At 69.3% G+C, this 57,671-nt stretch carries 45 protein-coding genes and 2 pseudogenes (1 of these 47 running past the window's edge); 20 read left to right on the top strand and 27 right to left on the bottom strand.

Going from position 1 to position 57,671, the window contains the following annotated elements; genetic code table 11:
- From ADK36_RS15570 to ngcE, 6 genes are all read right to left on the bottom strand, one after another.
- Window positions 1-221 carry the 5' end (the start) of an ATP-binding cassette domain-containing protein gene (locus ADK36_RS15570; protein WP_048583727.1) on the bottom strand. The gene continues 571 nt to the left of window position 1, outside the view, so only the first 221 of its 792 coding nucleotides appear in the window; the start codon lies at window positions 219-221; the stop codon falls past the left edge of the window.
- A 177-nt stretch (window positions 222-398) separates the two neighbouring features.
- Window positions 399-1,502, bottom strand: a complete 1,104-nt coding sequence (locus ADK36_RS15565; protein WP_048583726.1) for a substrate-binding domain-containing protein — start codon at window positions 1,500-1,502, stop codon at window positions 399-401.
- A 133-nt stretch (window positions 1,503-1,635) separates the two neighbouring features.
- Complete coding sequence (locus ADK36_RS15560) at window positions 1,636-2,835, bottom strand: ROK family transcriptional regulator (RefSeq protein WP_048583725.1); 1,200 nt, start codon at window positions 2,833-2,835, stop codon at window positions 1,636-1,638.
- 209 nt (window positions 2,836-3,044) lie between these two features.
- Entirely contained in the window at window positions 3,045-3,977 is a 933-nt protein-coding gene (locus ADK36_RS15555; RefSeq protein WP_048583724.1) for a carbohydrate ABC transporter permease, read from the bottom strand.
- A 13-nt stretch (window positions 3,978-3,990) separates the two neighbouring features.
- On the bottom strand, window positions 3,991-4,914 hold the full coding sequence (locus tag ADK36_RS15550; protein ID WP_048583723.1) for a carbohydrate ABC transporter permease: 924 nt from the start codon (window positions 4,912-4,914) through the stop codon (window positions 3,991-3,993).
- A 49-nt stretch (window positions 4,915-4,963) separates the two neighbouring features.
- A complete protein-coding gene (gene ngcE / locus ADK36_RS15545) occupies window positions 4,964-6,430 on the bottom strand; it encodes an N-acetylglucosamine/diacetylchitobiose ABC transporter substrate-binding protein (RefSeq protein WP_048583722.1) in 1,467 nt (488 codons plus the stop codon).
- 365 nt (window positions 6,431-6,795) lie between these two features.
- On the opposite strand from ngcE, the gene ADK36_RS15540 reads away from it, so the two are divergent.
- Together ADK36_RS15540 and ADK36_RS15535 are read left to right on the top strand one after the other, a co-directional pair.
- Window positions 6,796-10,599 carry a GH92 family glycosyl hydrolase gene (locus ADK36_RS15540; RefSeq protein WP_199830187.1) on the top strand — a complete coding sequence of 1,268 codons (3,804 nt, stop codon included), beginning with the start codon at window positions 6,796-6,798 and terminating at the stop codon, window positions 10,597-10,599.
- Window positions 10,600-10,619: 20 nt separating this feature from the next.
- Window positions 10,620-12,605 (top strand): alpha-glucuronidase, encoded by a 1,986-nt coding sequence (locus ADK36_RS15535; RefSeq protein ID WP_053197942.1) that lies wholly within the window; start codon window positions 10,620-10,622, stop codon window positions 12,603-12,605.
- A gap of 8 nt (window positions 12,606-12,613) precedes the next feature.
- Here ADK36_RS15535 and ADK36_RS15530 read toward each other — a convergent pair whose 3' ends face one another.
- Complete coding sequence (locus ADK36_RS15530) at window positions 12,614-14,665, bottom strand: beta-galactosidase (protein WP_053197939.1); 2,052 nt, start codon at window positions 14,663-14,665, stop codon at window positions 12,614-12,616.
- 59 nt (window positions 14,666-14,724) lie between these two features.
- Between ADK36_RS15530 and ADK36_RS15525 the strand changes: the two are divergent.
- Window positions 14,725-15,959, top strand: a pseudogene (locus ADK36_RS15525) (RNA-guided endonuclease InsQ/TnpB family protein).
- On the opposite strand, the gene ADK36_RS15520 reads toward ADK36_RS15525, so the two are convergent.
- Genes ADK36_RS15520 through ADK36_RS15505 form a run of 4 tightly spaced genes read right to left on the bottom strand, consistent with a single transcriptional unit; the run spans window position 15,949 to window position 20,186 of the window.
- Window positions 15,949-16,638 (bottom strand): hypothetical protein, encoded by a 690-nt coding sequence (locus ADK36_RS15520; RefSeq protein WP_053197937.1) that lies wholly within the window; start codon window positions 16,636-16,638, stop codon window positions 15,949-15,951. The pseudogene ADK36_RS15525 and the gene ADK36_RS15520 sit on opposite strands and share 11 nt — an antisense overlap.
- Window positions 16,635-18,290, bottom strand: a complete 1,656-nt coding sequence (locus ADK36_RS15515) for an extracellular solute-binding protein (protein WP_048583717.1) — start codon at window positions 18,288-18,290, stop codon at window positions 16,635-16,637. Before ADK36_RS15515 ends, ADK36_RS15520 begins: the two co-directional genes overlap by 4 nt.
- 37 nt (window positions 18,291-18,327) lie before the next feature.
- A complete protein-coding gene (locus ADK36_RS15510; RefSeq protein WP_048583716.1) occupies window positions 18,328-19,200 on the bottom strand; it encodes a carbohydrate ABC transporter permease in 873 nt (290 codons plus the stop codon).
- Window positions 19,194-20,186: an ABC transporter permease gene (locus ADK36_RS15505; RefSeq protein ID WP_053197935.1), complete on the bottom strand. Its 993-nt coding sequence runs from the start codon at window positions 20,184-20,186 to the stop codon at window positions 19,194-19,196. The genes ADK36_RS15510 and ADK36_RS15505 overlap by 7 nt, the downstream gene beginning before the upstream one ends.
- A 183-nt stretch (window positions 20,187-20,369) precedes the next feature.
- Between ADK36_RS15505 and ADK36_RS15500 the strand changes: the two genes are divergently transcribed.
- Window positions 20,370-21,374: an acetylxylan esterase gene (locus tag ADK36_RS15500; RefSeq protein ID WP_053197933.1), complete on the top strand. Its 1,005-nt coding sequence runs from the start codon at window positions 20,370-20,372 to the stop codon at window positions 21,372-21,374.
- Between the two features lie 82 nt (window positions 21,375-21,456).
- Here ADK36_RS15500 and ADK36_RS15495 read toward each other — a convergent pair whose 3' ends face one another.
- Together ADK36_RS15495 and ADK36_RS15490 are read right to left on the bottom strand one after the other, a co-directional pair.
- Window positions 21,457-22,521, bottom strand: coding sequence for a lytic polysaccharide monooxygenase auxiliary activity family 9 protein (locus ADK36_RS15495; protein WP_199830186.1), 1,065 nt, complete (start codon window positions 22,519-22,521; stop codon window positions 21,457-21,459).
- A 668-nt stretch (window positions 22,522-23,189) separates the two neighbouring features.
- Window positions 23,190-23,762, bottom strand: a complete 573-nt coding sequence (locus ADK36_RS15490) for a dienelactone hydrolase family protein (RefSeq protein WP_048583712.1) — start codon at window positions 23,760-23,762, stop codon at window positions 23,190-23,192.
- 58 nt (window positions 23,763-23,820) lie between these two features.
- On the opposite strand from ADK36_RS15490, the gene ADK36_RS15485 reads away from it, so the two are divergent.
- Window positions 23,821-24,411, top strand: a complete 591-nt coding sequence (locus ADK36_RS15485) for an ArsR/SmtB family transcription factor (RefSeq protein ID WP_048583711.1) — start codon at window positions 23,821-23,823, stop codon at window positions 24,409-24,411.
- Here ADK36_RS15485 and ADK36_RS15480 read toward each other — a convergent pair.
- Both ADK36_RS15480 and acnA read right to left on the bottom strand, forming a co-directional pair.
- Window positions 24,363-25,877 carry a HAMP domain-containing sensor histidine kinase gene (locus ADK36_RS15480; protein WP_234329777.1) on the bottom strand — a complete coding sequence of 505 codons (1,515 nt, stop codon included), beginning with the start codon at window positions 25,875-25,877 and terminating at the stop codon, window positions 24,363-24,365. The genes ADK36_RS15485 and ADK36_RS15480 overlap by 49 nt on opposite strands.
- Window positions 25,878-26,224: 347 nt before the next feature.
- Window positions 26,225-28,942, bottom strand: a complete 2,718-nt coding sequence (gene acnA, locus ADK36_RS15475; protein WP_048583777.1) for an aconitate hydratase AcnA — start codon at window positions 28,940-28,942, stop codon at window positions 26,225-26,227.
- A gap of 248 nt (window positions 28,943-29,190) precedes the next feature.
- Between acnA and argG the strand changes: the two genes are divergently transcribed.
- The 4 genes from argG to ADK36_RS15460 all read left to right on the top strand — a co-directional run bounded on the left by argG (window position 29,191) and on the right by ADK36_RS15460 (window position 33,224).
- Entirely contained in the window at window positions 29,191-30,645 is a 1,455-nt protein-coding gene (gene argG, locus ADK36_RS15470; protein WP_053197931.1) for an argininosuccinate synthase, read from the top strand.
- A gap of 176 nt (window positions 30,646-30,821) precedes the next feature.
- Window positions 30,822-31,361: an AAA family ATPase gene (locus tag ADK36_RS15465; RefSeq protein ID WP_048583708.1), complete on the top strand. Its 540-nt coding sequence runs from the start codon at window positions 30,822-30,824 to the stop codon at window positions 31,359-31,361.
- Window positions 31,362-31,431: 70 nt separating this feature from the next.
- Window positions 31,432-31,629 (top strand): DUF4236 domain-containing protein, encoded by a 198-nt coding sequence (locus ADK36_RS46245; protein ID WP_078916421.1) that lies wholly within the window; start codon window positions 31,432-31,434, stop codon window positions 31,627-31,629.
- Window positions 31,630-31,694: 65 nt separating this feature from the next.
- Window positions 31,695-33,224, top strand: a complete 1,530-nt coding sequence (locus tag ADK36_RS15460; protein WP_048583707.1) for a helix-turn-helix domain-containing protein — start codon at window positions 31,695-31,697, stop codon at window positions 33,222-33,224.
- A 90-nt stretch (window positions 33,225-33,314) separates the two neighbouring features.
- On the opposite strand, the gene ADK36_RS15455 is transcribed toward ADK36_RS15460, so the two are convergent.
- Window positions 33,315-33,890 (bottom strand): CGNR zinc finger domain-containing protein, encoded by a 576-nt coding sequence (locus ADK36_RS15455; protein WP_048583706.1) that lies wholly within the window; start codon window positions 33,888-33,890, stop codon window positions 33,315-33,317.
- 103 nt (window positions 33,891-33,993) lie between these two features.
- Here ADK36_RS15455 and ADK36_RS15450 point away from each other — a divergent pair, with 103 nt between their 5' ends.
- Entirely contained in the window at window positions 33,994-35,166 is a 1,173-nt protein-coding gene (locus ADK36_RS15450; protein ID WP_053197929.1) for an epoxide hydrolase family protein, read from the top strand.
- A 40-nt stretch (window positions 35,167-35,206) separates the two neighbouring features.
- Window positions 35,207-35,368 (top strand): annotated as a pseudogene (locus tag ADK36_RS50980) (SDR family oxidoreductase); the annotation flags it as partial.
- A 185-nt stretch (window positions 35,369-35,553) separates the two neighbouring features.
- On the opposite strand, the gene ADK36_RS15445 reads toward ADK36_RS50980, so the two are convergent.
- The gene (locus ADK36_RS15445) at window positions 35,554-36,006 is read right to left on the bottom strand and encodes a DUF6299 family protein (protein ID WP_048583704.1); all 453 of its coding nucleotides are present in this window, start codon (window positions 36,004-36,006) and stop codon (window positions 35,554-35,556) included.
- Window positions 36,007-36,243: 237 nt separating this feature from the next.
- On the opposite strand from ADK36_RS15445, the gene ADK36_RS15440 reads away from it, so the two are divergent.
- Window positions 36,244-36,438: a DUF5999 family protein gene (locus tag ADK36_RS15440; protein ID WP_048583776.1), complete on the top strand. Its 195-nt coding sequence runs from the start codon at window positions 36,244-36,246 to the stop codon at window positions 36,436-36,438.
- 261 nt (window positions 36,439-36,699) lie between these two features.
- Here ADK36_RS15440 and ADK36_RS50175 read toward each other — a convergent pair whose 3' ends face one another.
- Window positions 36,700-37,320, bottom strand: a complete 621-nt coding sequence (locus tag ADK36_RS50175; protein ID WP_234329775.1) for a hypothetical protein — start codon at window positions 37,318-37,320, stop codon at window positions 36,700-36,702.
- Window positions 37,321-37,628: 308 nt separating this feature from the next.
- Here ADK36_RS50175 and ADK36_RS15430 point away from each other — a divergent pair, with 308 nt between their 5' ends.
- Window positions 37,629-38,195 carry a DUF3291 domain-containing protein gene (locus ADK36_RS15430; RefSeq protein WP_053197925.1) on the top strand — a complete coding sequence of 189 codons (567 nt, stop codon included), beginning with the start codon at window positions 37,629-37,631 and terminating at the stop codon, window positions 38,193-38,195.
- 24 nt (window positions 38,196-38,219) lie between these two features.
- Here the strand turns inward: ADK36_RS15430 and ADK36_RS15425 are convergent, their stop codons facing one another.
- The gene (locus ADK36_RS15425) at window positions 38,220-38,618 is read right to left on the bottom strand and encodes a RidA family protein (protein WP_048583702.1); all 399 of its coding nucleotides are present in this window, start codon (window positions 38,616-38,618) and stop codon (window positions 38,220-38,222) included.
- Window positions 38,615-39,835: an acyl-CoA dehydrogenase family protein gene (locus tag ADK36_RS15420; protein ID WP_053197923.1), complete on the bottom strand. Its 1,221-nt coding sequence runs from the start codon at window positions 39,833-39,835 to the stop codon at window positions 38,615-38,617. Before ADK36_RS15420 ends, ADK36_RS15425 begins: the two co-directional genes overlap by 4 nt.
- A 173-nt stretch (window positions 39,836-40,008) precedes the next feature.
- On the opposite strand from ADK36_RS15420, the gene ADK36_RS15415 reads away from it, so the two are divergent.
- Both ADK36_RS15415 and ADK36_RS15410 read left to right on the top strand, forming a co-directional pair.
- The gene (locus ADK36_RS15415) at window positions 40,009-41,622 is read left to right on the top strand and encodes an AMP-binding protein (RefSeq protein WP_234329774.1); all 1,614 of its coding nucleotides are present in this window, start codon (window positions 40,009-40,011) and stop codon (window positions 41,620-41,622) included.
- A gap of 15 nt (window positions 41,623-41,637) precedes the next feature.
- The gene (locus tag ADK36_RS15410; protein ID WP_048583700.1) at window positions 41,638-42,450 is read left to right on the top strand and encodes a PaaX family transcriptional regulator; all 813 of its coding nucleotides are present in this window, start codon (window positions 41,638-41,640) and stop codon (window positions 42,448-42,450) included.
- A gap of 84 nt (window positions 42,451-42,534) precedes the next feature.
- Here ADK36_RS15410 and ADK36_RS15405 read toward each other — a convergent pair whose 3' ends face one another.
- Both ADK36_RS15405 and ADK36_RS15400 read right to left on the bottom strand, forming a co-directional pair.
- Entirely contained in the window at window positions 42,535-44,928 is a 2,394-nt protein-coding gene (locus ADK36_RS15405; RefSeq protein ID WP_078942640.1) for a bifunctional salicylyl-CoA 5-hydroxylase/oxidoreductase, read from the bottom strand.
- 2 nt (window positions 44,929-44,930) lie between these two features.
- On the bottom strand, window positions 44,931-45,758 hold the full coding sequence (locus ADK36_RS15400; protein ID WP_048583699.1) for an enoyl-CoA hydratase family protein: 828 nt from the start codon (window positions 45,756-45,758) through the stop codon (window positions 44,931-44,933).
- 318 nt (window positions 45,759-46,076) lie between these two features.
- Between ADK36_RS15400 and ADK36_RS15395 the strand changes: the two genes are divergently transcribed.
- Window positions 46,077-46,529 (top strand): ATP-binding protein, encoded by a 453-nt coding sequence (locus ADK36_RS15395; RefSeq protein ID WP_048583698.1) that lies wholly within the window; start codon window positions 46,077-46,079, stop codon window positions 46,527-46,529.
- A 113-nt stretch (window positions 46,530-46,642) separates the two neighbouring features.
- Here ADK36_RS15395 and argF read toward each other — a convergent pair whose 3' ends face one another.
- Window positions 46,643-47,650, bottom strand: a complete 1,008-nt coding sequence (gene argF / locus ADK36_RS15390; RefSeq protein WP_053197921.1) for an ornithine carbamoyltransferase — start codon at window positions 47,648-47,650, stop codon at window positions 46,643-46,645.
- A 91-nt stretch (window positions 47,651-47,741) separates the two neighbouring features.
- Complete coding sequence (locus ADK36_RS15385) at window positions 47,742-48,980, bottom strand: arginine deiminase (RefSeq protein ID WP_053197919.1); 1,239 nt, start codon at window positions 48,978-48,980, stop codon at window positions 47,742-47,744.
- 162 nt (window positions 48,981-49,142) lie between these two features.
- Here ADK36_RS15385 and ADK36_RS15380 point away from each other — a divergent pair, with 162 nt between their 5' ends.
- On the top strand, window positions 49,143-50,186 hold the full coding sequence (locus ADK36_RS15380) for an SPFH domain-containing protein (protein WP_048583695.1): 1,044 nt from the start codon (window positions 49,143-49,145) through the stop codon (window positions 50,184-50,186).
- The gene (locus ADK36_RS15375; RefSeq protein ID WP_048583694.1) at window positions 50,183-51,082 is read left to right on the top strand and encodes an NAD(+)/NADH kinase; all 900 of its coding nucleotides are present in this window, start codon (window positions 50,183-50,185) and stop codon (window positions 51,080-51,082) included. Before ADK36_RS15380 ends, ADK36_RS15375 begins: the two co-directional genes overlap by 4 nt.
- Before the next feature lie 53 nt (window positions 51,083-51,135).
- On the opposite strand, the gene ADK36_RS15370 is transcribed toward ADK36_RS15375, so the two are convergent.
- Complete coding sequence (locus ADK36_RS15370; RefSeq protein WP_048583693.1) at window positions 51,136-53,688, bottom strand: polynucleotide kinase-phosphatase; 2,553 nt, start codon at window positions 53,686-53,688, stop codon at window positions 51,136-51,138.
- Complete coding sequence (locus ADK36_RS15365; protein WP_048583692.1) at window positions 53,685-55,160, bottom strand: 3' terminal RNA ribose 2'-O-methyltransferase Hen1; 1,476 nt, start codon at window positions 55,158-55,160, stop codon at window positions 53,685-53,687. Before ADK36_RS15365 ends, ADK36_RS15370 begins: the two co-directional genes overlap by 4 nt.
- A 186-nt stretch (window positions 55,161-55,346) precedes the next feature.
- On the opposite strand from ADK36_RS15365, the gene ADK36_RS15360 reads away from it, so the two are divergent.
- Complete coding sequence (locus tag ADK36_RS15360) at window positions 55,347-56,147, top strand: SAM-dependent methyltransferase (protein ID WP_107086868.1); 801 nt, start codon at window positions 55,347-55,349, stop codon at window positions 56,145-56,147.
- Between the two features lie 73 nt (window positions 56,148-56,220).
- On the opposite strand, the gene ADK36_RS15355 is transcribed toward ADK36_RS15360, so the two are convergent.
- Window positions 56,221-57,144 (bottom strand): LLM class F420-dependent oxidoreductase, encoded by a 924-nt coding sequence (locus ADK36_RS15355; RefSeq protein ID WP_048583690.1) that lies wholly within the window; start codon window positions 57,142-57,144, stop codon window positions 56,221-56,223.
- A 244-nt stretch (window positions 57,145-57,388) separates the two neighbouring features.
- Between ADK36_RS15355 and ADK36_RS49510 the strand changes: the two genes are divergently transcribed.
- Entirely contained in the window at window positions 57,389-57,550 is a 162-nt protein-coding gene (locus tag ADK36_RS49510) for a hypothetical protein (RefSeq protein ID WP_199830184.1), read from the top strand.
- Window positions 57,551-57,671: the final 121 nt, after the last annotated feature.

Here is a 57,671-nt window from a genome sequence, read left to right as displayed (position 1 = left end):
GAGACGGCCTTGCCGTCCCACTCGATGACGCCCTCATCGATGGGGTGCACGCCGGCGATCGTCTTGACCAGCGTGGACTTTCCGGCGCCGTTGTCGCCCACCAGGGCGACCACTTCACCGGCGTGGACCTCAAGCTCTACGTCGGTGAGCGCCTGAACGGCACCGAACCGCTTGGAGACCCCGCGCAACGCCAGCACAGGCGTAGCGGACACGTGAACCATCTCCTTCGCCGCCTGACCCGGCGGAAGGTAGTGCAGAAAAAGTTGGGGTCCGTCCGGCGCCCCGCGCCGAGCTTGCGGGGCTGACGTATACGCGGGACGCCGGAGGAGTAAAGGGGTCAGTCATGTCCCGTGCGGGAATCCGAGGACGAATTCCCGCACCTGGAAAAGGGACCTGACTCAGCCGATCTTGAGCTGGTCGCACGCGGCCTTGTACTTGCCGGTGCAGATCTCGTTGGCCGTGTAGACGCCGTCCTTGATGACGGTCTCGTTGATGTTGTCCTTCGTCAGCGAGGTGACGGCGACGAGCACGGACGGGACGTCCTTGGCGCTGCCGCTGTCGACCTTGTCCTTGGCGATGGAGTCGAGCGACTTGCCCTGGGCGAGCGCGACGGCCATCTCGGCGGCGGCCTCGGCCTCGGGGGCGTACGGCTTGTAGACGCTCATGTACTGCTCGCCGGCGACGATGCGCTGCACGGCGGCCAGCTCGGCGTCCTGGCCGGTGACCGGGATGTCGGAGATGCCCGCGGCCTTGAGGGCCGTGATGATACCGCCGGCCATGCCGTCGTTGGCGGAGTAGACGCCGGCGATGTTGTTCTTGCCGACCGCGGAGATCGCCGCTTCCATCTCGGAGTTGGCGTTCTCCGGCTTCCACTCCTTGGTGTCGTACTCCTTGGCGATGGTGACCTTGCCGTCGAGTGCGGAGTGGGCGCCTTCCTTGAACTGCGCGGCGTTCGGGTCGGTGACCGAGCCGTTGATCATGACGATCTTGGAGTCCTTGGTGGCCTTGTCACCCAGGGCCGTCAGCAGGGCCTCGCCCTGGGTCTTGCCGACCGCCACGTTGTCGAACGAGGTGTAGGCGCTGATCGGGCCCTCGGCCAGGCGGTCGTAGGCGACGACCTTGATGCCGGCGTCGACGGCCTTCTGGACCGAGTTCTTGATCGCCTTGGCGTCGACGGCGTCCAGGATGAGGACGTCCACCTTGTTGGTGATCATGGTGTCGACCTGCTGCGCCTGCAGGTTGGCGTCCTGCTTGGCGTTGTTGTAGTCGATCGTCGCCTTGTCGTTCGTCAGCTCCTTGATCTTCTCCTCGATCAGCGGCCGGTCGAACTTCTCGTAGCGCGCGGTCTGGTTCTCCGGAAGCAGGAGACCGACCTTGATGTCGTCACCCTTGGCCGCACTGGCCGTGGAGTCGTTGCCGCCGCCCGCTTCCTCGGCGCTGCCACAGGCAGCCAGCGAGATGGCCATCGCACCAGCGGCGACGGCGACAGCGGCACGACGCATACGCGTGTTCACTTCAGAAACCTCCCTGACGAGGCCGCGTCGTTGCGGCCGAGGTGGCTGGAAGTCAACTCGGCCATACGTGCGACGTCAAGAAGTAAATCCTTAACGGGTTGGCAACGGTGCCATCCGTTCTCTAAGTGAAGGCAGGAGCGGCCGCATGCAGCGTGCTGTCCAAAAGGGTTGAATCGCCCATCTCGCTGAGTGCGAGGGCGAGGGCTCCGAGCACCTCCGCACGACCGCCAAGTGCCCCGGGAAGAACGGACAGTTGGCGCGCCGCGCTGGGAATGGCGTAGCGGCCGACAGACTCCCGGATCGGCCCGAGGACCAGCTCACCGGCCTCGGCGAGATCACCGCCCAGGACCACGCGGCTCGGGTTCAGGAGATTGCAGAGGTTCGCGACTCCACTGCCGATATGGCGGCCGACGTCGGCGATCACCCGACGACAGCCCGGGTCTCCGTCCCTGGCCAGCCGCACGACACCCTCCATGGTCAGATCCGTGCCGTGGCTGGACTGGAGGAGCGGGAGCACATAGCGGGCGGCCGCGAAGGTCTCCAGGCAGCCACGGTTTCCACAGCGGCAGACCGGGCCGGACTCATCAAGAGTAATATGCCCGATTTCTCCCGCCGTGCCACCCGGGCCCCGGTAGATCTTGCCGCTGATCACCAGGCCGGCGCCGACACCGCTGGCGACCTTGATGTACGCCAGGTCCCGCACGCCCCGCCCGCTGCCCCAGACCAGCTCGCCCAGGGCTCCCAGGTTGGCGTCGTTGTCCACGTGCACGGGCACCCCGAGCCGGCCGCGCAGCTCCTCGGCGGGCTTGGTACCGGTCCAGCCGGGCAGGATGGCGGTCGAGCCGAGGGTGCCGGACTCGACGTCGATCGGGCCGGGCACGCCGAGGCCGACCCCGGCGATCTTGGACCGGTCGACGCCGGTCGCCTCGATCAGCCGGTTGACCAGCTCCTCGGCCCGGTCGAAGCCCTGCGTCGAGGAGGCGTCCACGTCCAGCGGTTCGGACTCCTCGGCCAGCACCTGGTGGGCGAGGTTCCCGACCGCGACGCGCAAGTGCGTGTGGCCGAAGTCGACCCCTATGACGATCCCGGCGTCGCCGCTCAGGGAGACGCTGCGGGCCCGGCGGCCACCCGCCGAAGTGGGCGTGACCTCGACCGTTCCGCCGTCCTTGAGCTCCCGGACGATGTTGGAGACCGTCGCCGCGGACAGTCCCGTCGTCCTGGCGATCTCCGCCTGGGTGAGGGATCCGGCCAGCCGGACGGCCCGGACCACCCGCTCCAGGTTGGCTCGGTGCAGCGACGACTGCGACCCCGGAGTCTCCACGACGACCTCCTGCGCGCGGGACCGCTTCTATGAGGCCCCGTCCGTGTCCAACTAGTGAACTCTAAGCTGAGCCGTTCGGGTTGCCTCCCGTCAAGAGGTTGAACTGGATCCGGACATGTGTACGCGCACACGTGAGCCGCCCCGGTGCGGGGCGGCTCACGTGTGACGTGGGGTGATGTGGCGCTTACGGTGGAGCGAACAGAGAGCGTTTACTTCAGCGCACCGGCCGTCAGTCCCGCCTGCACCTGCCGTTGGAAGATGAAGTAGACGATCAGCACCGGCAGCATCGCGATCATCATGCCGGCCATCAGGGCGCCCCAGTCGTTCTCGTAGCCCTGCTGGAGGGCGATCATCGCCAGCCCCTGGGTGAGCACGTACTTGTCCTCGTTCTGGTTGAGGACCATCGGCAGCAGGTACTGGTTCCACTGCCCCAGGAAGTTGAAGATGCCGATGCTGATCAGGCCCGGCTTCGCCATCGGCAGCATCACCTGGAAGAACGTTCGCGTGTGCGATGCCCCGTCGATGAGCGCTGCCTCCGCGACCGACGTGGGCAGCGTGCGGAAGAAGGCGGTCATGAAGAAGACCGTGAACGGCAGCGAATAGGCGATGTAGACCAGGATCAACCCCTGGTACGTCGCGAGGAGCGAGCTGCCCGGGAAGTCCCGCAGCACGAAGAACAGCGGAATGACCAGCATGAACACCGGGAAGGACATGCCGGCCACGAACATGAAGTAGATGAACCGGTTGCCGGGGAAGGTGAACCGGGCCAGCACATAGGCGGCCATCGAGCCCAGCACCATCGTGCCGATCACCGAACCGCCCACCACGATCGCGGTGTTGAGGAAGTACTGGCCCATGTTCGCCTTGTTCCAGGCGTTGGCCCAGTTCTCGAAGTGCAGCGAGGTCGGCAGCCCCCACGGGTCGGAGAGGATGCCGTTGCTCGTCTTGAAGGAGCTCCACAGCACCCACAGCAGGGGCACGCCGACCATCAGCGCCCACAGGACCAGCATGCCGTGCGAGAAGACGTGCAGGACGCCGCCCTCGGAGCTGCGGCCGTCGGTCGCGCCGAGCTTCTTGCTGAGGCTCGGACGGTCCGCCTCGTCCGTCTTGGTGACCGTGCCTGTGTTCGTGTCCGTCGTCATGTCGCCCGTACCCCTAGAACTCGATCCGCTCACGCCGCGCGAAGCGCAGGGTGAGCACTGCGAACGTCATGGTGACGATGAGCATCGCGACGCCCATCGCGGACGCGTAGCCGAACTGGCTGTCGCGGAACGCCGTCAGATACAGGCGCAGCGGCATGACGTCCGTGGCGCCGTCGGGGCCGCCCATGTTGACCGACATGATCTGCACGAGGGCGAAGCCGTCCAGGGCGATGATGCCCATGTACACCCAGCCGGTCTGCACGGTGTCCCACAGCAGCGGCAGGGTGATCCGGAAGAAGGTGGGGAAGCGGCCGGCACCGTCGAGCAGCGCCGCCTCGTAGATGTCCCGCGGGATGGAGGCCATCGCCGCCGAGAACAGCACGACGTAGAAGCCGACGTGGGACCAGATCATCACCGCCATGATGCACAGCAGGGCGAGGCTCTTCTCCCCCAGCCAGGCGTTCTGCCAGCCGTCCAGACCGACCGCGCCCAGCAACGAGTTGAGCATGCCGTCCTGCGGGTCCGGGTTGTAGATGTTGAACCAGATGACGGCGATGATGGTGATGGAGATGACCTGCGGGAAGAAGAAGACGAAACGGTAGAACTTCGAACCCGTGACACCGGTGATGACTTCGTTCTTACGTCGCTTTCCGCCGACGTTGAGCATGAAGGCGAAGAACAGGCCGAGTCCCAGCGTCACGATCGGCACCGCGATCAGCATGTAGACGTTGTGCCACAACGCGTTCCAGAAGTCCTCGTTGTGCCACAGCTTTTCGAAGTTCTCGAATCCGACGAACTTCGCCGTACCGACAAGACCCGACCAGTCGGTCATCGAGATCTGGAACGCCTGGACGAACGGCGAGATCACGAAGATCGCGTAGACGATGACGGGCAGGGCCAGGAAGCCCACGATGAATCGGTATTTGCCGTGTTGCATGGTGCTTCCCGGCCCTTCCCCTTGAGTGCCGCTGTGCCGGACCGGACTCTTAGCTCTCGCGCTTGAACTTCTTCACCGAGTCGTCCTTCGCCACGGCGTCGGCGTATTCCTGCGTCTTCTTGATCCAGTCGGCCGCCTTCATCTCACCGGTGAGCAGTTGACCGGTGAGACCGCCGATCTTCTCGTCGGTGAGCGAGGGGTACCACTCCTGGAGCTGGAGGCTGATGATGTTGTCCCCGGCGTCCTTGAACGCCTTGCTCGCCGACGCGAGACCCGGCGAGAGAGTCATGCCCTCGGTGGCGTCGACCACACAGGTGAGCGACTTGACCTTGGTGGCGAAGTTCTGCGCGTGCTTCTTGGAGAGCATGATGCGCAGCAGCTCCATGCCGCCGGCCGGGTTCTTGCCCTTGGCGGACACGATGTACGGCTCACTGGGCTCGGCGCGCAGGGTGCCGTGCGGCAGCTTGTCGCCGCTGGAGCCGTCGAAGAGGGCGCCGACGGACATGGCGAAGTCCTTGGGCGTGGTCGGGGCGGCCTCGTTCTCCACCCAGGAGCCGTTGGGGATGAAGACTGCCTTGCCCTTGTTCCAGGCGGTCTGCGACTGAATGTGCGTCAGACCCTGGCTGCCCTGGAGGAAGTACTTCTTGGCGGCCAGCTCCTCGTAGTGCTCGACGACCTGCTTGACCGCGTCGTTGCTGGTCCAGGCGTTCGGCTCCAGGTTGTCGATGGCGATCCAGCCGTCCATGCCGCCGATCTTGGCGATCTGGGCGAACAGGTTGAAGTGGACGTAGTACGGATACTTTCCGGCGTACGTCCAGGGCGCGATGCCCTTCTTCTTGATCTCGCCGCAGAGCTTGACCATGTCGTCGAGGGTCTTGGGGTATTCCCAGCCGTTGTCGTCGAGGGCCTTCTGCGAGTACCAGGTGCCGTAGATGGTGAAGGCGTAGTAGAGCACGTCGAAGGTGTCGCCGTGCTTGCCCTTCTCGATGGTGCTCGGGTGGATGACGTCCGAGATCTTCTTGCTCGCGTCGTCCAGCGAGGGCGCGTCCAGCAGCGCCTTGAGGTCCTGGAGCTGGCCCTGGGTGGACAGCTTGTTCATGTCCAGGTGGTCGGCGCCGGAGTTGTCGATGACGTCCGGCGGGTTGCCGCCGGCGAAGCGCGGGGTGAGCTTCGGGCCGACCTGCTGGGTGCCGGTGTGCTTGACCTCGGCCTTGTACTTGGCCTTGTAGTCGGCCTCGGCGTCCTTGGCGTACTGGTCGCCCAGACCGCCCTTGAAGATGAACGCCTCCAGGGCGGCGCCCTCCTTGACCCCGAGGGGGTTGGTGGCGGACTTCGCGCCCCCCGGCGCCTTGCTCTCCTCGTCGCCGCCACCGCCCCCGCCGGTGGCGCACGCGGACAGGAAGGCCATGGTCGGGACGGAGATCAGACCGAGCGCGGCGGACCGCTTGATCAGATCGCGGCGCCCCACACCTGCTGAGCCGTTGTTCTCAGGGTTCTCGGCGGAAGTGGATCCCATGCTCAAGTCCTCGCCTTCTCCAGGACTCAGGCGGTGAACCGGATCCTCCCCGGCACCGCGGTCGGGTCGAGCTGGTCGTGCAGGCTGGGTCGTGCAGGAAGTGCGAATCGTGTGAATCGCCGACAGGTATAGTCCACTTCCCGCCAACGGAGCAAGATCGAATGCAAGGTTGGCCGGTGGTCTTTTCCGAGTTGAGACCTGCCGGAAATATGAGCGGCCTGTGTGTTCCTTGGCGGAAAAATCCCTGTCATTGCCCTCGAATGGCACACCCAACACCCTTGACACGACAGAGCACTTGAGCCACAACTGTTCCTTGCGCAGCGATGTTGACAACGTTGTCCCGTGCGCAGGGAGGGTACCCGCTTATGCAGCAGAGAGCTCGGCACAGATGGGGTACGGCGGCGGTCGTGTCGGCGACCGCCTTCGCTTTGACCGTGGGCTCGCAGGGCGCGGCGGTCGCTCTGCCCGCCGCCCCAGCGGCGGCCGACCGGAGTTTCGCGTCCTCCTTCGAGGCGGACGATCCGGCACCCGACTGGCTCAACACCGTCGACACCGCACCGGACGGCGGCAAGCGCGCCTCGGGCGTCGACGGCGGCTACAGCAGCGGCATTCCGGGCAATGTGACCGACCATGTCACGGACGTACGGGCGAGCGGCGAGAACACCGGCGGCGGAGAGGTGAAGGAGAACCTCGCCGACGGGGAGCCGAGCAGCAAGTGGCTGGTCTTCGCACCCACGGGGTGGGCGGAGTTCGACCTCGACAAACCGGTGCGGATCGCGAAATACGCGCTCACCTCGGCCAACGACTACGCCGAACGTGACCCACGGGACTGGACCCTTCAGGGCTCCGCGGACGGCAAGGACTGGAAGACCCTCGACACCCGCTCGGGTGAGACGTTCGCCGAACGGTTCCAGACAAAGACGTACGACCTGGCGGAACCGGCCGAGTACCGGCACTTCCGGCTGGAGGTCACCGAGAACAACGGCGCCGACGGCATCCTGCAACTCGCCGACGTCCAGTTCTCCACGGGCGGCGGCGACGGCCCCGTCCCGCAGGACATGCTCTCCCTCGTCGACCGCGGCCCGAGCGGCTCGCCGACCGCCAAGGCGGGCGCCGGCTTCACCGGCAAGCGGGCGCTGCGGTACGCGGGCCGGCACACGGCGGACGGGCGGGCGTACTCGTACAACAAGGTCTACGACGTGAACGTGGCCGTCGGCCGCGACACCCGCCTGTCCTACCGCGTCTTCCCGTCGATGGCGGACGGCGACCGCGACTACGACGCCACGAACGTCTCGGTCGACCTGGCCTTCACCGACGGCACCCACCTCAGCGACCTCGGCGCCACCGACCAGCACGGCTTCCCGCTGTCGCCGGGCGGGCAGGGCGCGGCGAAGGTGCTGTACGTCAACCAGTGGAACCACGTCGCCTCGCGGATCGGGTCGGTCGCGGCCGGCAAGACGGTCGACCGGATCCTCGTGGCGTACGACTCCCCCGAGGGCCCGGCGAAGTTCCGGGGCTGGCTGGACGACATCACGCTGAAGTCCGTCGCGCCCGAGAAGCCGAAGGCGCACCCGTCGGACTACGCGCTCACCACCCGCGGCACCCTCTCCAGCGGCGGCTTCTCGCGCGGCAACAACTTCCCGGCGACCGCCGTGCCGCACGGCTTCAACTTCTGGACGCCGGTGACGAACGCCGGCTCGCTGAGCTGGCTGTACGACTACGCGCGTGCGAACAACGACGACAACCTGCCGACGATCCAGGCGTTCAGCGCCAGCCATGAGCCCAGCCCCTGGATGGGGGACCGGCAGACCTTCCAGGTGATGCCGTCGGCCGCCGCCGGCACCCCGGACACCGGGCGTGAGGCCCGTGAGCTGGCCTTCCGGCACGAGAACGAGACCGCGCGGCCGTACTACTACGGGGTGCGGTTCGAGAACGGGCTGAAGGCGGAGATGGCGCCGACGGACCATGCGGCGGTGCTGCGCTTCACCTACCCGGGGGACGACGCGAGCGTCCTCTTCGACAACGTGACGGACCAGGCGGAGCTCACGCTCGACAAGGAGAACGGGGTCGTCACCGGTTACTCGGACGTGAAGTCCGGACTGTCGACCGGCGCGACCCGGCTCTTCGTGTACGGCGTGTTCGACAAGCCGGTGACCGAGGGTTCCGCCAGTGGGGTGAAGGGACACCTGCGCTTCGACGCCGGTGCCGACCGTACCGTCACGCTCCGCCTCGCCACCTCCCTCATCAGTGTCGACCAGGCGAAGGACAACCTGCGCCAGGAGGTCGACGGCGCCTCCTTCGAGACGGTGAAGTCGCGCGCCCAGCGCCAGTGGGACCGCCTCCTCGGCAAGGTCGAGGTGGAAGGCGCGACGCCGGACCAGCTGACGACGCTGTACTCCAGTCTGTACCGGCTGTACCTGTACCCGAACTCCGGCTTCGAGAAGGTCGACGGGAAGTACCGGTACGCGTCGCCGTTCTCCCCGATGCCGAATCCCGACACGCCGACGCATACCGGCGCGAAGATCGTGGACGGCAAGGTGTACGTCAACAACGGCTTCTGGGACACCTACCGGACCACCTGGCCGGCGTACTCGCTGCTCACGCCGGGCCAGGCGGGCGAGATGGTCGACGGCTTCGTGCAGCAGTACAAGGACGGCGGCTGGACCTCCCGCTGGTCCTCCCCCGGCTACGCGGACCTGATGACCGGCACCTCCTCGGACGTCGCCTTCGCGGACGCGTACGTCAAGGGCGTCGACTTCGACGCGAGGTCGGCGTACGACGCGGCCGTGAAGAACGCGACGGTGGTGCCCCCGTCGTCGGGCGTGGGCCGCAAGGGCATGGCGACCTCGCCCTTCCTCGGCTACACCAGCACCGAGACGCACGAGGGCCTGTCGTGGGCGCTGGAGGGCTACCTCAACGACTACGGCATCGCGAAGATGGGCCAGGCCCTGTACAAGAAGACCGGCGACAAGCGGTACAAGGAGGAGTCGGAGTACTTCCTCAACCGCGCCCGGGACTACGTGAACCTCTTCGACGCCAAGGCCGGCTTCTTCCAGGGCCGGGACGAGAAGGGCGACTGGCGCGTCGAGTCCTCGAAGTACGACCCCCGGGTGTGGGGGTACGACTACACCGAGACGAACGGCTACGGATACGCCTTCACCGCCCCGCAGGACAGCCGGGGCCTGGCCAACCTGTACGGCGGCCGTAGCGGGCTCGCGGACAAGCTCGACGAGTACTTCGCCACCCCGGAGACGGCCTCGCCCGAATTCGTCGGCTCCTACGGCGGTGTCATCCACGAGATGACGGAGGCACGGGACGTCCGGATGGGCATGTACGGCCACTCCAACCAGGTCGCCCACCACGCCATCTACATGTACGACGCGGCCGGGCAGCCCTGGAAGGCGCAGAAGAACATCCGTGAGGTGTTGTCGCGGCTGTACGTCGGCAGCGAGATCGGACAGGGCTACCACGGCGACGAGGACAACGGCGAGCAGTCGGCCTGGTTCCTGTTCTCCGCGCTCGGCTTCTATCCGCTGGTCATGGGCAGCGGCGAGTACGCCATCGGGTCGCCCTTGTTCACCAAGGCCACGGTCCACCTGGAGAACGGCCGGGAGCTGGTCGTCAAGGCACCGAAGAACAGCGCCCGCAATGTGTACGTCCAGGGTCTGAAGGTCAACGGGGTTCCGTGGAGGTCCACTTCACTCCCCCACTCGCTGATCGCGAAGGGCGGCGTCCTGGAGTTCGACATGGGCCCGCGGCCCTCGTCCTGGGGCACCGGCAAGAACGCGGCACCCGTGTCGATCACCAAGGACGACGAGGTGCCGGAGCCGCGGGCGGATGCGCTGAAGGGTGACGGGGCGCTGTTCGACAACACCTCGGGGACCGAGGCGGGGGTCACCTCGCTGGAGCTGCCGGTGTCCGGGCGCACCAAGGCCGTGCAGTACACCCTGACCTCGCCGTCGGACCGGACGAAGGCGCCGACCGGCTGGACGCTCCAGGGGTCGCAGGACGGGACGACGTGGCGGACCCTCGACAAGAGATCCGCGCAGTCCTTCACCTGGGACCGGCAGACACGGGCGTTCACCGTGGGGTCTCCGGGTACGTACGGGAAGTACCGCCTGGTGCTCGACGGCGAGGCGGTGGTCGCCGAAGTCGAACTGCTCGCCTGAGCAGGTGCATTGGGGGTCTCATGCAGGGTGTCGATCCGGCCTGGCTGCCGGACGAGGCGTTCCGGCCGATCGGCACCCGGCGGACACTTATCCGTGGTTCGGGTCCACTGGTGGACACGGTGCACGGGGAAGTGGCGGAGGCCTGCGTACGGTTCGGGGGAAGCGTCTCACGCGACGGGTCCCCCGAACCGTACGACCTGGTGCTGGAGTTGACCGGAGCCGGGAGCGGGGGCGGCGACGGTGACGAGGCGTTCACCTTCGAGCGCGGGGACGGCCGTACGACCGTCACCGCGTCCGGGGGGCCCGGGCTGCTGTACGGCTTCTTCCACGTCGTACGGCTCGGGGACGCGGCGTTCCAGGGCTCGTGGGAACGCGCCGAGAACCGGCCCGAGTTGGCGCTGCGCATGCTCGACCACTGGGACAACGTGGCCGTGCATCCGGTCATGGGGCAGGTGGAGCGCGGATACGCCGGCGGGTCGCTGTTCTGGGCGGACGGCCGGGCGCGCGGGGAGCTGCTGGGGCGGGTGCGGGCGTACGGCAGGCTGCTGGCGGCCTGCGGGATCAACGCCGTGGCGGTGAACAACGTCAACGTGCACGCGACGGAGGCCCGTCTGCTCACCGACCGGATCGGTGAAGTCGCCGAGATCGCGGCCGCGTTGCGGCCGTACGGCATCCGCACCCATCTGTCGGTCACCTTCGCCGCGCCCCTGGTGCTCGGCGGGCTGACCACGGCGGACCCGTCGGACGAGGCGGTACGGGCGTGGTGGGCTCAGGCCACCGCGCGGGTGTACGAGGCGATACCCGACTTCGGCGGGTATGTGGTGAAGGCCGACTCGGAGGGTCAGCCGGGGCCCTTCGCGTACGGGCGCAGTCACGCGGACGGTGCGAACATGCTGGCCGCCGCGCTGACTGCGGCTGACAGCGGCTCCGCCGCGGGGTACGGCGGCACGGTGCACTGGCGGGCGTTCGTCTACGACCACCGCCAGGACTGGCGGGACCGGACGACGGACCGGGCGCGTGCCGCGTACGACCATTTCGTGCCGCTGGACGGCGAGTTCGCCGAGAACGCCGTGCTCCAGGTGAAGCACGGGCCCATGGACTTCCAGGTGCGGGAGCCGGTCTCACCGCTGATCGGCGCGATGCCGGGCACGCGGCTGGCCGTGGAGCTTCAAGCGACCCAGGAGTACACCGGGCACCAGCGGCACGTGTGCTGGCTGGGGCCGATGTGGAGCGAGGTGCTGCGGTTCCGGGCCGACGGGGAGTCCGCTGTCGGGGAGTTGGCGCGCGGCGGGCTCGTCGCCGTGTCCAACGTCGGTGACGACCCGTTCTGGACCGGGCATCCGCTGGCCCAGGCGAACCTGTACACCTTCGGGCGGCTGGCCTGGCAACCGCACGCCGATCCGCGTCAGATCCTCGACGAATGGATCCACCTCACCTTCGGCACCGGTCCGTCGGCAGGGCTGCACGCGATCCTGGACGGCTCATGGCGGACGTACGAGAAGTACACCGCGCCGCTCGGGGTGGGCTGGATGGTGCAGCCCGGTCATCATTACGGGCCGAGCGTCGACGGCTATGAGTACAGCCCCTGGGGCACCTACCACTTCGCCGACCGCGACGGCATCGGCGTCGACCGGAGCGCGGCGACGGGGACCGGGTTCGCGGGGCAGTACGCCAAGCCGTGGGCGTCCGTGTACGAGTCGCCGGACACCTGCCCCGACGAGCTGCTGCTGTTCTTCCACCACATGTCGTACGGGCACATGTTGCACAACGGCAAGACAGTGATCCAGCACATCTACGACACGCACTTCGAGGGCGTGGAGGAGGTGGAGGCGGCCCGGGAGGTGTGGGCCTCGCTGGTGGATCTCGTGGACCCGGCGCGCCACGCGCGGGTGACGGAGCGGTTCGAGGAGCAGCTCCGGAGCGCCCGCGAGTGGCGCGATCAGGTCAACAGCTACTTCTTCCGCAAGTCGGGTGTGCCCGACGCACATGGGCGCCGCATCCACTGACCGCGCATCTACTGACCGCGGAGGATCACTGTGCTCAGCGGGTCGAGGGTCAGTGGCTCGCCCTCCTCGACCCGCTTGCCGGTCAGCAGGTCGGTGGCGGTGGTGTGGGCGGTCAGGCGGACCGGTTCGGGGGCGTGGTTGAGGAGGAAGAGGAGGCGGGTGCCGTCGGGGGCGACCCTGGTCGCGGTCTCCAGGGCGGGGTGGTCGGCGTAGGGGCCGAGCAGGTCGTGGCGGCCCAGGATCCGCCGGACGGTCCAGTCGACGCCGGGCTGGTCGAGAGCGGTGGCGACGTACCAGCCCTCGCCTCCGCTCTCGCCGAAGCGGTTCCGGGTCACGGCCGGGGTTCCGGCGTAGAAGTCGGTGCCGTAGGTCCCGACCGGCTCGGCGCCGCGCGGCAGCACGATCTCGAAGACCAGGCGGGCCTCGCAGGTCAGCTCCCCCAGCTGGACGGGCTGCACGAAGTCCCGCGGCCGGGAGTCCCACTCGTCGACGCGGACGCCCATGAGCGGTGCCAGGGGCCCGGGTACGTCCGTGAGGAAGGCGCGGTCGTGTTCGTCGACGCGGCCCGAGAGGAAGGTCGTCAGGACCGTGCCGCCGCGCGCCGCGACGGCCTCCAGGCGCTCCGCGAGGTCGCCCTTGACCATGTGCAGGACGGGGGCGAGGACCACGTCGTACGAGGTCAGGTCTGCGGTGACCGGGACGACGTCCACGTCCGCGCCGGCTTCGCGGGCGGCACGGTAGTAGGCGTGGACCACCTCCTGGTACCTGACCAGCCGGGACGGACCGTCGGAGATCTCCAGGGCCCACCAGCTGTCCCAGTCGAAGAGCAGGGCGGTGCGGGCCGGCGTGCGGGCGCCGAGGGTCACGTCACCGAGCGACTCCAACTCCCGTCCCAGTTCCGCCACTTCACGGAACACGCGGGTGTCGGCACGGCCAGCGTGGCCGATGACCGCACCGTGGTACTTCTCGCAGGCACCGCGTGAGGCGCGCATCTGGAAGTAGAGGGCGGCGTCGGCGCCGTGGGCGATGGCCTGGAAGGTGGCGAGGCTCAGCTCGCCGGGCCGCCGCAGGGGGTTGACGTCACGGCAGGCCGTCGTGGACGGGGTCTGCTCCATCAGCCAGAAGGGGGCGCCGTCCTTCAGGCCGCGCATCAGGTCGTGGGCCAGGGCGGGCCAGGTCGGCGGGGCGTCGAGGGGCGGGTAGCTGTCCCAGGAGGCGAAGTCGAGGTGGGGTGCCCAGCGGTGGTAGTCGAGGGGGCGAAACATGCCCATGAAGTTGGTGGTGACGGGGGTGTCGGGGTCCTGGGCGCGGATCACCTCCTTCTCGGCGAGGAAGCAGCCGAGCAGGGCGTCGGTGGTGAAGCGGAAGTAGTCGAGGGTGATGCCCTGGAAGGCGGTGTGGTCGGGTCCGCGCCAGTGCTCGGTGAGGGCGTTCGGGGGCTCGACCTGGTCCCAGCCGGTGTACCGGTGCGACCAGAAGGTCGCCCACCAGGCGTCGTTGAGGGCGTCGAGGGTGCCGTACCTGTTGGCGAGCCATTCCCGGAACGCCTCGGCGCACAGCTCGCAGTAACAGGCGCCCCCGTACTCGTTGTTGATGTGCCAGGCCAGTAACGCCGGGTGGTCGGCGTAACGTTCGGCGAGGCGCGCCGCCATGGCCGTGGCGTGGCCGCGGTACGCCGGTGAGCTGGGACAGAAGCTGTGGCGTTGGCCGTAGCGGTGGCGGCGGCCCTCGAAGTCGGTGCGGTTGACCTCGGGGTGCCGCTTCGCGAGCCAGGGCGGGAGGGCGGCGGTGCCGGTGGCCAGGCAGACGTGGCGGTTCTCCGCGGCGGCCCGGTCCAGGACGCGGTCGAGGATCGTGAAGTCGTAGGTGTCCGGGGCGGGTTGGGTGAGGGACCAGGAGAAGACGCCGACGGTCAGGGTGTCGATGCGGGCCTGCGTGAACAGGCGATGGTCGTCGTCCCAGACGGGCTGCGGCCACTGCTCGGGGTTGTAGTCGCCGCCGTACGGGACCGTGTCGGTGCGCGGAAGGTTGCCGCGGTTGCTGGCGGGGAGCGCGGTCATGGGTTCTCCTCCGAGGAAACCTGCCGGAACTCACAAGGCAAGGTGGTAATTTGTGAGCAATGGCCACTCACGTGAAGCGGTCGTTCAAGTACCGCTTCCGTCCGACCGATGCGCAGGCAGCGGAGCTGTCCCGCACTTTCGGTTGCGTGCGCAAGGTCTACAACATGGCACTCACGGCCAGAAGCGAGGCGTGGGCGCGGCAGGAGCGTGTCAACTACAACCAGACGTCGGCGATGCTGACGGAGTGGAAGAAGACCGAGGAACTCGCCTATCTCAACGACGTGTCTTCGGTCCCACTTCAGCAGGCGCTTCGGCATTTGCAGACTGCCTTCACTCATTTCTTCGCCAAACGCGCGATGTACCCACGCTTCAAGAGCCGCAAGAAGTCCCGCCGGAGCGCGGAGTACACACCACTTCCGCGTTCCGTTTCCGCGACGGCAGGCTGACTCTTGCCAAGATGAGCGAGCCGTTGCGGATCGTATGGTCGCGTCCGCTTCCAGCAGCCGCGACGCCGTCGACGGTGACCGTCTCCCAGGACAACGCCGGCCGCTGGTTCGTGTCCCTGCTGTGTGAGGACACGGGTGTCAAGCCTCTACCTCCGAACGCGGAGGCGGTCGGTATCGATGTGGGCCTTGACCACCTACTGATCCTCTCTACCGGGGAAAAGATCACCAACCCAAGGCACGAGCGGTATGACCGCACCCAGCTGGCGAAGGCTCAGCGTGAACTGTCGCGCAAGGCGAAGGGCTCAAAGAACCGCGAGAAGGCTCGGCGCCGAGTAGCCCGTGTACACGCACGGATCACAGACCGCCGCCGGGACCACCTGCACAAGATCACTACTCGGCTCGTGCGTGAGAACCAAACGCTCGTGATCGAGGACTTGACCGTCCGCAACCTGCTGAAGAACGGTCGTCTCGCCCGCGCCATCAGCGATGCCGCGTGGTCCGAGTTCCGGGGCATGTTGGAGTACAAGTCGCAGTGGTACGGCCGCGAAGTGATCGCGGTCGACCGCTTCTTCCCCTCCTCCAGACTGTGCTCTGCCTGCGGCGCCCTGAAGGACAGGATGCCGCTGAACGTCCGCACATGGACGTGTGACCGTTGCGCCACAACCCACGATCGGGACGTGAACGCGGCGAACAACCTTCTGGCCGCCGGGCTGGCGGCATCGGCCTGTGGAGCCGGTGTAAGACCTCAACGGAGAACTCCGGGCGGGCAGTCGGCGATGAAGCAGGAATTCGGCGGGGCGACCCGTAGAGTCCCCGTCCGTCGGGCGGGAGAAGAAGTCAAGCGGTGAAGTCCTCCTCGGTCTCGGCGATCACCGGGCGACTGCTGCGCAGCAGGGAGAACAGCAGCGGGGCGGCCAGCAGGGCGGGCAGGGCCTCGGTCAGCAGGGCGGTCGACGCGGCCACCAGCACGAGCAGGGAGGCGGCGCCGAGGGTGGTGCGGGCGTGCCGGAAGAGGAAGTACGCGGCGAGGCGGGCGGTGTCGCGGGTGCGGAAGGCGAACAGCGAGGTGAGGATAAGCGCGTGCGCGCCCCACAGCAGGGAGCCGGCACCGATCACGCCGAGCAGGACCGCCCACCAGCCGGGCAGTCCGGTCGCGGAGAAGTGGGTGAGGGTGAAGGCGATCACGGTCAGCCAGGCGAGCAGGGGCGCCCAGAGCTTCAGGGCGGGCAGGGCGTTGAGCCGCCAGCCGCGCGCGTACGTCCGGGCCGGGTGCAGGTCCGTGAGGTCCCGGCCGCGGTGGTGCAGGGCGTACAGGGCGGCGGACAGGGCCGGGCCGAGCGGCAGCAGGCATACGGCGGCGAGGGGCAGGTTCGCCGGGTCGGGGCCGGTCAGGAGCAGGGCGGCGAGTCCGGGCGAGGCGGCGAGCAGCAGCAGGGCCTCGACGGTGACCAGGGTGTGGATCAGGGCGGCGGCACGGGACAGGGTTCCGGCGCCGAAGCCGGCCGCGTGGTGTACGCCGCCGCTCACCCGTTCTCCTTCTTGAAGCGTTCGTACGCCTTGTTGTGCAGGTCGACGAGCTGGTCCATGTTCTTGGCCTTGAGCTCGGTGACGTAGTCGTCCCATTCGGACAGCGGGCGCTTGCCGAGGACGAACTTGAGGGTGTTCTGGGTGACGTGGTCCCTGAGCGGCGTGTCCCAGAGCGTGGCCTGTTCCTGCTCGACCGACTGGAGGGGGTGGGCCGGGTCGATGGGCAGCTCGCTGCGCTGGGTCATGGCGTCCTGGAACTTCTGCTCGTCCGGGCTGAAGTTGGAGGAGACCAGGGTCCAGCTGCCGCCGTAGGTGAAGACGCCGTTGAAGAAGCCGTAGTTCTTCTGGAGGTCCTTGGGGGCGTCGGGGTCGGAGCCCATGAGGCTGATGCCGGGCTTCAGCCGGTACTTGCCGCCGGACTCGGTGTAGGTGACGCCCTCGACGCCCCACTTGCAGAACACCTGGCCCTCGTCGGAGTACCACAGCCAGTCCACGAACTGCATCATCGCGACGAAGGTGTCGCTCTCGAGGGCCTTGCTGGAGATCATGATGCCGTTTTCCAGGCGAGTTCCGCCCAGGATCACGGGGCCGGCCGGGCCGAGCGGTACGGGCACCATCTCGATCTTCGAGCCCTTGACCTGCTTCTGGAGGTTGTAGCGGTACTCCTGGACCAGCACCTGCGGATTGGCGCTGATCACATAGGACTTCTCGGCCAGCAGCTTCTGCAGGGCCTGGTCGTCCTGCTGGGTGAAGCTCTCCGGGTCCAGCAGCTTCTCGGCGACGAGCTTTCTCAGGTACTCGATCATCTGACGGTAGCTGTCCGTCGCACCGTTGAAGACGAACTTCTTCGCCTTGCTGTCGAAGGTGACGTTGGTGTACGTCCAGCCCGACTTGACCCCGTACGCCTGGCCCAGGTAGCTGAACAACGCGCCGCACGGGAAGGGGGTGTTGCCGCTCCAGCGGTCCGTCCAGGGGTATTTGTCGGGGTACTCCTGCTTGAGCGCCTTGAGGACGTCGTAGACCTCGTCCCAGGTGGTGGGCAGGGACAGGCCGTGCTTTTCCAGGATGTCCGTGCGGAAGGACAGCGAGTAGCCGGACTTGGCCTTCTCGTGCAGGCCGGGCAGCAGGTAGTACTTGCCGTCGGACTGGCGTATCGAGTCGAGCTCCGGCTCCAGCTTCCACTTCTCGACCTTGGCCCGGAAGTTGGGCATCAGGTGCACGTACTCGCTGACCGGGAGGATCGCGCCCGACGACACGAAGGCGACCTCGGACGGGTGGTACGTCTTGGGGATCAGGAAGGGGGCGTCGCCGGCGCCGATGAGGACGCTGCGCTTCTTCTCGTAGTCCGCGAGCGGGACGTCGACGGGCTTCAGGGTGATCCCGGTGCGCTTGGTGACCTCCTTCCAGAACAGCCAGTCGCTCTTCGTCGGGTAGACCGGGTTGTTGTTGTGCAGCAGCGAGAACGAGAGCGGCTTGGCGGCCTTGAACTGCTGCCCCGCGCGGTACTCCTTCATCGCGCCGTTCTGCTTCTTCGACAGGTCCTTGGAGTCGCCTCCGTCCTCGCCGCTGCCGCAGCCGGTCAGGGTGGCGAGGCCGATGAAACCGGCGGCGGCGAGGATCTGGCGCCGCGACAGCTGCCCTTTGTTCTGCACGGAGACTCCCTTGTTCCGTAAGTGAGGTGACGATCAGTCAGCCCTTGACGGCGCCGAGCATCACGCCCGAGACGAAGTAGCGCTGGACGAACGGGTACACGCAGAGGATCGGCAGCGCGGTGAGCACGATGGTGACCGCCTGGATGTTGGCCCCGACCTGGCTGAGCTGCTCGGTGCCGGCGCCGGCGTTGGAGCCGCCGGTGGCGCCCTGGATGAGGTTGCGCAGATAGACGGTGACCGGCATCAGATCCGTGCGGTCCATGTAGAGGAAGGCGCTGAACCAGGAGTTCCAGAACGACACCGAGTAGAAGAGCACCATGGTCGCGACGACCGCCTTGGACAGCGGCAGCACGATCTTGAGCAGAATCCCGTACGTACTCAGCCCGTCGATCTGCGCGGCCTCCTCCAGTTCGCTCGGCAGGCTCTCGAAGAAGGCCTTCATCACCAGGAGGTTGAAGACGCTGATCGCGTTGGGCAACGCGATCGCCCAGACGCTGTTCTTGATGCCGAGGCTGGTGATCAGGACGTAGTTCGGAATCAGGCCGCCGGTGAAGAACATGGTGAACACCGCGATGCCGACCAGCGTGGAACGGCCCCTGAGGTGCTTCTTCGACAGGACGTAGGCGTAGCAGGTCGTCAGGACCATGGCGACGGCGGTGGCCACGACCGTGTAGAGCACGGTGTTGCCGTAGTTCCGCCAGAACATCGAGTCCTGGAACACGATCTTGTACGTGGTGAGGTTGAACCCCTGGGGCCACAGGGTGACTTCACCGGCCCGGATCTGCCGCTCCCCGCTGAAGGAGCGCGCGATGATGTTGAGGAAGGGGTACAGGGTCACGACCACGACGAGGGTGAGGATCACCCCGTTGACGCCCTGGAAGACCCGGTAGGAACGACTCGGCTTCACCACAGGCTGGTCCCCACTGTGCGGCGCGAGAGCTGGTTGGCGGACATGATCAGGACCAGGCCGATGATCGCCTCGAACAGGCCGATGGCGGCGGCGTAGCTGAAGCTGTTGGACTCCACACCGGTCCGGTAGACGTACGTGGAGATCACGTCGGAGGTCGGGTACGTCAGCGGGTTGTAGAGCAGCAGGACCTTCTCGAAGCCGACGGCCAGGAAGGTGCCGACATTGAGGATCAGCAGCGTGATCATGGTAGGGCGGATGCCGGGCAGGGTGACGTGCCAGATCTGCTGCCAGCGGTTGGCGCCGTCGATGCGGGCGGCCTCGTAGAGGTCCTCGTCGATGGTGGTGAGCGCGGCCAGGTAGAGGATCGTGCCCCAGCCGGCGGTCTGCCAGATCTCGGAACCGACGTAGACGGTGCGGAACCACTCGGGTTCCTGGATGAACCGGATCGGCTCATGGCCGAACCAGCCCAGCGCGTGGTTGATCGGGCCGTCCGTGGCGAGCATCTGCATCGTGATGCCCGCGACGATGACGATCGACAGGAAGTGCGGCAGATACGACACCGACTGCACGAACCGTTTCAGCGAACGCCGGCGCACCTCGTTGAGCAGCAGGGCGAGCACGATCGGGATCGGGAAGCAGAAGACGAGCGTGAGTCCGCCGAGCCACAGGGTGTTGCGGAACACCTGCCAGAAGGTGGGGTCGCTGAGGAACATCTCGACATAGCGCAGGCCCACCCACTGCTCGCCGAAGATCGAGCCGCCCGGTTCGAAGCGCCGGAAGGCGATCACGTTGCCGATCATCGGCAGATAGCGGAAGACGAGGAAGAACAGCAACGGCAGTACGGCGAGCGAGTACAACTGCCAGTCCCGGCGCAGGGCCCGTCGCCATCCGGTGCGCGTCCTCCGCCGCCCGCGGCGGGGTGGAGCCTTGGTCGGCGGCGGCTCCTGGGTACCGGGCGGTGGAGCCGATCTGGTGGAGGTGCTCATGCAGTGGCCTCCCGGTGCACCGAAAGTTTCGGAGTCGTACCGGCAACTTTGCGGCGAGGTTAGGGGCGGGTGTAATGGCTGTCAATGGGGCTGGCAGGGATGGTCAGTTGAGGAGGCTGGGACCGGGACGAGCCAGAGGCTACGAAACATTCTGACGTCGAGACGCAACAATCGGAGGCACCGTTGCCCGCGTTCGACCTGCCGTTGCCGGACCTGGAGCGCTACCGCCCGGACCTCGAGGAGCCGCCCGACTTCGACGAGTTCTGGCGCGACACCCTCAAGGAGGCGGCCCAGCACGAGGTGTTGGTGTCGGCGGACCCGGCGGAGACGGGCCTGCGCCTCACCGAGACCTGGGACGTGACCTTCCGGGGGTTCGGCGGCGACCCGGTGCGGGCCTGGTTCAGCAGACCGGCCGGGGTGCGCGAGCCGCTGCCCGCCGTCGTCGAGTACGTCGGCTACGGCCGGGGCCGCGGTCTTCCGCACGAGCGGCTGACCTGGGTGAACGCCGGGTACGCACATCTGCTGATGGACAACCGGGGCCAGGGCGACCAGTACGGCAACGGCGGCGCCACCCCGGACCCGCACGCCACGGCGCCGGGCGGCCCGGGCCCGGCGGCACGCGGCCTGCTGTCCCCACGGGACTACCACTACCGGCGCCTGATCACGGACGCGGTACGCGCGGTGGCGGCGGTGCGCGCCCTGCCGGGCGTGGACGGCACCCGGGTCACGGCCGTCGGCAACAGCCAGGGCGGCGGACTCGCGCTGGCCGTCGCGGGACTCGTCCCCGACCTGGCCGCGCTCCTGGTCACCGCCCCGTTCCTGTGCGGCATCCGCCGCGCACTCGACCTCACCGACGCGTCACCGTACGGCGAGATCACCGCGTACCTCTCGGTGCACCGGGACGCCGAGCGGGCCGCCTATGCCACGCTCGCCTACATGGAGGGGATCTCCTTCGCCCGCCGCGCCCATGCCCCGGCCCACTTCGGGGTCGGCCTGCGCGACACGGTGTGCCCGCCGAGCGGGGCGTACGGCGCCTTCAACCACTATGCGGAGCTGTCGGGCGCCGACCCGCGCAGGGAGATCCGCCCGTATCCGTTCAACGGCCATGAGGGCGGGGACGCGGTGCATGTGCGCCGCCAACTGGACTGGCTGGGCGGGGTGTTGGAGTCAGGACCGCGGTCGACGTGAACGCGACGGCCGCGGCGGCGACCGGGTCGCGGACCCGGTGGACGGCGGCTCGGCGCCCACCGGGTCCGCGTGGAGCAGTGGTTCAGCCCACCCGGCAGGGCAGGGTCGTCGTACTGTCGCCGCCGGAGCCGGAGACGACGTAGCCGAAGGTCGTGCTCTCCCCCGGATCGAGAGAGCCGTTCCAGTCGGCGTTGTGGACCATGACGTTCTGACCGGTGTAGGTCGCGCTGCCGCTCCAGAGGCTCTCGACCTTCTGGCCGGTGGGGAGCGTCCAGTCGACCATCCAGCCGAGCATCGGGACGTCGCCGGAGTTGGTGACGGTCACCTCGGACTGGTAACCGCCGGACCAGTTGCCGGTCGTGCGGCGGGTGGCGGAGCACTCGCCGGGCACCGGGTCGGTCGGGTTGCCGGGCTCCTTGATGCCGGTGACCTCGCCGTTGCCGCCGTCGAAGACGATGTCGGAGCAGGAGTAGAAGGTCTCCGCGCTGTCCGAGCGCTGCCAGACCATGTAGACGATGTGGCGGCCCGACTTGTTCGCCGGAAGCTGCCCGGTCCAGGAGTAGTTGGCCTCGACCGTGCCCGGGGAGCCGTTGAGGGGCGGGTGGTCGACCGAGAGGAAGGGCCGCTCCTCCATGTCGTCCCAGGTGAGGGGCTGCTTCGGGTCGAAGCCGTCCTTGGTGATGTAGACGTGGAACCAACCCGGGTGCGCGGCCCAGGCGTTGTAGGAGAAGTCGACTGTCGCGCCCGAGGTGAGGTGGGTGAGCGGCCAGTCGTCGCGCGGCGCGTTGAATCCGGTGAAGTTGGTGTTGCCGCCGCTGCACAGCTCGCCGTCGGGCACGAAGCCGCGGGTGCGGCCGGCGCCGTCGGAGCGGAGCACCGAGAACCAGTTGTAGAACGGGGTCGTGCCGCTGACCTGTTGGGCCGCCCTGCAGGCCGGGTTGACCGGCTTGATCTCACCGGTGTCGGTGAGGCCGTCCTGCCAGCACAGGAAGGTACGGCTGCCGGGCTTCATGGGGGTGCCGTGGGCCTCCGCCTGGCCGCCCGCGGTGACGACGAGGCCCACGGCGGGGATGGTGGCGAGCAGGGAGACCAGGACCAGGAGGAGGGCTCTGGGGCGTGACACCCTCGATAATCTTGTCAGGATCATGACATTCCAGTCCGTTCCTTGAGGTACGGGCCGTTCGGGTGTGGGTGAGGTTGTCGTGCGGGTGAGCGTGAGATTGCCGTGGGGCGGGGGCGGCACGCGGACGGGTTCCGGTCCGGCCGTGTGGGAGCGCTCCCACCCCACCTTCTGCGGAAGGTAGCGGCATGCGGCGCAGTTGTAAACGGCCGTGACGCGGGGCGTACGGGGTGCGCGGATGTGCCGGGGGCGGCTTGGCGGGTACGCCGGGGACGGCTTGGCGAGTGCGCCAGGGGCTGCTTGGCTGGTACGCCTGGGGGGCGGTTCGACGGGTACGCCGGGGTCGTCAGCCCACCGATGTCGTCGCCGACGCCCCCCTCCCCGCCGCGTCCCGGGCCGGGCTCACCGAGAACGCCGTGTCGCCCGCGACGGCCACGATCGCGTCCTTGACGAGGAGGGCGCTGGGGATCGTCTACTCCGTCGACGTGCCCGGGGCGTCCAGCTTGGGCGTGGTCGGTGACCGTTCCGTCGGGGCGGACGAAGTACGCGGTCCCGTCGAGCACGGTGGGCGTGCCCTGCGGGGGTGCCCGTCAGGGGGACGCGGGTGGCGGTGCCGGTCTCCGGGTCCACCCGGAGCAGGGTGGTGTACACCTCGTCCCGGCCGTCGCCGCCCGTCTGGTACCCCGTGGTGTTCTTCAGCAGCGCGAGCCCAGGAACTCGATCGCCCGCCGGGTCAGGAGCTTGGCGGCGTCCGGGTCGTACGAAGGCAGCGAGTCGTCCGCGAAGAGGTGCTGGTCTCCGGGATACAGGAACATCTCCGCGGCGGCGCAGTCGGAGACGAGCGCGTGGGCAGCATCGATGTCCTCGGCGAAGTACGGATCGGCCTCCATCGCGTGGACCTGCACCGGCACACCGTGCGGCCAAGCCGCTCCGAACTCCGACACGGGGATGCAGGCGTGGAACAGGAGCGCGCCCCGCGCGCCCGGACGTGTCTGCGCCAGCTTCTGGGCGGGCAGCACACCGAGTGAGAAGCCTACGTAAACGGCGTCCCGCGGCAGGTGTTCGGCCGCGCGGACACCGCGCTCGGTGATCTCGCCGAAGCCGGTCTGCTCGACGTAGCCCATGCCCTCCTCAAGGGAGCCGAACGTGCGCCCGTCGAAGAGATCGGGCGTGTGGACGGTGTGGCCGGCCGCGCGGAGTTCGTCGGCGAAAGCGGCGACTCCGGGAGTCAGCCCCTGCGAGTGGTGGAACAGTACGACCTCTGTCATGCCCGAACCCCTTGCCCTGTGGGTAGCGAATGATCCGGAACTCTAGAATAATCGAGAGGTGTCGAACAATACCCGCCTCCCCGACTACGACCTTGCCGACGTCACAGATGTGACAGCCCCGGCCCAGCTGCGCGCGCTGGCCAACCCACTGCGCAACGCCATCCTTGAGCTGCTCCTCGAACGCGCCGCGACCGTGAGCGAACTGGCCGCCGCGCTCGGCCGCCCGAAGAGCACGGTCGCGCACCACGTGAGCGCCCTGGCGGATGCCCGGCTGCTGAAGGTCGTGCGGACCCGCCGGGTGCGGGCCATCGACGAGCGCTACTACGGCCGCACCGCGCGCATCTTCCGCGTCGGCACGGTCGGCCCGACCGACGGGGACGCCGCGCCGTACTGCAACAACGATCTCGCCACGGCCGCGGCCGAATCGGCTGCCGCACACCAGGCGGATCAACTTTCCTCGATCGTGCGACACGTACGGATCCCACGGGAGCAGGCCCGCGAGTTCTGGGCCCGGGTCCTGGAACTCGCCAACGACTACGCGCAACTGCCGCGCGGAGGCGATGTGGTGTACGGCTTCGCGGCCGGGCTCTACCCGACCGACTATCCGGCGCTGCCCGAGGCTGAGGCCGCGGCGAAGGACCCGGACTGACCGGTGTCGCGGGTCATGGCGTCCGCAGCCGTGCGTGTCCCCAACTCCACCTCCGTCACCGGGAGTTCGATCGTGAACTCCGTGCGGCCCGGCACGCTGTCCACCCGTATGTGTCCCCCGTGCGCCTCCGTGATCGCCGCGGCGACGGCGAGCCCGAGCCCGGAGCCGCCCGACCCGGCGTCGGCGCGGGAGCGGGACGTGTCGGCTCGGGTGAAGGGTTCGAAGACCGCGGGGAGGAGGGCCGGCGGGATGCCGGGGCCGTCGTCGCGGACTTGGATGACACAGGTGGAGGGGGTCGACGTGACCGAGGCGACCACCCGTGTGCCCGCGGGTGTGTGCATCCGTGCGTTGGCCAGCAGGTTGGCCACCACCTGGTGCAGCCGGACCGCGTCACCGAGGACCGGTGGCGCGGCGTCCGGGCGGAGTTCGAGTTGCCAGTCATGCCCGTCCCCCGCGACCCGCGCGTCCCGCACCGCCCGCGCTACCAGTGCCGCGAGGTCGACCTCGGTGGAGTGCAACGGCCTGTCCTCGGCTAGCCGGGCCAGCAGGAGGAGGTCCTCGACCAGGCCGGTCATCCGGGCCGACTCGGCCCGGACACGGCGCCAGGCGAGCACGGGCTCGATCCGGGCGGCGTCGCGGTTCATGAGTTCGGCGTAGCCGGAGATCGAGGCGAGGGGGGTGCGCAGTTCGTGGCTGGCGTCGGCGAGGAAGCGGCGCATGCGTTCCTCGGTGCGCCGGCGGGCGGTGAGGGAGGACTCGACGTGGTCGATCATCCGGTTGAGCGCGGCGCCGACCTGACCCGCCTCGCTGTCGGGGTCGGCGTCCCGGGCCGGGACACGGGTGAGGCCGACGCCCTCGCCCCGGTCGAGCGGCGCGCGGGAGACCTCGGCGGCGGTGGCGGCGACCCGGCCGAGCGGGCGCAGTTGGCGTCGTATGACGACCGTGCAGACGCAGCCCGCCACGAGGAGGCCGGCCACCGCGACGGCGGCCCCGGCGACGGTCAGGCCGCCGATCACGCGCTGGACGTCGTCCATGGGCAGCCCGGTGAGGACCCGGATGCCGCCACTCTCGACCGCGGCGACCCGGTAGGTGCCGAGGCCGGGGACGGTGCGGGTGTGCCGGGTGCCGTCGGGTGCGATGTCCGCCAGCGCGGTGAGCTGCGGGGCGGTGAGGTCCTTCGGGGCCGCGCCCTCGCGCACGACCTCGGCGGCGACGATCGTGCCGTCCTCGTCGAGGCGGGCGGCGAGCAGGCCGGCGGGATGACCGTTGCCGTCGAGGAAGCCCAGGTCGTCGTCGTTCTCCGGGTGGAGCGCGGCTCCGTCCAGGCTGCGCGCGGCGGCGTTGGTGACGCGGCCGTCCAAGTCGCCGATCAGGTAGGCGCGTTGGGCGAGGGCGGTGGTGAGCGCCATCGCGGCGCAGACGAGGATGAGGGTGGCGGTGACGAAGACGAGCAGGCGGGTACGCATGGTGCGGGTGCGCGGCCTCGCCCATGGCTGCCGGGCGGTCGGCCTGCGGACGGTTGCCCTACGGGCGGTGGGGGTGCTCATCTCCCGCCCACCACCGGCCGGACGGCGTGCCCGAAGCCGCGCACCGCGCGCACCCACTCCAGTGCGGGCCTACGGACGTGTCCGGTTCGCAACCCGGCGGTGGCGGTCATGTCCCGATTCTGTCCGCGTCCGCTGAGGGAGCCCTGTGCTCCACCTGAGGGTGGGTGATGACCTGGGGTTTCCCGGGCGCGGGCACGGCGAAGGGCCGCACCCCCGTCACCGGGGATGCGGCCCTCGACTACCGTGCGGTACCGCTGGCCTGACCGCTAGCTACGGATCAGGTTGCGCAGCACGTACTGCATGATGCCGCCGTTGCGGTAGTAGTCGGCCTCACCGGGGGTGTCGATGCGGACGACCGCGTCGAACTCGACGCCCGTGTCGGTGGTGACCTTCACCGTGCTCGGGGTGGTGCCGTTGTTGAGCTCCTCGACGCCCGCGATGGAGAAGGTCTCCTCACCGGTCAGGCCGAGGGAGTCGGCCGACTGGCCGGCCGGGAACTGGAGCGGCAGGACGCCCATGCCGATGAGGTTCGAGCGGTGGATGCGCTCGTACGACTCGGTGATGACGGCCTTGACGCCGAGGAGTGCCGTGCCCTTGGCCGCCCAGTCGCGGGACGAGCCGGAGCCGTACTCCTTGCCGCCCAGGATGACCAGCGGGATGCCGGCGGCCTGGTAGTTCTGCGAGGCGTCGTAGATGAAGCTCACCGGGCCGTCGGCCTGGGTGAAGTCGCGGGTGTAGCCGCCCTCGGTGCCCGGCGCGATCTGGTTGCGCAGGCGGATGTTGGCGAACGTACCGCGGATCATGACCTCGTGGTTGCCGCGGCGCGAGCCGTAGCTGTTGAAGTCGCGGCGCTCGACGCCGTGCTCCGTGAGGTACTTGCCGGCCGGGGTGTCGGCCTTGATGGCACCGGCCGGGGAGATGTGGTCGGTGGTGACCGAGTCGCCCAGCTTGGCGAGGACACGCGCACCGGAGATGTCGGAGACCGGGGTGGTCTCCATCGTCATGCCGTCGAAGTACGGGGGCTTGCGGACGTAGGTCGACTCGGCGTCCCACTCGAAGGTGTCGCCGGTCGGGATCGACAGCGCCTGCCACTGGGCGTCACCGGCGAAGACGTCCTGGTAGGACTTGCTGAACATGTCCTCGCCGATGGCGTTGGCCACGACGTCGTTGACCTCGGCCTCGGAGGGCCAGATGTCCTTCAGGAAGACCGGGTTGCCGTCCTGGTCGGCGCCCAGGGCGTCACGCGTGATGTCCACCTTCATGGAACCCGCGAGGGCGTACGCGACGACCAGCGGCGGGGAGGCCAGGTAGTTCATCTTGACGTCGGGGTTGATACGGCCCTCGAAGTTCCGGTTGCCGGAGAGGACCGAGGTGACCGCGAGGTCGTGGTCGTTGACGGCCTTGGAGACCTCCTCCGGCAGCGGGCCGGAGTTGCCGATGCAGGTGGTGCAGCCGTAGCCGACGAGGTTGAAGCCGACCTTGTCCAGGTACGGCGTCAGACCGGCCTTGTCGAAGTAGTCGGTGACGACCTTCGAACCCGGGGCGAGGGTGGTCTTGACCCACGGCTTGCGGGTCAGGCCCTTCTCCACGGCCTTCTTCGCGACGAGCGCGGCGGCGACCATGACGTACGGGTTGGAGGTGTTGGTGCAGGAGGTGATGGCCGCGACCGTCACCGCACCGTGGTCGATCTCGTACGTCGAGCCGTCGGGGGCGGTCACGGTGACCGGGTTGGACGGGGCGCCGTTCGGGGCGACGGCCGGGGCGTCGGAGGCCGGGAAGGACTCCTGGCCCGCCTCGTCCACGCTGTCGACGTAGTTGCGGACGTCCTGCTTGAACTGCTCGGCGGCGTTGGCGAGGACGATGCGGTCCTGCGGACGCTTCGGGCCGGCGATGGAGGGAACGACCGTGGACAGGTCGAGCTCCAGCTTCTCGGAGAAGTCCGGCTCGGCCTTCGGGTCCAGCCAGAGACCCTGCTCCTTGGCGTACGCCTCGACGAGCGCGAGCTGCTGCTCGGAACGGCCGGTCAGCTTGAGGTACTTGATCGTCTCGCCGTCGATCGGGAAGATCGCGGCGGTCGAGCCGAACTCCGGCGACATGTTGCCGATGGTGGCGCGGTTCGCCAGGGAGGTGGCGGCCACGCCCTCGCCGTAGAACTCGACGAACTTGCCGACGACACCGTGCTTGCGGAGCATCTCGGTGATGGTCAGCACCAGGTCGGTGGCGGTGGTGCCGGGGGTGAGCTCACCGGTCAGCTTGAAGCCGACGACGCGCGGGATGAGCATCGAGACCGGCTGACCGAGCATCGCGGCCTCGGCCTCGATGCCGCCGACGCCCCAGCCGAGGACGCCGAGGCCGTTGACCATGGTGGTGTGCGAGTCGGTGCCGACGAGGGTGTCGGGGTACGCCTGCCCGTTGCGGACCATGACCGTGCGGGCCAGGTGCTCGATGTTCACCTGGTGGACGATGCCGGTGCCGGGGGGTACGACCTTGAAGTCGTCGAAGGCGGTCTGGCCCCAGCGCAGGAACTGGTAGCGCTCCTTGTTGCGGCCGTACTCCAGGTCGACGTTCTGCTTGAAGGCGTCGTTCGTGCCGAACTTGTCGGCGATGACGGAGTGGTCGATGACCATCTCGGCCGGGGAGAGCGGGTTGACCTTCGCCGGGTCGCCGCCGAGCGCCTTGACGGCCTCACGCATGGTGGCGAGGTCCACGACACAGGGCACGCCGGTGAAGTCCTGCATGATCACGCGGGCCGGCGTGAACTGGATCTCCTGCGACGGCTGGGCCTGGGAGTCCCAGCTGCCGAGGGCGCGGATGTGGTCGGCGGTGATGTTCGCGCCGTCCTCGGTGCGGAGGAGGTTCTCCAGCAGCACCTTCAGGCTGTAGGGGAGGCGCGCGGCGCCCTCGACCTTGTCCAGCCGGAAGATCTCGTACGACTCGTCGCCCACCTGCAGCGTGCTGCGGGCGTCGAAGCTGTTCGCCGACACGACAGTCTCCTTCATTTCTGTGCGCTTACCACCGCATCCTGCCGCTACACCGTCCTGGCCGATCCGCTAAGGTAAGGCTAAGTTAGGCATGCCTTACTGCCAGACCGGCGACGGCGTGCGGCTGCGGTACGCCTCGGCAGATATCTCGATGTCGAGATAACTCTAATACATGGGGCCCGGATGGTCATGCCCGGGGGCTTCGACATGCCCCCTTTGCATGACCATGCGCCTTCATGCATACTCTTCCTATGTCCAAGGTCCTCACCTCCCTGCCCACCGGCGAGCGCGTCGGCATCGCCTTCTCCGGCGGACTCGACACCTCCGTCGCGGTCGCCTGGATGCGCGACAAGGGCGCCGTCCCGTGCACCTACACCGCTGACATCGGCCAGTACGACGAGCCCGACATCGCCTCGGTGCCCGGCCGCGCCAAGAACTACGGCGCCGAGGTCGCGCGGCTGGTCGACTGCCGTGCGGCGCTGGTCGAGGAGGGCCTGGCCGCGCTGACGTGCGGCGCGTTCCACATCCGCTCCGGCGGGCGCGCCTACTTCAACACCACCCCGCTGGGCCGTGCCGTCACCGGCACGCTGCTGGTGCGGGCGATGCTGGAGGACGACGTCCAGATCTGGGGCGACGGCTCGACCTTCAAGGGCAACGACATCGAGCGGTTCTACCGCTACGGCCTGCTCGCCAACCCGAACCTGCGGATCTACAAGCCCTGGCTGGACGCGGACTTCGTGACCGAGCTCGGCGGCCGCAAGGAGATGTCGGAGTGGCTGGTCGCCCACGACCTGCCCTACCGGGACTCGACGGAGAAGGCGTACTCCACCGACGCCAACATCTGGGGCGCCACCCACGAGGCCAAGACCCTGGAGCACCTGGACACCGGCATCGAGACGGTCGACCCGATCATGGGCGTCCGGTTCTGGGACCCGTCGGTCGAGATCGCCACCGAGGACGTGACGATCGGCTTCGAGCAGGGCCGCCCGGTCACCATCAACGGCAAGGAGTTCGCCTCCGCCGTCGACCTGGTGATGGAGGCCAACGCCATCGGCGGCCGCCACGGCCTGGGCATGTCGGACCAGATCGAGAACCGGATCATCGAGGCCAAGAGCCGTGGCATCTACGAGGCGCCCGGCATGGCCCTGCTGCACATCGCGTACGAGCGCCTGGTCAACGCGATCCACAACGAGGACACCCTCGCCCAGTACCACAACGAGGGCCGGCGTCTCGGTCGCCTCATGTACGAGGGCCGCTGGCTGGACCCGCAGGCGCTGATGATCCGCGAGTCGCTCCAGCGCTGGGTCGGCGCCGCGATCACCGGTGAGGTCACCCTGCGTCTGCGGCGTGGTGAGGACTACTCGATCCTCGACACCACCGGCCCGGCGTTCAGCTACCACCCGGACAAGCTCTCCATGGAGCGCACCGAGGACTCCGCCTTCGGCCCGGTGGACCGGATCGGCCAGCTCACCATGCGCAACCTCGACATCGCCGACTCGCGCGCCAAGCTGGAGCAGTACGCGGGCCTCGGCCTGATCGGCACCGGCAGCCCCACCATCGGCGCCTCCCAGGCCGCCGCCACCGGGCTCATCGGCACCATGCCGGAGCTGCCGCAGGGCGGTGCCGAGGCCATCGCCTCCCGCGGCGAGGTCTCCGAGCAGGACGCGCTGCTGGACCGCGCGGCGATGGAGTCCGGCACGGACTGAGTCGCCCCCCGGAGGGGACGGACCTCAAGGGGCCGGACCTCAGGGTGATGGACCACATGGTGATGGACCACCGGGTGATGGACCACCGGAAAGGCCGGTTCGACGCTACGGGCGTCGGACCGGCCTTTTCAGGCCATCCCCTCTCCGCGTCAGGCCCGCGCGGCTAGGCTCACCTGGTGATCATCTGGCTGAACGGAACCTTCGGCGCCGGCAAGACGACCACCGCCAACGAGTTGGTCGACCTCGTCCCGGACGCGGCGATCTTTGACGCCGAACAGGTCGGCTACATGCTGCAACACGTCGAGAAGCTCCCCCAAGTGGGTGACTTCCAGGACTGGCCGCCGTGGCGCCACCTGGTGGTGGAGACCGGTGCCCAACTGCTCGGCCACCTCGGCGGGGCGCTGGTCGTGCCGCAGACGGTGCTGGTCGAGCAGTACTGGACGGAGATCCGCACCGGCCTGGAGAAGTACGGCATCGCGGTCCACCACTTCGTACTCCACTCCGACCCGGACACGCTCACCGAGCGGATCGAGACGGACAGCGAGACCAACACCAAGTTCCCGGACGCCCGCCAGTGGCGCCTCGACCATCGCACCGTCTACCGGGACGCCCTGCCCTGGCTGAGCCGCGAGGCCGAGGTCATCGACACCGCCCCGCTCTCCCCTCAGCAGGTCGCCCGGCTGGTCGCCGACACCGTCTCCGCGGACTCTCCGTGACGAACTGCCATCAGTTCGCCAAGTCGGGGTAACCGAGAGACACGAACCTCGACCTCGGAGGGAGGCGTCCATGCCCCTCACATTCCGCAAGAGTTTTCGGATCCTGCCCGGCGTGCGGCTGAACATCAACCGGCACTCCTGGTCCATCACCACGGGCGGCAGGCACGGGCCCCGGCGCACGCACAGCAGCACAGGACGTCGTACGACATCGATGGATTTGCCCGGACCTTTCGGGTGGCGTCGCACGCGTACCGCCAGGCGACGTTGACGGTCCATCACCCGAACGGCCCCCCTTGCAAGGTGCCATCTCATATCTGAGATAACCTCAGCCTCATGGCAGACGACTACCTCGTACGCATCGGCAAGCTCATCCGTGACGCCCGGCAACACCGTGGCTGGACACAGACGCAGCTCGCCGAGGCGCTCGGCACCTCTCAGAGCGCCGTCAACCGCATCGAGCGCGGCAACCAGAACATCAGCCTTGAGATGATCGCCCGCATCGGTGAGGCCCTGGACAGCGAGATCGTGTCCCTCGGCTACGCCGGTCCGATGCATCTGCGGGTTGTCGGCGGACGTCGGCTGTCCGGCTCCATCGATGTCAAGACCAGCAAGAACGCCTGCGTGGCCCTGCTGTGCGCCTCGTTGCTCAACAAGGGGCGCACAGTGCTGCGCCGGGTCGCCCGCATCGAGGAGGTCTACCGCCTTCTTGAGGTCCTCAACTCCATCGGCGTGCGCACCCGTTGGATCAACGACGGCGTCGACCTGGAGATCGTGCCGCCGGCCGAGCTGAACATGGCGGCGATCGACGCCGAGGCAGCCGTACGCACCCGGTCCATCATCATGTTCCTCGGCCCGCTGCTGCACCGCATGGACCACTTCAAGCTGCCGTACGCCGGCGGCTGCGACCTCGGCACGCGGACCATCGAGCCGCACATGATCGCCCTGCGCCGCTTCGGGCTGGACGTCGCGGCGACGGAGGGTCAGTACCACGCCGTGGTCGACCGGTCCGTCCGCCCCGACCGTCCGATCGTGCTGACCGAGCGCGGCGACACCGTGACCGAGAACGCGCTGCTGGCCGCCGCGCGGCACGACGGCGTCACGGTCATCCGCAACGCCTCCTCCAACTACATGGTCCAGGACCTCTGCTTCTTCCTGGAGACGCTCGGCGTCCGGGTCGAGGGCATCGGCACGACGACGCTCACGGTCCACGGCGTACCGAACATCGACGTGGACGTCGACTACTCCCCCTCCGAGGACCCGGTCGAGGCGATGAGCCTGCTGGCCGCCGCGGTGGTGACGGAGTCGGAGCTGACGGTGTGTCGCGTACCCATCGAGTTCCTGGAGATCGAGCTGGCGGTCCTGGAGGAGATGGGCCTCGACCACGACCGCACGCCCGAGTACTTCGCGGACAACGGCCGTACGCGACTGGTGGACCTGACCGTCCGGCCCTCCAAGCTGGAGGCGCCGATCGACAAGATCCACCCGATGCCGTTCCCCGGGCTGAACATCGACAACGTCCCCTTCTTCGCGGCCATCGCGGCCGCCGCGCAGGGTCAGACGCTGATCCACGACTGGGTCTACGACAACCGCGCGATCTATCTGACCGACCTCAACCGCCTCGGCGGCCGCCTCCAGTTGCTGGACCCGCACCGCGTCCTGGTCGAGGGCCCGACCCGCTGGCGCGCCGCCGAGATGATGTGCCCGCCGGCGCTACGGCCCGCCGTGGTCGTCCTGCTGGCGATGATGGCGGCGGAGGGCACGTCCGTACTGCGGAACGTGTATGTCATCAACCGCGGGTACGAGGACCTCGCCGAGCGGCTGAACTCCATCGGGGCGCAGATCGAGATCTTCCGGGACATCTGAGTCGCCGATGCCGCCGCACCCTTTCCGACCTGCACGACGGCCTGGCCATGCGGGGCCGGGGAGGGTGCGGCGGCATCTCCGGGCCCACAATCACTCCGCTGATCCGGGATTTTTGCGCTTGTTGGCATTGAAGCGCGCTTTCTTCTGACGATTCCCACACGTGTTCATGTCGCACCATTTACGAGTGCGGCTCTGACTGGTGTCGAAGAAGGCGGCTTGGCAGGTTGGTGATGCGCACAAGGCCAGTTTTCCGTCTCGTTCGCCCGCGATGATGCTGATCGCGTCAGCGGCGATCACGCTGAGGGCATCCTCCACGCGGGAAGCCGAGCTGAGCTGCCATCGCCGCTGGCCCTCGGGCGTCAGGATCGCCGCGGCCCGGCCCCGGGCGCTGCAGTCATTGATGACTTGGACGGCGGACGCAGGGAGAGCGTCCTGGATCGCGGCCGCTGTCGCGGCGGCGTGGATCGACTCTCTCAGTTCCCGAGCGAGGTCGAGCTGGGCTGTGGTGCAGGAGTCCACGGCGAGGCCGTTCACTGCCAGCCAGTCGACGAGTCGGTGCGGCGTGGGAATGCGCTCCACAGCGTTGCCATGACGCTCCGACAGAGTCCCCGTGAAGCTGGTCGCCAGCACCTTACCGAGGCGGAAGTCAGGGAACTCAGCACGCATGGAACCACCTTAGCGGGTTGCCGCGAGGCTCTGAGAACTGTTAGAACCGTCTTAGCCGGTTCGCGATCGGTCGTAGCCGGTTCCACGACGGCCAGGAGGTCTCATGCCCCGCCCAACCAGCGACGTGCAAGCCTTTGAAGCCCACGCGACTGACGCTGACCTCGACGATCTGCGCGCACGACTGGCCGCGGCACGGCTGCCGGAAGCTGAGACGGTCCATGGCTCCGCGCCCGGCCCTCGCCGATGGGAACAGGGCGTTCCTCTCGCCGACCTCGTAGATGTCGTGAACTACTGGCGCACCGGGTACACCTGGCGGTCGTTCGAAGAGCGCCTCAACCAGATCGGCCAGTTCCGCACGACCATCGACGATCTGGGAATCCACTTCCTGCACCGCCGATCCGCGCGCGCAGATGCCACTCCTCTGATCTTGACGCACGGCTGGCCCGGCAGCATTGCCGAGTTCATCGACATAGTGGACGAGCTGGCGGATCCGAAAGATGCGGACGCGCCGGCGTTCCACGTCGTCGTCCCGTCGCTACCGGGCTTTGGTTACAGCGACAAGCCGGCCACCACCGGGTGGGGAACCGAAAAGATCGCGGCCGCATGGGTGGAACTGATGGGAAGGCTCGGCTACCGCAAGTTCGCTGCCCACGGCGGCGATTGGGGAGGCAATATCACCACGGTTCTCGGCGGCAGGTTCCCGGCGCACGTTCTCGGCATCCACACATTGTTCGCGGAGGCGCCGCCCGGGTTGACCACGGACGGGCTGACCGCCGTCGAGCGCAAGTGGACCGAGGAAACCCGTGATTTCTGGCGCCACCGCGCGGCGTACGCGAAGCAGCAGGCGACCCGACCGCAGACCATCGGCTACTCGCTCGTCGACTCGCCGGTCGGGCTACTTGCCTGGATCCTCGACAAGTTCGCCGAGTGGTCGGACACCGAAGACAGCCCGTTCGAGACGATTTCCATAGACCGCGTTCTTGACGACGTCACCCTGTATTGGCTGACGCGGACCGGCGCGTCGGCGGCCCGCATTTACTACGAAAGCCACAACTCGCTGGACCCCGAACTTCGGGTCGACGTCCCGTCAGCAATCACTATGTATCCCCGCGACATCGAGAAGTGTCCGCGCCCCTGGGCACAGGAGCGGTACCGGCAAATCGTCCGATGGAGGTCGCCCGAGATCGGGGGACATTTCCCGTCGCTGGAGGTCCCCCAGTATTTCGTCAAGGATCTGCAAGAGGGCCTCGCGGCAGTGCTGACCACCAATCGGTGAACGTGGCTCGGCGATCCGGCGCTCGATCACCGCGTGGAGCATGTCGAGGTCTTTCGACGGCTGGTTGAACCAGGCCATGATCTCCTTCACCCGGTCGACAGCCGCCGAATGGGCCCGCAGCGGCGTCCGCGTCAACGCCCTGGTCCCCCGCTGGCACGCCACGGAACTGACCGACAACTTCCTCGGAAACCCCGAGATCTCGCGGGGAATCGCCCGCGACACGCTCAAACTCCGGGAGCGTCGATCGGCGTTGCAGAACGCGAGGACCCACCGCCCCGACGCACTGCGCCGCGTCCCTCCCGGTCGGCAGGGGCGCGGCGCGCTGTGTGTGGCGGGGCCCGAACGGCGGGAGGCCGAACGGGGAGAGCCCGTAGGGCGGACTGCCCGTCACGCCTTCGACAGCGTGACGTCCTTCTTCAGTGCCGCGTGGAAGTGGGGCAGCGGCAGACCGCCCAGGCCGTCCACGGGGCGGAGTTCCACGAGCGTGGCCTCGACGTCGGCCTTGCCGTGCTTGAGGACGGCCGGGGAGGGCTTGCTCTTGTTCTCCCAGCGGTGCTTCTTGCCGTCGCACACGGCGAGGGTGCCGCCGATGGCGAACCGGGTGGTGGAGGCCCTCTGGCCGACGGAGGCGCTCACGAAGACGGGTCCCGTGCTGTCGACGCAGCTGTAGGTGCCGCCGACGGTGACGGTGCCGTCCGCGGCCATACGGACCGTCTTGTCGACCGTCACGGTCTCCCTGGTGTCGGCGGTGACGTCGGAGTCGGCACGGGCCGAGGGCGCGGCGACCAGCAGGAGCAGGGCGGCGCCGGCGGCGGTGGCGAGGGCGGGGCGCAGGGGCATGGGATGACCTCCCGGTGGGCGGAGTGGGGCGTTCCACTGGTACCCGGCCGGTGTGCTCATGGACGTGATCGTCACTCCTTCGGTGGCGAGTCCGCCCCGACCTTCGTGGATCGGTCAGAGAGTTGTCCGCGTGTTGTCACGGTTCACGGCGGGCCGTTCCGATGAGTTCGCGACGGGAGGATCGTCGTCCCATATGGACGACCCATACGGCTCGTCAGCTCTATGTGGAGGTGCGCCATGTGTTCCCACCAGCCTTCGTGCCCTTCCTTCGACAACCACGCCGCACATGTGGTCGCCGCACACCCCGAGCAGGGCTGGAGCCTTCTCTGCGACGGGGCGATCGTCTTCGACGACAGCGGTGCGCTGCTGCCCGACGGCCGCGTCGTCGCACCGCACCGGGTACCGGCCGAGCGTCTCGCCATGGCGGCGTGAGCACGGCCCACAGCTACCCTGACCTCGGTGAGGTCGGTGAAGTCGTTGGGCGAGAGGGCCTTGCGCTGGACGGCAGAGAAGTAGATCTCGCCTCGGTCGAGCCAGGAGGCGTGCACAGGGGTGTGGGCCATGACCGTGTTCGGGAACAACACGGTGAGCCGGTCGGCCGCCTTCTGACCGCGATGAACGGGACGATGCCGGTGCGTTCTCCGGTGCGGCCGAACACCTTCGCGGCGTGGACGTCGTTGGCGGCGAGGTAGGTCAGGGCACCGCCGCGTCCGTAGATGTGATTGACGCGCATCGCCTTGGCCTTGCCGGGGTGAGGGAGGTCTTCTCGTCCGCGCTGATCACGTACTCGTCATCGCCGAGCCGTTCGCCCTGCCAGGTGCGGGCGTACAGGTCCAGCACCCAGGTGGCCTTCAGCCGGAAGCCGGGCGGGTGATGAAGATCCAGGAGCGGGTGCTGCCAGGGCTTGAGTGCGTCCTGGGCCAGCCGGCGACGCACGGTCGACGCCGACATGAACGGGGCGATGCCCCGCCGGGCGGCCTCGCGGGCCAGTCCCGGGCACGACCAGCGTGAGAGCGGTCCTTCACTCTCGGCAGGCAACCGGCAGGCCAGCGCCGCGTTGACGGTCTTCGAGCCCGGGCAGGCCCGCCTGGGCGAACCGGCCACGCCGGCGGCGCACGGTGCCCACATGGAGCCCCGTCTTCCGGGCGATGCATGCGTCACGATGCATGCGTCGGAGCGTCCACGCTCGGCGTGCAGCACCACCTGTGCACGCACCCGCAGCCGGTGCTCGTTCTTGTGGCCGTAGGCCATCTTCTTCAACCGCACGCGTTCGGCGGCACTCGGGGCTGTCGGACAGGGCGTGCGGACGGGCATGGCGGGCTGACCGGTCGACCGAAGTGGATCACTGGTTACCCCGCAGCCTGCCCCGCCCGTCACCGCCCCGGCCCCGCAATGACCGGTGCAAGAGGCCACTTGGCCAGGGAAAACGCAACTTCGACATGGCCCGCAGAGGCAGCTACCTTCACCTGGTCTTCGGCGATCGCCCACGGTCGCACGGAAGTTCCTTCAGGCCGAGCCACCCGCGACGGGATGAGTTGGTCACGCCCCACGAACCCTCGCCCCCCTTGCCCAAGCCACCGAACCGGGTCCACACCAGGCACCCCCCAATCAGGGAGAGACGCATGCCCCACCTCACGCTGTACACATTCGGCGTCCTGAAGTCACCTCTCGCCGATCCCGCACCTCTCACGCGCGAGTTCTACGACACTGGAGAGGCCGTCTACCGGAAGATCGGCCAGCACCCCGGATACCTCGCGCGTGCTGAAACGGCAGACGGTGACCGGGGCATGCTCTTCGAGGCGGACTGGGGTGCATGGGGAGAGTTCGCCGTACCGACCTGGTACGACAAGGGCCGTACTGTGGAAACCACCGCCCTGGCCGCGACCCTCTCACTCTGGACGGACTTGCGCCCCGCCTTCGACGCCGTCTACACCGGTCTGCACCGTGAGGCGCTGAACAGGCGTTACGACTGGTTCGAGAGGACAGGACACCCGAATTACGTGTGCTGGTGGGTCTCCGACGGCGTGATACCCACCTGGCAGGACGGGGTTTCCAGGCTGGAACACCTCCGCGACCACGGCTCCGCGCCGCACGCCTTCACCTTCCACCACTCGTTCGCCCCGGACGGAACTCCGACCAGGATCAAAGGCATCGGGTCGAATGACGGTGAACAGATGCGTCTGCGCTGACACCGACCCCAGCATCTGACCGCACTAAGGCAGTACGGCGAAACCGTCGAGCTCCACCATCGCCCGTTCGTCCCAGAGGCGGACGACCTCGACCACCGCCATCGCCGGATAGTCACGGCCCGCCAACCGCCCCCAGATGCGGCCGAGTCGGGCGGCCTGGTCGCGGTAGCCGGCGACATCGGTGGCGTAGACGGTGACCCGCGCGAGGTCGGCCGGTGTGCCGCCGGCCGCTGCCAGCGCGGCCAGCAGGTTCGTGAGCGCCTGCTCGAACTGCTCCGGCAGCGTCTCCCCGACCACCTTGCCGTCGGCGTCGAGTGCGGTCTGCCCGGCCAGGAACACGAACCGTGAGCCAGTGGCGACGACCGCGTGGGAGAAACCGGTGGGCGGGGACAGATCGGGCGGGTTGACGCGCTCGGTGCTCACTGGCCGGCCTCCATGTTCGCGTACAACTCCTTGGCGATGATGCCGCGTTGCACCTCGCTGGCCCCTTCGTAGACGCGCGGGGCGCGCACCTCACGGTAGAGGTGTTCGAGCAGGTGACCGCGGCGCAGGGCGCGGGCACCGTGCAACTGGACCGCGGTGTCGACGACATACTGCGCGGTCTCCGTCGCGAGCAGCTTCGCCATCGCGGCCCGCTTGGGCACGTCCGGCGCATCCTCGTCGTACGCCGTCGCCGCCGCGTACACCATGAGACGGGCCGCCTCCGTGCGCAGGGCCATCTCGGCGACCTGGTGGGCGACCGTCTGAAGGTCCTTCAACTTGCCGCCGAACGCGTCCCGTCGGGCCGTGTGGACGAGGGTCGCGTCCAGCGCCGCCTGTGCCATGCCGATGGCGAAGGCCCCGACGCTGGGCCGGAAGAGGTTGAGGGTGCCCATCGCGACCCGGAAACCCCGGTCCGGCTCGCCCAGCACGTCGTCGGCGGTGACCGGGACGGCGTCGAAGGTGAGGGCGCCAATGGGGTGCGGGGACAGCATGTCGAGGCCCGTTCCGGTGAGACCGGGGCGGTCGGCGGGCACCAGGAAGGCGGTGACCCCCCGGGCGCCGGCGCCGGGGGTGGTGCGGGCGAAGACGGTGTAGAAGTCGGCCTCGGGGGCGTTGGAGATCCAGCATTTCTCGCCGGTGAGGCGCCAGCGGGTGCGGCCGTCGGAGTGGGCGGCGAGTGAGGCATCCGGCGTCCGCGCCGACCCCGCCCCCTCCCGCGCGGCCTCCCGTCGGCCCCCCTCGCCCTGCTCTTCCGGCTCGGCCCGCAACCCCAGCGCGGCCGCGTCCGACCCGGCTCCCGGCTCGCTCAGCGCGAAGGCGGCCACCGCGCTCCCCTCGACCACCTGGGGCAGCCAGCGGTCCCGCTGGGCCTCGGTGCCGTACGCGTGGACGGGATGCGCGCCCAGGCCCTGGAGGGCGAGCGCGGTCTCCGCCTCCGTGCAGGCATACGCGAGGGACTCCCGCATCAGGCACAGGTCGACCGCTCCGGAGGTGAACAGCCGTTTCAGCAGCCCCAGTTGACCGAGTTCGGCGACGAGGGGGCGGTTGACGTGCCCGGGTTCGCCCTTCTCCGCGAGCGGCCGCAGCCGTTCGGCGGCGAGGGTGCGCAGGTCGGCACACCAGGCGGTTTGCGGTGGATCGAGCGAGAATGCGGGCATTGCCGACCTCCCTGCGGGGCCGTCCGCGACGGACCCTCTCGACGGACCTCCTCGACGATATCGCGCACCATTGACTGTCGTCACCAACACGATACGCTCCCTGTGCGAGCCCACACGATGCCCAGAAGCACGACGCCCACAAGGCAGCCCACACGGCAAGGGGGCGAACCGCTATGGCCGGTCTGCACCGCTCCGCCCACGTCGACACCTTCGCCCGCGAGCATCTGCCACCGCCCGACCAGTGGCCCGAGCTCCGCTTCGACCTGCCGGGGCTGCGCTACCCCGATCGGCTCAACGCCGCCGCCGAGTTGCTCGACGGCCCCGACGACGAGCGGCCCGTGTTCCACACACCGTCCGGCACCATATGGACGTACGGCACACTGCGCACCCGCGTCGACCGACTGGCCCATGTGCTCACCGACCACCTCGGCGTCGTCCCGGGCAACCGGGTGCTGCTGCGCGGCCCGACCACACCCTGGCTGGCCGCCTGCTGGCTGGCGGTGCTGAAGGCGGGCGCGGTCGCCGTCACCGTGCTGGCCCAGCAGCGGCCGCACGAGCTGCGGACGATCTGCGAGATCGCCCAGGTCCGGCACGCGTTGTGCGACATCCGGGCCGTCGACGACCTCGCCAAGGCCGAGATACCCGGGCTGCGGATCACGACGTACGGCGGAGACGCCCCCGACGACCTGCTGCGCCGCCCCGCGCCCGACGGGCCCTGTCCCGCCGCCGACACCGCGGCCGACGACGTCGCGCTCATCGCCTTCACGTCCGGTACCACCGGACGGCCCAAGGGCTGTATGCACTTCCACCGGGATGTACTCGCGATAGCCGACACCTTCTCAGACCATGTGCTGCGCCCACATATGGACGATGTCTTCACCGGCAGTCCCCCGCTCGGCTTCACCTTCGGCCTCGGCGGCCTCGTCATCTTCCCGATGCGGGCCGGCGCCAGCGCCCTGCTCCTCGAACAGGCCGGTCCCAAGCAGCTGCTTCCCGCGATCGGCGAGCACCGGGTGTCCGTGCTGTTCACCGCGCCGACGGCGTACCGCGCGATGCTCGACGAACTCGACTCGCACGACATCTCCTCGCTGCGCCGCTGCGTCTCGGCGGGCGAGAACCTGCCGGCCGCCACCTGGCGGGCCTGGCACGAGCGGACCGGGCTGCGCATCATCAACGGCATCGGCGCCACCGAGCTGCTGCACATCTTCATCTCCGCCGCCGACGAGCACATCAGGCCCGGCACGACGGGGATGCCGGTACCGGGCTGGCACGCGCGCGTGGTCGACCACGAGGGCCGGGAACAGCCCGACGGGGAACCCGGACTGCTCGCCGTGCGCGGACCGGTCGGCTGCCGCTATCTCGCCGACCCCCGGCAGCGCGAGTACGTGCGCGACGGCTGGAACATCACCGGCGACACCTACGTCCGGGAGAGTGACGGCTACTTCCGCTATGTCGCCCGCGCGGACGACATGATCATCTCGGCCGGCTACAACATAGCGGGCCCGGAGGTCGAGGAGGCCCTGCTGCGCCACCCGGACGTGCTGGAGGCGGCGGTGGTGGGGCGGCCCGACGAGGCGCGCGGCCAGGTCGTGGTGGCATATGCCGTGCTCAGGGAGGGTGCGCGACACGACGTGGAGGCGCTGCGGGCGTTCGTCAAGGCCGAGCTGGCGCCGTACAAGTGCCCGCGCGAGATCGTCTTCCTGGACGCGCTGCCGCGCACCGCGACCGGCAAGCTCCAGCGTTTCCGGCTGCGCGCGGGTGGTAACCCACAGGGTGACCAGCAGTGATCCGCACGACCTAAGATGATCAACGTGTCCGACCAGCATGCACCACGGTCTCTCATCGTCACGCTCTACGGCGCCTACGGCCGCTATATGCCCGGCCCGGTGCCGGTCGCCGAGCTGATCAGACTGCTGGCCGCGGTCGGCGTGGACGCTCCTTCCGTACGTTCGTCGGTGTCGCGGCTGAAGCGACGCGGGCTGCTGCGGCCGGCCCGTACGGCGCAGGGCGCGGCGGGATACGAACTGTCGCCGGACGCCCGCCAGTTGCTCGACGACGGCGACCGGCGCATCTACGCCCTCGCGCCGCCCGAGGACGAGGGCTGGGTGCTCGCGGTGTTCTCGGTGCCGGAGTCGGAGCGGCAGAAGCGGCACGTCCTGCGCTCCCGGCTGGCCGGCCTCGGCTTCGGGACGGCGGCTCCGGGCGTGTGGATCGCGCCGGCGCGGCTCTACGAGGAGGCCCGTCACACCCTTCAGCGGCTGCGCCTGGAGGAGTACGTCGACTTCTTCCGCGGCGAGCATCTCGGCTTCGCGCCGACCGTCGAGGCCGTCGCCCGCTGGTGGGACCTGGCCGCGATCGCCAAGGAGCACGAGGCGTTCCTCGACCGTCACGCGCGCGTGCTGCGCGACTGGGAGCGGCGGCAGGACACCGCACCCGAGGAGGCGTACCGCGACTACCTCCTCGCCCTGGACTCCTGGCGCCATCTCCCCTACGCCGACCCCGGCCTGCCCGCCCGGCTGCTCCCCGCGGACTGGCCGGGCGCACGCTCGGCCGCCGTCTTCCGGGGCCTGCACGAACGCCTGCGGGACGCTGGAGCCGCCTACGCCGGCCTGTGACGCCAGGCAGGCGGCAGGGCGGCTCTCCGGGCCGACCCGCGTCGACCGGCGTCGACCAACCCGCACGAAGCAGGCCGTACGCCCTCAAGTCCCGAGCGTCAGGCGGGGCTTGGGGGCGTCCGTGCGTCCGGTCTGCGGGCGGCGGCTGCCCGCCCGGTACGGGGTCGGCCAGGCGACGCCCGGGCCCTCGTAGCCCTGCTCGGCCGCGGCGTGCAGGGTCCAGTGCGGGTCGTAGAGGTGGGGGCGAGCCAGGGCGCACAGGTCCGTACGGCCCGCCAGGATCAGGGAGTTGACGTCGTCCCAGGAGGAGATGGCGCCGACCGCGATCACCGGGAGGCCGGTGGCGTGGCGGATCCGGTCCGCGTACGGCGTCTGGTACGACCGCCCGAACTCCGGCCGCTCGTCGGCCACCACCTGCCCGGTCGACACGTCGATGGCGTCGGCGCCGTGCGCGGCGAAGGCGCGGGCGATCTCGACGGCGTCCTCGGCCGTCGTACCGCCCTCGGCCCAGTCGGTGGCGGAGATTCGGACGGTCATGGGCCGTTCCTCGGGCCATACGGCTCGTACTACGTCGAAGACTTCGAGCGGGAAGCGGAGCCGCTTCTCCAGGGAGCCTCCGTAGGCGTCCGTGCGCCGGTTGGTGAGTGGGGAGAGGAAGCCGGAGAGCAGGTAGCCGTGCGCGCAGTGCAGTTCGAGGAGATCGAACCCGGCGCGGGCGGCGCGCCAGGCGGCTGCCGTGAACTGCTCGCGGATGTCGGTGAGTTGGGAGCGGGTCAGCTCGCGCGGGGTCTGGCTGTACGGCTTGTACGGGATCGGGGACGGGGCCGCGAGCGGCCAGTTGCCGTCCTCCAGCGGCTCGTCGATGCCCTCCCACATCAGCTTGGTCGAGCCTTTGCGCCCGCTGTGGCCGAGCTGCACGCCGATCGCGGTGCCGGGCGCCTGGGCGTGCACGAACCGGACGATCCGCCGCCATGCCTCCCCCTGCCTGCCGGTGTAGAGGCCGGTGCAACCGGGGGTGATCCGCCCCTCCGGGCTGACGCACACCATCTCGGTCATCACCAGGCCGGCGCCGCCGAGGGCGCGGGCGCCGAGATGGACGAGGTGGAAGTCGCCGGGGACGCCGTCCGTGGCCGAGTACATGTCCATCGGGGACACGACGACCCGGTTGCGCAGGGTCAGGCCGCGCAGCCGGAACGGGGTGAACATCGGGGGCGTGCCGGTCGGGCAGCCGAAGTCGCTCTCCACGGCCTCCGTGAAGTGGGCGTCACGCAGGCGCAGGTTGTCGTGGGTGACGCGGCGGCTGCGGGTGAGGAGGTTGAAGGCGAACTGGCGCGGCGGCTGGTCGAGGTAGAGGCGGAGGTTCTCGAACCACTCCAGGCTGGCGCGGGCGGCGCGCTGCGTGGAGGCGACGACCGGCTTGCGTTCCTGCTCGTATGCCGCCAGGGCCCGCTCCGGGGAAGGCTGTTCCTCCAGGCAGGCGGCGAGCGCCAAGGCGTCCTCGACGGCCAGCTTGGTGCCGGAGCCGATGGAGAAGTGCGCGGTGTGGGCGGCGTCGCCGAGCAGGACGACGTTGCCGTGCGACCAGCGCTCGTTGACGACGGTCCGGAAGGTGGTCCACGCCGACTTGTTGGACTGGAGCGGCCGTCCGCGGAGCGCGTCCGCGAAGATCTTGGCGCAGCGCTCGACGGACTCCTGCGCGTCGATCTCCGCGAACCCGGCCGCCTGCCAGACCTCTTCCCGCATCTCGACGATCACCGTGGAGGCGTCGGCCGCGTACGGGTAGCCGTGCAGCTGCATCACGCCGTGCTCGGTCTCGGCGATCTCGAAACGGAAGGCATCGAAGGCGAAGTCGGCGGCCAGCCAGATGTAGCGGCAGTGGTGGCTGGCCACATGTGGGCGGAACACATGGGCGTAGGCCTCGCGCGTGGTGCTGTGCACACCGTCTGCGGCGATGACCAGGTCGTGCGTCTCCGCGAGCGTCTCCGGTGAGGGCGCCTCGGAGCGGAAGCGGAGCTCTACGCCGAGTTCGCGGCAGCGGTCGTGGAGGATCTCCAGGAGGCGTTTTCTGCCGAGGGCCGCGAAGCCGTGTCCTCCGGAGGTCTGGCGGGTGTTGCGGTGGACGATGTCGATGTCGTCCCAGCGGGTGAAGTGCGATTGCATGGCCTCGTAGACCACGGGGTCGGCGTGTTCGATGCCGCCGAGGGTTTCGTCGGAGAGGACTACTCCGAAGCCGAAGGTGTCGTCGGGGGCGTTGCGTTCCCAGACGGCTACTTCGCGGGTCGGGTCGAGGCGTTTGAGGAGGGCTGCGGCGTAGAGGCCGCCGGGGCCGCCGCCGATGACTGCCACTCGTAGGGGGTGGCTGGTGATCGCGGGCGGCTGCAGGTTGTCGGTGGCTGGTCGCGCCCGCGCGGCGGTAGCCGCAGATTCAGTACAGCCCCGCGCCCCTTTGGCCGGCACAGTCCCCTCGGCCGCGAACATCCCTACCTCCCCTGCCACTTCGGCGGGCGCTTCTCCGTGAAGGCCGCGTGGAACTCGGCGTAGTCCTCGCCGTTCATCAGCAGCGCCTGCGTCGAGGCGTCCATTTCCACGGCCGCCGCCAGCGGCATGTCCAGCTCGGCCGTCAGCAGGGCCTTGGTCTGTGCGTACGCCAGTGCTGGGCCGTCGGCGAGGCGGCGGGCCAGGGTCTGGGCTGCCTCATCGACCCTGCCCTCGTCCGTGAGCTCGCTGATCAGGCCGATCCGCTCGGCCTCGGGTGCGCGTACCGGTTCGCCCAGCATGAGCAGACGGGTCGCGTGGCCCAGACCGACGACCCTGGGCAGCAGATAGGCCGCGCCCATGTCGCCGCCGGACAGGCCGACCCGGGTGAAGAGGAAGGCGAAGCGGGCGGTGGGGTCGGCGATGCGGAAGTCGGCCGCGAGCGCCAGTACCGCGCCCGCCCCGGCGGCCACCCCGTGCACCGCCGCGATCACCGGGAACGGGCACTCCCGTACGGCCCGCACGACCTGCCCGGTCATCCGGTTGAAGTCGAGGAGCTGGGCGGTGTCCATGGCGAGGGTCGCGCCGATGATCTCGTCGACGTCGCCGCCGGAGCAGAAGCCGCGGCCCTCACCGGCCAGCACCAGGGCCCGTACCGCTCTCTCCCGGGACAGCTCGGCGAGCAGATCGCGCAGGTCGGCGTAGGCGCCGAAGGTGAGCGCGTTGAGCTTCTCGGGGCGGGCGAGGGTGACGGTGGCGACCCCGTCGGCACGTTCGACCCGCAGATGTTCCCAGTCGGGGGTGCGGGCGGCGGAGCCGGTGAAGGGACTCATGACGTGCGGCCTCCTCGGGCGGACGGCGGGCACTGCATCACTGAGCTCTACCCTTCGAGCTCTACCCTTCGAAGCTATCACCCAACTTTGACTGTCGTCACGGTCACGCGATAACCCATTCGAGTGTGACCTGACCCCGTCACATCCGTCACGGCTCGTCGACACGCGCGTAACGGTGGGATCAGCCGCGCGAGGCCGCACGTTCACCCGGGTAAGCCGCCCAGCAGTCGGGGCCGAAGGTCCCGAACGGTGCCTCTCGGAGCCTCTGCCGGGTGGGCGCCGTACCATTCATAAGGTTGAAAGCAGGACAGCCTGCTCATGAACGGACCCGCCTTGCAAGATCGCCCCTCCGCCTCCGCCTCCTGGCGCATCGCGCTGCCGCACACGGCCGCAGCCGTGCCCGTGGCACGCGCACTGGTCCGTACGGCGCTGGCCGAGCTGGAGCACGCCGCCGACAGCGACACCGCGGAGCTGCTCACGGCGGAGCTGGTCGCGAACGCCGTGGAGCACACCGCGGGGAACGGCCCGATAGAGCTCGTGGTGGAGCTGCTGCCGTCCGGCTGCCAGGTCGAGGTGCACGACCCGGACCCGGCCCCGCCGGGCAACCTGACCCACCCCACACCCGGCGAGCCCGACCCCTGGCAGGAACACGGCCGCGGCCTGCTGCTGATCCGCACCCTGAGCTCGTCCTGCGGCCACCGCCCGACGGACTCGGGCAAGGCGGTCTGGTTCAGACTGCCGGTGGTACCAGCACAACGCCGCCCGCTGTAACGCCCCAGGGGCTCGGGGCTGTATCGGATGTGCGGCTACCGCCGCGGGCGCGATCAACCACCCACGACCGGCAGTCGGCAGCGAACACGCCCCCTACGGCGCGACGCCGTCCCTCAACCCAGCGTCGCCACCAGCACGGCCTTGATCGTGTGCATCCGGTTCTCCGCCTCGTCGAACACCACCGAGTGCTCCGACTCGAAGACCTCGTCGGTCACCTCGAGCGACTCCAGCCCATGGCTCTCGAAGATCTCGCGCCCGACCTTGGTCCCGAGGTCGTGGAAGGCCGGCAGACAGTGCAGGAACCTGACGTCCGGGTTCCCGGTGGCGCGCAGGACGTCCATGGTCACCGCATAAGAGCCGAGCGCGGAGATCCGCTCGGCCCAGACCTCCTTGGGCTCCCCCATGGAGACCCAGACGTCCGTGGCGACGAAGTCGGCGCCGCGGACACCCTCGGCGACATCCTCGGTGAGCGTGATGACGGCACCGCTGCCCTCCGCCAGCTTGCGGGCACGGGCCACGACCCCGTCCGCGGGCCAGTACTCCTTGGGCGCGACGATCCGCACGTCCATGCCGAGCAGCGCACCGGTGATCAGATACGAGTTGCCCATGTTGAAGCGGGCGTCGCCCAGGTAGGCGAAGGCGATCTCCTTGAGCGGCTTGGCGCTGTGCTCCGTCATCGTCAGCACGTCGGCGAGCATCTGCGTGGGGTGCCAGTCGTCGGTCAGGCCGTTGTAGACGGGCACTCCCGCGTACGCGGCCAGCTCCTCCACCTTCGCCTGGCTGTCACCGCGGTACTCGATCCCGTCGTACATCCGGCCCAGCACGCGCGCGGTGTCCTTCACGGACTCCTTGTGACCGATCTGCGAGCCGGACGGGTCGAGATACGTCGTCGAGGCACCCTGGTCGGCGGCCGCGACCTCGAACGCGCAGCGCGTGCGCGTCGAGGTCTTCGCGAAGATCAGCGCGATGTTCTTCCCCCGCAGATACTGCGTCTCGGTCCCGGCCTTCTTCGCGGCCTTCAGCTCGGCGGCCAGCTCGACGAGCCCGAGGAACTCCTGCTCGGTGAAGTCGAGCTCCTTGAGGAAGTGGCGCCCGGCGAGGGCGGTCGGGACAGTCGCCATGGGGGGCGCTCCAGAGGTACGAGTACAGGGACCCTGGAAGTCTATACGACCATCAGCATTTCTATACAGCGCCATGGCTCCGACGCGGCTCCTATACGGCTCGCCCCTGTACAGCCTCGCGCTCGACCGGACAGCTCATACAGCGCGGCCCACCCCTCCCCCGCCCCAGCTCGCTCCCCGGGATCTCGATCACCTCGATGCCCTGCTTGCGCAGATGCGTGTTGGTGGTGGAGTTCCGCTCGTAGGCGACGACGACACCCGGCTCGACGGCCAGCACGTTGCAGCCGTCGTCCCACTGCTCACGCTCGGCCGCGTGGACGTCCTGGGTCGCGGTCAGGACGCGGATCTCGCTGAGGCCGAGCGCGGCGGCGATCGCGCGGTGCATGTGCTCCGGCGGATGGTCGGTGACCTTCAGCTCCTTGTCGCCGGCGCCCGGTTCGATCGTGTACGAGCGGAGCATGCCGAGCCCGGCGTACTGGGTGAAGACGTCGCCGTCGACCATCGTCATCACGGTGTCGAGGTGCATGAGGGCGCGCCGCTTGGGCATGTCGAGGGCCACGATCGTCTGCGCGGACCCGGCGGCGAACAGCTTGTGGGCGAGCATCTCGACCGCCTGGGGCGTGGTGCGCTCGCTCATCCCGATGAGGACCGCCCCGTTGCCGATCACCAGGACGTCCCCGCCCTCGATGGTGGAGGGGTAGTCGGCCTGCCCCTCGGACCAGACATGGAACGTTTCGTCACGGAACAGCGGGTGGTGCCGGTAGATCGCCTCGAAGTGCACGGTCTCGCGCTGCCGGGCGGGCCAGCGCATGGCGTTGACGGAGACGCCGTCGTAGATCCAGGCGGAGGTGTCACGGGTGAAGAGGTGATTGGGCAGGGGCGCGAGGAGGAAGTCGTCGAGCTCCATGACATGGAAGCGCACGGAGGTCGGCTCGGGGTGCGCCTCCAGGAACTCCCGTTTGGTCATGCCACCGACCAGGGCCTCGACCAGTTCGGCCGAGGGCAGGCTCTCGAAGGCCGCACGGAGGTGGTCCGTGGCCAGCACCCCGTACTCCTTCTCGTCGAAGACCCGGTCCAGGACCAGCCTGCGGGCCGCCGGGATCTCCAGGGCCTCGGTGAGCAGGTCGCCGAAGAGGTGGACGGTGACCCCTCGGTCGCGCAGGACGTCGGCGAACCCGTCGTGCTCGGCGCGCGCCCGGCGCACCCACAACACGTCGTCGAAGAGCAGGGCGTCCTTGTTGCTGGGAGTGAGCCTTTTGAGCTCGAGATCGGGCCGGTGAAGGATGACGCGGCGCAGCCGCCCGGCCTCGGAGTCGACATGGAATCCCATGCCTCCATCCTGACCATCGGGGGCCGTCTTCACCCCCTGCTTGACCTCCTTGCCCTCCTCTCCTTGCCCTCCGCCCCTTTCCGCCCCCGCTTTTCGTCCCCTTGACGACAATCAGCCCCCACCGTTATCGTCCGTATGACGAGAAATCGCGGAGGGGATCCCATGGCCGACATCACCCGGCGCCTCGGCTGGCGCCATCTGCGCGGCGCGCCCACGGCGCACATCCGCCACCACCGAGGCGGAAAGCTGCTGCACGACGGCCCCGGACTCAGCTTCTGGTACCGGGCGCTGACCGCCGCGCTCTCCGAAGTGCCGGTCGACGACCGCGAGTTGGCGATGACCTTCCATGCCCGTACGTCCGACTTCCAGGACGTGGCCGTCCAGGCGACGGTCACCTACCGGGTCAGCGACCCGGCACTGGCCGCGACCCGCCTGGACTTCTCCGTCGACCCGGACACGGGCGCCTGGCGGGGCGCGCCGCTTGAGCAGCTGGGGACGCTCCTGACGGAAACCGCCCAGCAGCACGCGCTGGACGTCCTGTCCCGTACGTCGCTGTCGGCGGCGCTGGTCGACGGCGTGACGGCGGTGCGGGAGCGGATCGCGACGGGCCTGGCCGGCGAGCCCCGCCTACCGGCGACCGGCATCGAGGTGGTCGCCGTACGCGTCGTCGCCCTGCGTCCGGAACCGGAGGTGGAGCGGGCGCTGCGCACCCCGGCCCGCGAGCAGATCCAGCAGGAGGCGGACCGGGCGACGTACGAGCGGCGGGCGGTGGCCGTCGAGCGGGAGCGCGCGATCGCCGAGAACGAACTGGCCAGCCAGATCGAACTCGCCCGCCGCGAGGAGCAGTTGGTGGACCAGCGCGGCACGAACGCCCGGCGGGAGGCCGAGGAGCACGCGGCCGCGGACGCGGTCAGGGCGGAGGCCGAGGCGGCACGGACGGTGCGGCTCGCGGAGGCGGAGGCCACGCGGTCCGTACGGCTGGCCCGGGCGGAGGCCGAGGGCGCGCGCGAGGTCGGTGAAGCGCGGGCGCAGGCACAGGCGGCATGGCTGCGGGTGCACGCGGAGGTGGACGTGGCGACGCTGCACGCGCTCACCGGGACGCGGCTGGCGGAGAACCTGCCGCGGATCGACAGCGTGACGGTGTCGCCGGACGTGCTGACCGGGCTGCTCGCCAGGCTGGGTACGCGCGAGCAGGAGCAGGCGTGAGCCTCGCACCGCGGGTCGTCCTCGTCCATCGCACCACGGAGTACGAGGAGTTGGTGGCCCGGCACGGCACGCACGGCCAGGCCGCCTTCTTCCTCTCCTCCCGGGGCCGCGACATCGCGGAGGTCGCCGAGCGCCACCGTCGCACGCGCCAGGCGCTGACGGAGGTGACCGCGGCGATCCCGCTCACCTGGCGTCAGAGCCGGGTGGAGCGGGCCGACCTGGACCGGTTCCTGTTCGCGCCGGAGGACGTGGTGGTCGTGGTCGGCCAGGACGGGCTGGTGGCGAACGTGGCCAAGTACCTCGCCGGACAGCCGGTGCTGGGCATCGACACCGACCCCGGCCGCAACCCGGGCGTCCTGGTGCGTCACCGCCCCGGGGACGCCGGCCCGCTGCTCGCCGCCACGCAGTCGGGAGGGGTCCGCTGCGACGAGCTCATCATGGTGGAGGCCGTCGCCGACGACACCCAGCGGCTGGTGGCCCTGAACGAGATCTACCTGGGCGCCGTCGGCCACCAGACGGCCCGATACCGCCTGGGCCTGGAGGACGACGGGGGTGTCGTCGAGGCCCAGGCCTCGTCCGGGGTGCTGATCGGCACCGGGACGGGCGCGACCGGTTGGATCCGGTCGGTGTGGCAGGAGCGGGGCGGGCGGCTACGGCTGCCCGCCCCGACGGAGGAACGCCTGCTGTGGTTCGTGCGCGAGGCCTGGCCGTCCCCGGCCACCGGTACGTCCCTGGTCGCTGGGGAACTCGCCGCCGCGACCCGTCTCCACCTCACCGTCGAGTCCGAACGGCTGGTCGCCTTCGGGGACGGGATGGAGACGGACGCGGTGGAGCTGACCTGGGGCCAGACCCTCCGCGTGGGCGTGTGCCGGGAGCGGCTGCGCCTCGTCAACTGACCGTCAACAGCCGCTGACCGTAGACGCCACTGCCCGTTGACAGCCGCTGACCGTCACAGCCGCGGGTCCACCGGCTCCGACTCCAGCGCCAGCACCCCGAACACCGCCTCGTGCACCCGCCACAGCGGCTCGCCCTCGGCCAGCCGGTCCAGGGCCTCCAGACCGAGCGCGTACTCGCGGATGGCGAGGGACCGCTTGTGGTTGAGGAACCGCTTCCGCAGCCGCGCCAGGTTGTCCGGCCGTGTGTACTCCGGACCGTAGATGATCCGCAGGTACTCACGGCCCCGGCACTTGATACCGGGCTGCACCAGACGTCCCTCCCCACTCCTCACCACCGCGCCGAGCGGCTTGACGACCATGCCCTCGCCGCCCCGGCCGGTCATCTCCAGCCACCAGTCGACACCGGCCCGCACCGACTCCGGGTCACCGGTGTCGACGTAGAGACGTCGGGTGGTCTGGAGCAGCCCGGTGCCGTCGTGCTCCACCAGCCGGTCGAGGAGCGCGAGCTGCTCGTCGTGCGGGAGGGCGGCGAGGCTGCGGCCCTGGACGGCGAGGACCTGGAACGGTGCCAGGCGTACGCCGTCCAGGCCGTCCGTGGCCCAGCAGTACCGGCGGTACGCCTCCGTGAACGAGGCGGCGTCGGCGGCCCGTTCACGCTGCCGCGCCAGCAGGTCCGCCACGTCGACGCCGCGCGCCGCGGCTCCCTCCAGCGCGGCCAGCGCGCCGGGGAACACCGCCCCGGAGGCCGCGCCGACCGCCGCGTACTGCGAGCGCAGCAGGCCCTGCGCCTTCAGCGACCACGGCATCAGCTCGGCGTCGAGCAGCAGCCAGTCCGTCTCCAGTTCGTCCCAGAGACCGGCCTCGCCGACCGCCGCCCGGACCCGCTCCAGGATCGTCTCCGTCACCGACTGGTCGTCGAAGAAGGGGCGACCGGTACGGGTGTACAGCGACCCGGTGGGCCCGTCCACCCCGAACCTCTTGCGCGCGACCTCCGCGTCCCGGCACACCAGGGCCACGGCCCGCGAGCCCATGTGCTTCTCCTCGCACACGACCCGCTCGACGCCGTCCGCCGCGTACTGCGCGAAGGCCTCCGCCGGGTGCTCCAGGTAGCCCTCCATGTGACTCGTGGCCGTAGGTGCCATGGTCGGCGGAAGGTACGGCAGCAGGCGCGGGTCGACGGCGAAGCGGCTCATGACCTCCAGGGCCGCGGCCGCGTTCTCCTCACGGACCGACACCCGGCCCGCGTGCCGGGTCTCGACGATCCTTCGACCCTGCACGTCGCCCAGGTCGAGCGGCCGTCCGTCGTGCCCGCCCGGTGCCCCCGTCCGCAGCGGCTTGGCCGGCTCGTACCAGACCTGCTCGGCCGGTACGTCGACCAGTTCCCGCTCCGGCCAGCGCAGCGCGGTCAGCTTGCCGCCGAAGACGGCGCCGGTGTCCAGGCAGATGGTGTTGTTCAGCCATGTGGCGTCCGGCACCGGAGTGTGGCCGTACACCACGGCGGCCCGCCCTCGGTAGTCCTCCGCCCACGGGTAGCGCACCGGCAGACCGAACTCGTCGGTCTCCCCGGTGGTGTCGCCGTACAGCGCGTGCGAGCGGACCCGCCCGGACGTACGCCCGTGGTACTTCTCCGGCAGCCCCGCGTGGCAGACCACCAGCCGGCCGCCGTCGAGGACGTAGTGGCTGACGAGCCCGTCGATGAACTCCCGTACCTCGGCCCGGAACTCCTCGCTCTCGCCCTCCATCTGCTCGATGGTCTCGGCGAGTCCGTGCGTGTGCTGGACCTTGCGGCCCTTGAGGTGACGCCCGTACTTGTTCTCGTGGTTGCCCGGCACGCACAGCGCGTTGCCCGACTTCACCATCGCCATGACACGGCGCAGCACACCCGGGCTGTCCGGGCCGCGGTCGACGAGGTCGCCGACGAAGACGGCGGTACGGCCCTCGGCGTGCACCCCGTCGACGTACCCCAACTTGCCCAGCAGCGACTCCAGTTCGGAGGCGCAGCCATGGATGTCGCCGATGATGTCGAACGGGCCGGTGAGGTGGGTGAGGTCGTTGAAGCGCTTCTCGGTGACTACGGTGGCGTTCTCGACGTCCTCCACCCCGCGCAGGACGTGCACCTTGCGGAAGCCCTCGCGCTCCAGGTGCCTGAGCGACCGGCGCAGTTCACGGGTGTGCCGCTGGATGACCCGGCGCGGCATGTCGGCCCGGTCGGTGCGGCTGGCGTTGCGCTCGGCGCACACCTGCTCCGGCACGTCGAGCACGATGGCGATCGGCAGCACGTCGTACCGCTTGGCCAGGTCGATCAGCTGCCGTCGGGCGTCCTGCTGCACGTTGGTGGCGTCGACGACCGTGCGGCGGCCGGCGGCCAGGCGCTTGCCGGCGATGTAGTGCAGGACGTCGAAGGCGTCCCGGCTCGCGCTCTGGTCGTTCTCGTCGTCGGAGACCAGGCCGCGGCAGAAGTCGGAGGAGATGACCTCGGTGGGCTTGAAGTGCCGGCGGGCGAAGGAGGACTTGCCGGAGCCGGAGGCGCCGACGAGCACGACGAGGGAGAGGTCGGTGACGGGCAGGACCCGTCCCTCGGGTGTCCGGGTGGTGGTCTCGCTCATGCGGCCTTCGCCTCCTTCTCGTCGTTCACGTCGCTCCGCATGCTGAAGACGGCCATCTGGGTGGGCGGCCCCACCTCCGGGTCGTCGGGCCCCACGGGCACGAACTCCACGCCGTACCCGTGCCGTTCGGCCACCGCCGCCGCCCAGGTCCGGAACTCCTCGCGGGTCCACTCGAAACGGTGGTCACCGTGCCGGACGTGCCCCGCCGGGAGGGACTCCCAGCGGACGTTGTACTCGACGTTCGGGGTCGTCACCAGAACCGTCCGGGGGCGGGCGGCGCCGAACACCGCGTACTCCAGGGCGGGCAGCCGCGGCAGGTCGAGGTGCTCGACGACCTCGCTGAGCACGGCGGCGTCGTAGCCCTTGAGCCGGTTGTCGGTGTAGGCGAGGGAGCTCTGGAAGAGCTGCACGCGCGAGGCCTGCCGCTCCCCCATCCGGTCCAGCTTCAGCCGCCGCCCGGCGATGGTGAGCGCCCGCATCGACACGTCCACGCCCACGATCTCGGTGAACGCCGGGTCCTTGAGCAGTGCCTGCACCAACTGCCCCTGTCCACATCCGAGATCGAGCACGCGCGCGGCACCGGACGCCCTCAGTGCGGCGATGATCGCGTCCCGCCGCTGCACGGCGAGCGGAGTCGGCTTCTCCTCCGTCTCCCCCTCCGCCTCGACGGCGTTGTCGATGTCCTCGACCTCGCTGTCGTCGGCCTCCGCGAGCCGCACCAGCTCCAGCCGCTCCATCGCCTCCCGGGTCAGCGACCAGCGGCGCGACAGATACCGGCTGGTGATCACCTTCTGCTCCGGGTGGTCCGGCAGCCAGCCCTCCCCGGCCCGCAGCAGCTTGTCGACCTCGTCGGCGGCGACCCAGTAGTGCTTGGCGTCGTCGAGAACCGGCAGCAGGACGTACAGATGCCGCAGGGCCTCGGCGACGGTCAGCGCCTCCGACTCCAGGACGAGCCGCACGTACCGCGAATCACCCCACTCGGGGAACCGCACGTCCAGCGGCACGGGTTCGGCGGTCACCGCCCACCCGAGCGGCTCGAACAGCCGCCGTACGAGTGCGGGGCCGCCCCGGGCCGGAAGCGCGGGCACCTCGATCCGCAGGGGCCTCGTCTGCGCCGGAAGACCCGGCCGGGCGTTGCACACACCGCGCATCGCGCTGGAGAACACACTGCTGAGCGCGACCGCGAGCAGCGAGGAGGCGGCGTACGGCCGGTCGTTGACGTACTGCGCGAGCGCCGCGTCGGGCGCGCCGCCCCGGCCCTTGCCCTTGCCCCGCCGGACCAGCGCCACCGCGTCGACCTCCAGCAGCAACGCGGCCGTGCAGCGCCCGTCGCCCGCCTCCGGGTAGAGGACGTGAGCCTTGCCGTAGGAGGTGGAGAACGCCTGCGATTTCTCGGGATGCTTGTGCAGCAGGAAGCCGAGATCGGTGGCCGGACGCTCCGGAGTGCCGGTGGTGGTGATGGTCAGGAACACGGTGGGTGGCCTTGGAGTAGTGGGCTGAACTGCGGATACGCCCACCGTACAGAGCGGGCAACGGCAGCACCCGAGAATTTTCGCTAGCCTCCGACCGTCCGGGCGTTCGAACGACGTACGGCTGAGCGCCCACGTATGAGTAAGCGTTTGTGTATGCGTATGTGTATGCCCAGAAGCGGAGGCCCCGTGACAGACGCCGGATTACGCGCGCCCCACCTCGACACCAGCAAGCCCCACTCGGCCCGCATGTACGACTACTTCCTCGGCGGGAAGGACAACTACCCGGTCGACGCGGAGGCGGCCGAGCAAGTGATCTCGCTCTTCCCCGCCGTAAGGGAGATGGCCCGCACCAATCGCTGGTTCATGCACCGCGCCTCCCGGCTGCTGGCCGAGCGCGGGGTAGGCCAGTTCCTCGACATAGGAACCGGAATCCCGACCGCGCCGAACCTCCACCAGATTGTGCAGGGGATCGTCCCCGACGCCCGCGTCGTGTACGCGGACAACGATCCGATCGTCCTCCGGCACGCCGAGGCCCTGCTGCACAGCACACGCGAGGGAAAGACCGCCTACGTCCACGGCGACGTACGGGAACCGGGAAGGATCCTCGCGGCGGCGCGCCGGACCCTCGACTTCACCCAGCCGATCGCCCTGTCCCTCGTGGCGCTCCTGCACCTGGTACCGGACGAGGACCGACCGGCACAGATCGTGGGCGAGTTGATCGAGTCCCTCGCGCCCGGCAGCTATGTGACGCTGTCGCACGCGACGGGGGACTTCGACCCGGAGACCTGGGAGCGCGTCGTCGAGGTGTACCGCAGGGGCGGCACTCCGGCCCAGGTACGACCGCGCGACGCGTTCGCCGCCTTCTTCACGGGCCTCGACCTGCTGGACCCCGGCGTGGTGCTCGCCGCGGCCTGGCACCCCGAGCTCGGCGAACGACTCGGCGGCGAGGACATACCGCTGTACGTAGGGGTCGCCCGCAAGCCATGACGACGCCACGCGTCCGGCGGATCACACCGCACGGCCCGGTCCGCCGGACGCACCGCTGTCGCCCGTACCAGCCCTACGACAGCTGCGACTGAACCTGGGAGGAGATCAACTCCAGGTGGTCCAGGTCGTCGAGGTCGAGCACCTGGAGATAGATCCGCTGCGACCCGATCTCCTGGTAGCGACCGATCTTCTCGACGACCTCGTCGGGAGAGCCGGCCAACCCGTTGAGCTTCAGCTCGTCGACCTGACGCCCGATGGCGGCGGCGCGCCGGGCGACCTCTTGCTCGTCCTTGCCCACGCACACCACGAGGGCGTTGGAGTAGACGAGGTCGTCACCCTTGCGCCCGACCTCCTCGGCGGCGGCCCGCACCCGCCCGAACTGTCGCTCGCTGTCCTCGATCGAGGCGAACGGCATGTTGAACTCGTCGGCGTACTTGCCGGCCAGCCGCGGGGTACGGGTGGCGCCGTGGCCGCCGATGAGCACCGGGATCTTGTCCTGGGCGGGCTTGGGCAGGGCAGGCGACTCGCTCAGCGTGTAGTGCTCGCCCTTGAAGTCGAAGCTCTCCCCGACCTTGGTCGCCCACAGCCCCGTGACGATGGCGAGCTGCTCCTCCAGCCGCCCGAACTTCTCCTTCGGGAACGGGATGCCGTACGCCTTGTGCTCCTCCTCGAACCACCCCGCGCCCAGGCCGAGTTCGACCCGGCCGCCGGACATCTGGTCGACCTGGGCGACCTGGATGGCGAGCACACCGGGCAGCCGGAAAGTGCCGGCGGTCATCAGGGTGCCGAGGCGGATCCGCTTGGTCTCCCGTGCGAGACCGGCAAGCGTGATCCAGGCGTCGGTGGGCCCGGGAAGTCCGTCCCCCGAGCCCATCTTCACAAAGTGGTCGGACCGGAAGAAGGCGTCGAAGCCAAGATCCTCCGTGGCCTTCGCCACGGTGAGAAGGGTGTCGTAGGTGGCCCCCTGCTGGGGCTCGGTGAAGATGCGAAGATCCATGTCCCCATCCTGCACGCCGCGACGTCCGTCAACCGCACGGGTCCCCCTGCCTCCTCCGTCCCCGGTCGGGTGAATTCCGTCAACGCCCATGCCGGCCCCTGCCCGGGCCAGTGACCGCCTCCGACGGTGATCGTTGGCTCGAACGGAGCCGGACCGCCCGGCGCCCGCCCCCGTCCTTCCGGCCGCCGGGGCGTCATCGTGTCGGCCCACTGCCACTGGGGGCCGGAGGCCCGAGGAGGCCGTCATGTCCGAGGAATCCGCACCACAGCACACCACTGGCGCCGGGCAGCCCAAAGGACTGCTGCAGCAGATGGAGGAGCTGATGGCAGCCCTGAACGCGGACCTGTCGGCCCTGGACGCGGACCTCCAGTCGACCGGGGCCCAGCGGCAGGACGAGCCCGGCTGACACCCCGGGCGACCGAGCCGACTCCCTCGCCCCCGCCGCCCCTACCCGTCCCATCCCCAGGGGCTCCGCCCCTTCAACCCCACCAGGGGGCTCCGCCCCCTGGACCCCCATCGGCCCTGAA

Source organism: Streptomyces viridochromogenes (assembly GCF_001270495.1).
GTDB classification, from domain to species: Bacteria; Actinomycetota; Actinomycetes; order Streptomycetales; family Streptomycetaceae; genus Streptomyces; species Streptomyces viridochromogenes_A.
The sequence above is the reverse complement of the archived record's forward strand: the minus strand, read 5'-3'. Positions and strand labels throughout refer to the sequence as shown.

Bases quoted from the DNA above. Each gene is read 5' to 3' on its own strand.
- ADK36_RS15555 (WP_048583724.1), bottom strand. From the start codon at position 3,977: ATGACGACGGACACGAACACAGGCACGGTCACCAAGACGGACGAGGCG.
- ADK36_RS15445 (WP_048583704.1), bottom strand. From the start codon at position 36,006: ATGCCCCTGCGCCCCGCCCTCGCCACCGCCGCCGGCGCCGCCCTGCTC.
- ADK36_RS49510 (WP_199830184.1), top strand. From the start codon at position 57,389: ATGTCCGAGGAATCCGCACCACAGCACACCACTGGCGCCGGGCAGCCC.
- ADK36_RS50175 (WP_234329775.1), bottom strand. From the start codon at position 37,320: ATGCCCGTCCGCACGCCCTGTCCGACAGCCCCGAGTGCCGCCGAACGC.
- ADK36_RS15405 (WP_078942640.1), bottom strand. From the start codon at position 44,928: ATGTTCGCGGCCGAGGGGACTGTGCCGGCCAAAGGGGCGCGGGGCTGT.
- ADK36_RS15455 (WP_048583706.1), bottom strand. From the start codon at position 33,890: ATGCGTGCTGAGTTCCCTGACTTCCGCCTCGGTAAGGTGCTGGCGACC.
- ADK36_RS15420 (WP_053197923.1), bottom strand. From the start codon at position 39,835: ATGCCCGCATTCTCGCTCGATCCACCGCAAACCGCCTGGTGTGCCGAC.
- ADK36_RS15530 (WP_053197939.1), bottom strand. From the start codon at position 14,665: ATGACCGCGCTCCCCGCCAGCAACCGCGGCAACCTTCCGCGCACCGAC.
- ADK36_RS15395 (WP_048583698.1), top strand. From the start codon at position 46,077: ATGAACGGACCCGCCTTGCAAGATCGCCCCTCCGCCTCCGCCTCCTGG.
- argF (WP_053197921.1), bottom strand. From the start codon at position 47,650: ATGGCGACTGTCCCGACCGCCCTCGCCGGGCGCCACTTCCTCAAGGAG.
- ADK36_RS15400 (WP_048583699.1), bottom strand. From the start codon at position 45,758: ATGAGTCCCTTCACCGGCTCCGCCGCCCGCACCCCCGACTGGGAACAT.
- ADK36_RS15450 (WP_053197929.1), top strand. From the start codon at position 33,994: ATGCCCCGCCCAACCAGCGACGTGCAAGCCTTTGAAGCCCACGCGACT.
- ADK36_RS15490 (WP_048583712.1), bottom strand. From the start codon at position 23,762: ATGACAGAGGTCGTACTGTTCCACCACTCGCAGGGGCTGACTCCCGGA.
- ngcE (WP_048583722.1), bottom strand. From the start codon at position 6,430: ATGGGATCCACTTCCGCCGAGAACCCTGAGAACAACGGCTCAGCAGGT.
- ADK36_RS15480 (WP_234329777.1), bottom strand. From the start codon at position 25,877: ATGCGTACCCGCCTGCTCGTCTTCGTCACCGCCACCCTCATCCTCGTC.
- ADK36_RS15415 (WP_234329774.1), top strand. From the start codon at position 40,009: ATGGCCGGTCTGCACCGCTCCGCCCACGTCGACACCTTCGCCCGCGAG.
- ADK36_RS15430 (WP_053197925.1), top strand. From the start codon at position 37,629: ATGCCCCACCTCACGCTGTACACATTCGGCGTCCTGAAGTCACCTCTC.
- ADK36_RS15355 (WP_048583690.1), bottom strand. From the start codon at position 57,144: ATGGATCTTCGCATCTTCACCGAGCCCCAGCAGGGGGCCACCTACGAC.
- ADK36_RS15565 (WP_048583726.1), bottom strand. From the start codon at position 1,502: ATGCGTCGTGCCGCTGTCGCCGTCGCCGCTGGTGCGATGGCCATCTCG.
- ADK36_RS15495 (WP_199830186.1), bottom strand. From the start codon at position 22,521: ATGATCCTGACAAGATTATCGAGGGTGTCACGCCCCAGAGCCCTCCTC.
- ADK36_RS15460 (WP_048583707.1), top strand. From the start codon at position 31,695: ATGGCAGACGACTACCTCGTACGCATCGGCAAGCTCATCCGTGACGCC.
- ADK36_RS15380 (WP_048583695.1), top strand. From the start codon at position 49,143: ATGGCCGACATCACCCGGCGCCTCGGCTGGCGCCATCTGCGCGGCGCG.
- ADK36_RS15550 (WP_048583723.1), bottom strand. From the start codon at position 4,914: ATGCAACACGGCAAATACCGATTCATCGTGGGCTTCCTGGCCCTGCCC.
- ADK36_RS15440 (WP_048583776.1), top strand. From the start codon at position 36,244: ATGTGTTCCCACCAGCCTTCGTGCCCTTCCTTCGACAACCACGCCGCA.
- ADK36_RS15370 (WP_048583693.1), bottom strand. From the start codon at position 53,688: ATGAGCGAGACCACCACCCGGACACCCGAGGGACGGGTCCTGCCCGTC.
- argG (WP_053197931.1), top strand. From the start codon at position 29,191: ATGTCCAAGGTCCTCACCTCCCTGCCCACCGGCGAGCGCGTCGGCATC.
- ADK36_RS15540 (WP_199830187.1), top strand. From the start codon at position 6,796: ATGCAGCAGAGAGCTCGGCACAGATGGGGTACGGCGGCGGTCGTGTCG.
- ADK36_RS15385 (WP_053197919.1), bottom strand. From the start codon at position 48,980: ATGGGATTCCATGTCGACTCCGAGGCCGGGCGGCTGCGCCGCGTCATC.
- ADK36_RS15505 (WP_053197935.1), bottom strand. From the start codon at position 20,186: ATGAGCACCTCCACCAGATCGGCTCCACCGCCCGGTACCCAGGAGCCG.
- ADK36_RS46245 (WP_078916421.1), top strand. From the start codon at position 31,432: ATGCCCCTCACATTCCGCAAGAGTTTTCGGATCCTGCCCGGCGTGCGG.
- ADK36_RS15410 (WP_048583700.1), top strand. From the start codon at position 41,638: ATGATCAACGTGTCCGACCAGCATGCACCACGGTCTCTCATCGTCACG.
- ADK36_RS15535 (WP_053197942.1), top strand. From the start codon at position 10,620: ATGCAGGGTGTCGATCCGGCCTGGCTGCCGGACGAGGCGTTCCGGCCG.